The organism is Pseudooceanicola nanhaiensis DSM 18065 (genome assembly GCF_000688295.1).
GTDB classification, from domain to species: Bacteria; Pseudomonadota; Alphaproteobacteria; order Rhodobacterales; family Rhodobacteraceae; genus Pseudooceanicola; species Pseudooceanicola nanhaiensis.
Map to the genome: position 1 here is coordinate 1 of NZ_JHZF01000019.1, position 55,955 is coordinate 55,955.

Consider the following 55,955-nt stretch of genomic DNA (forward strand, 5'->3'; position numbering starts at 1 on the left):
CTAGGCTCTGGACTCATTGAGTTTCACAGCCAATAGATGACGATTGCAGCGAGAGCGATGGCAGAGAAGAATGCCTTTGGGCATCTGTCGTACCTGGTTGCCACACGCCTCCAGTCCTTGAGCCTGCCGAACATGATCTCAATGCGGTTGCGGCGTTTGTAACGCCGCTTGTCGTATTTGACCGGGGTCTTGCGTTGGCTCCGGCCTGGGATGCAGGCGCGGATCCCCTTGTCTTGCAGGGCTTCTCGGAACCAATCAGCGTCGTAGCCCCGATCCCCGAGCAGCCAATCGACGTTCGGTAGGCTGCTGAGCAGCGCACGCGCACCGATGTAATCGCTGACCTGCCCCGCGGAGACGAAGAAGTTGATCGGGCGGCCTTTACTATCGCAGAGGGCGTGCAGCTTGGTGTTCATGCCACCCTTCGTGCGACCGATCAGCCGACCACGCCCCCTTTTTTCACGCCCAGACTGGACGCAGTACGATGTGCCTTCAGGTAGGTCGCATCGATCATCACTGTCTTCTTCTCGCCATGCCCGGCTGCCAACCCCGCCAGCATCAGCGCGAAGATGCCTTTGTCGCTCCAGCGCTTCCAACGGTTATAAAGCGTCTTGTGAGGACCATACTCCTTCGGCGCATCCCTCCAGCGCAAGCCATTGCGGTTTATGAATATAATCCCGCTCAGGACGCGCCGGTCGTCGACACGCGGCTTGCCGTGGGACTTCGGGAAGTAGGGCTCCAACCGCGCCATCTGCGCGTCGCTCAGCCAGAAAAGATCAGACATGTCACCGCTCGTTTTCCGAACGCTGAATCATGCCCTTCGGCTGAAATCAATGGGTCCTGAGCCTACTTCGCTCGCTGGCTTTCGGCACTCATATCCTTTGCGATGTATCCGATCGTCGTTGCTGGTGTATTCGCGACGATCACGGGGGTCTCTCGGGCGCTTCTTGCCGAACTGGGCGACCCAGAGGGCGCATCGAACATAGGGGCTCTGATCCCATTCTTCATGATGGTGCTGATGGCAAAGGGATTCATCATAGCAACGCCTTTCTTGGTTCGTGCGATTTCCGGAAACATTATGATGCCAGCACTATCGGCCGGGTTCGGAGGGAGCTACGCCTTCGCCAGAGGGCTGGCAGGTAGCCAACAGGTTTACAACCGTTACGCCATCGGTGGTGCAACCGGGGCTGAATACGCAGCTCTGCGCGCGCGACAATTCTTTGGTGTGCAAGCGTTGCCAAGCCGACCCAATACTGCAGGAGGGCCAACCGCTGCTCCCCCCGGCGACGGGACCGGCACGGGAGCCCGAATGCTGGCACAGCTTTCAAGGTTGGGTCGCCTCGGCAGGCGGTGAACTGCCCTTAGCTACCATTCATCGCTTAGAACCTTGCTGCAATGCAGCTTCCTGAAAGCGGACGATGTCTGTAGTCTCGATCTGACTACAGCTTGTAGAAGACCAGATATGCTAAGAGGAAATCCGGAAATCCCGCGCCAATTGGGCCAAACATTCCATTTGGACAATGGAGTTCGAGGTTCCGCCAAGTTTTCTGATTGTGGGAATTATCGCTCGTACCTCAGTCGAAGTTGGCATCCAGGCCCTACAGTACTGTGGCTTTGCATGAACCCATCGTCAGCTACCCACGTTTTAGATGATGCAACTTCACGAAAACTCACGCGTCATTCCCGCCGTCTCGGCTTTGGCAAGCTCTTTCTTCTGAACGTTATGGACTACCGAGCAACTGACCCAGGTCAGCTTCCAGCAGGCGAGGAGCGCTCTGCGTGGAACGTCGACGAAATCAGACGTTGCGCTCGCCACGCTACTTGTGTGGCTCTCGCCTACGGTGGGCTACGGCAAAATCCAAGGTGGATCGGATATGCAAACGACGCTGTCGAGGCTTGCCATGGAGCGGCCATGTGCCGTGTTGCCACCAATCAAAACGGTTCCCCTCGGCACCCGCGTAGGTTTCCCACGAATTTCGAGCTGCAATGCTAGCAACCTCACTAAATCATTGGCTGGTGGCCCTAACCAGCCATTCATCGGTTCTCGCCGCGCTGCAATGCAACTTCATCGAACCGGACATTGCGCACCACTCAAATAACCCAAATGCGTGACGGTATCGACCACAAAGCAATTTAGGCTCATGACCCGTTATTTTTTGGAGGAATGGCTTGTATCGTTGTACGAAAACTGAACGATGACTCTCATAATTTCTTCTGGCTGAGCGAGCCAAATACCCGAACAGTGGACCTCGCTTAAGGTGTGGGGTTGCATAGATAATTCGTTGTAGGGTTGTGAGATGCATCCCTCCGCGTTTAGAGTTTCGCGGGATGTCACAGCATTGGGCTGTGACGAACAAGCAGAATGCGCCGAGGGCTCTTGCCAGAGGATGAATTCATTGCGGCCGACGAAGAGGTCTGGCCCTCCATCGACAACGCCGCCCCTTCTGAGGAAGGCGGCCCGATTGCGCGAAAAGGTTTCAACTATCAGGATGAGATCGCCGTCGGCTTCGTTTTGGAGATGTTGGCCAACCCCCAGTTGGTGAAGATCCATTTTGAAACACATGACGATCTGGTCTTGGTCTGGGACATCGGCGCGCCGTCGCGGATTGCCGAGTTTGTTCAGGTCAAAGGCTCCGAAGCGGATAAGCTCTGGTCCATCGCAGATCTGTGCTCCCGCAAGAAGCAGGCTGTTGGGTCATCGATCTTCGAAAAGTCGCTAGATCGCGACCAGCATGATGAGACCGCGCGCTTCCGGATCGTCACCTTGCGCCCGGTGGTCTCGCCTTTGAAGCCGCTGACCTATGAACGCGGCCACGAAGCCCGGGCACTGAGCTGCGAGGAAATGGTTGCTCTGAAGTCAGACCTCGATATGCGAATGCCAGGCGTCCAGTCCAAGCGGGGGCACGGGACTGGCTATTGGCTCGACAACTGCCTTTGGGATGAGTGCCACGATGAACCTACCGTGAAGGAGAAGAACAAGCTCCGATTGTTCAAGATCATGAATGACGCCGGCCACCCGTTGCTATGGGAGCACCTCGACCTTCTTCTAGATGAGTTGCGCAAGCTCGTGAAGTCGGCAGGTGATGCGAAGTGGAAACCGGACAAGGAGAAGAAAATCCTCACACGCCAAGCGCTATCGGTGATGTGGGATGCGTGCATGGTCAGGCTTACGAAAGTAGCGTCTCAGCCCTCGGGCGGCAAGCTGGCCGAGAAGATGAACGACGCCGCCCTCACCGGAACGGTGGTTGCGATGGCGATCGACATGCGTCTGGATTACGCCCGCTTCGCCCGGACCTCTCGCTACATGCAGCTGGACGAGGCGGAACAGCTTCAGGGCCGCGTCAAATCCGAGGTCCAGACACTGAGCGCCAAAAGGGCAGCCGGGTCGCTCGACCTCGACGGCCCAGCATTCCACGCACTTTGCGTCGACCGGATGGATGCTATCAACAACTCCCTGCCGCCGGACCAAGGCGACCGTTCTGCCTTCCTCAAGGGCTGTATGTATGACATTGCCGATCGCTGTCTTCTGCGCTTCGACCGGATAGGTTTATGAAGTCTCTATCTCGCCTCGGAACCCGTCCCGCCAGTCTTCCGCTTGCGGCCGACGATGTCCTCGAATTCCACGCGGCGCGGCTGCTTCTGTTGATGCGCATCTGCGGCACGGCAGGGCGGATGGACGGGCTGACAAAAATGGCCAAGCTCGACTTCTTCACCCGCTACCCAGACTTCTTCGAGGCCGCGCGGGCAGCGGTCGAGCCCGAATCCCAGAGCGGGTCGGTTGATTCTTCAGAAGCTGTCGAGGCATCGATGGTACGGCATCACTACGGACCGTGGGACAAGCGCTATTATCAGGTTCTGGCTCACCTCGAGGCCCGGCGGCTTATCACCGTCTCCAAGTTCAAGAACTCCTACCAGATCGCGCTGACGACCGAAGGCGCCGAAATGGCCAAGGCTCTCGCCAAACGACCCTCTTTCGCTACTCTGGTCGAGCGGCAGAAAGCGGTGAAGAAGTCCTTCGGCGGCAAGTCAGGCACGGCGCTGAAAAACCTAATTTACAAGCTTTTCGATGAAGAGGTCGGCAAACGCACCCTCGGACAGGTAATCATGAAATGAGCGCGCCTTCTCTGTCCATCCACAGCCTTGAACGCCGCCAAGTGACCGGCAACGTCGAACACCTGACATTTGAGTTTGGCGTGAACGTTTTTGTTGGGCGACCGAACACCGGTAAGACCATGTGGCTGCAGACGCTTGACTTCCTGCTCGGCGACACGGGAGCGAACCCTTACGAGCAGAGCGACGCAGAAGGGCTGGCCGAGAAATACGAGGCGGCGTCCGCCACGATCTGCATCGGCGGCCAGACCTTCCGGATCGAGCGGCGTTGGCGCGAGGCAGGCTCCAAAGGAAAGGTCTTTGTCGACGACGAGGGTATGCTTGCCAAGGAATTCCAGCACTGGCTGATGGAGAAGCTGGGTATCCCGCTGGTGAACTTCCCGAAGGGCAATCCGATGTCCGGCCAGACCTGGCCGGAGCTGAGCTTCCGCACGCTGTTGAGGCATATCTTCCGCCAGCAGCGGTTCTGGAGCGATCTCGTCGACAAACAGACTGATAATGAAAAACACGCCAGCCTTCTGCTATTCCTGGGTCTGGCAGAGCGCATTTATAGCAACGACTACGGCAAGCTCGTCGAACTGAAGCTCAAGTCGATGCGGCTCCGAGCGCGGCGCGAGCAGTACAACGAGACCCTTAATGATCTTGCTGTGGATCTTCTCGACTCCGAGGACGCCACCTTCGGCGTAAATGAGACCACCGTAACCGCCGCCTTGAAACGCCTCCAAAACGAAATCGAACGCCTTCAGACGCGCAAACTCGAGGTTCTGACTGCTGCAAGCGACGCCAGCCTGCCCGCTTCGGAGCGGTCGCGCATCGCCGAACTCGGGCATGGGCGGGCGGCGGCACTCGAAGAAGCGACGGAGGCGCGGCAGAAGTTGTTGGCGACCGAGGACCGGCTGGCCGAAGTTCGGCGATATCGCGCGGACCTCGCGGCTGAAATCGAGCGGATGGCTCGCGTCGCAGACGCCAGCGAACTCCTTGCTGACCTCAAGGTCACTCACTGTCCAGCCTGTGATCAGGGGATCATCCCCTATCAGAAGCCTGATCACTGCTTCGTCTGCCACCAGCATCTGCCTGAGGAGCCTGAGATCGCCGGACTTGGCGAGGTCCGGCTGCAATTTGAGCAGGACCGGCTGAAAGCTGAACTCCTTGAAGCCGAAGAACTAATTGTCATTCTCGAACGCGACGTCGACAAGCAGACCATGGCGTACCGCAATGCCGATGAGACGCTGCGAACCATTGAGGTCGAACTCGCGCCCGCCCGTCGCGCCGTGGCCGCCGTTGCTCAAACCGAAGTGAGCGCGGTCGATGTGGCGCTGGGTAAAGCTGCCGAGCGCCAACGCCAGATGAGCCGGGTGGCGGCCGCCCTCGAACTTGGCAATAACCTCACCAATCAAATCCAGGCCCTTGAGGACGAGATTAAACCACTTCAGGAGAAGGTCGACGAGGCCAACCGTTCAATCGACTTCAGTGCCGCCGCCCAGAAGCTTGAAGAAGGAATGAACGCCTATCTCGACGCTCTCAATGTGCAGCGCCCGGACACCTGGAAGCACAATATGGTCGAGATCGACATTTCCAAGTCCAGCACCAGCTTTCGGGTCGGAAGAAAGCGCTGGCGGGGGGCGCTAGGAGGGACGGATACCCTCTATTTCCTGATGGCCTATCAGTACGGCCTGCTGTCTCTGAGCCCGATCTCGGGCATGCACTATCCCGGACTGGCAATTATCGACGTGCCGGGCGAATTCTCAGGCGAAGAGGTCAAGGACAGCGAGAACTTCATCGTTCAGCCGTTCATCGACCTGCTTGCCCAAGAGGCGTTCGAGGGCGCGCAACTGATCATTACCGGTGCGTCCTTCACGGGCCTCCAGAGCGTCCATGTTCAGAGGCTGACCTATGTCCACGTCGCCTGACGAAAGACTTGAAGGGGCGTCCTTAGTGCATTTATTGGATCCGGGAGTTACAGACCCGATCACATACGACGCGTCGCGTCCCTTGGGCACTCCGAACGCTAAAGTGTGTATTTCCGGTTCACATCTTGTCGGCCAATGTCCGTTTTGACATTACAAATGAGCTTATCTGGCTCTCACAGCGAAGGTCGGCTTTCCGCCTATGGCAAAAAACAAACCCGCCACATTATCGAACGAGTAGCTTTTCGTCACGGTCGTCCCGCAGCATAGACTCCATGTCATCCAAACCATCGACAGCAGAGCGCATCTGCGCCTCATCAACGGCGCTCGCAGCCTCGGCATCCGCGACCTGGCTCCCAAAATCCATCTCCATCTGGCGCTGTTCCTCGGCGATCACAGCTTGAACGACAGGCGCGGTCTTTTTCGGAGCGACGTCGATTTGCCCTGACGATTGACTCCCAGCATCTTGGCGTGCGGTCTCCACAACGGCGTCAGACCCACTTGGTCCGTTAGAAGGCGGTGACATCGGCATGGCGCGCACACTCAGCGGCAGCGTGCCCTGCGCCTCCCCTCCCCCCGGCTTCGGAAACGGCAACTCGCCCGTCTGCGCCGCGTGAACCGCCTTGAACAGCCGATCGTCAAAATATTGGATCCGCTTCGCTCGGACAGGCATTTGCGCATCGATCACCATGACAATCTCGTCGAGGGGCAGACGGCGCGCTTCATCTTCGGGGAGCAAGGAGCTTTCTTCGGTCCGGGTCGACTGGCTGCGCCCTTCAAAGGGGTTCTTGCCGATGGACTGGGAGCGCGTGATGACGGTCTTGGTGGTCTTACCGACCGCCTTGCTGAGCTCCTCGACGGTCTTCTCATCCGAGGGCGTCAGGTAGAGTTTCACGCCGGCGTTGCCCTGCAGCGCGCGGCGGGTGTTCTCGCCATAGATTTCATCGAGAGCGGGGATGGTTTGTGTCACGACGGCCAAGTGGCCGCGATAGGTCCGCAGGGTTTCGATGCTCTCGACCACGATCGGCATTTTGCCCAATCGGTTGAACTCGTCGAGCATGATCATCACCGGCCAGGGCTCGTCTGGCCCAGGGTCCTTTTCCTGCATGGCGGAGAGGAGATCGGAGAAGAAGAGGCGGATCAGCGGCGCGAGGGGCTTCACCATCAGAGGCTGGACCACGAGATAGACCGAAAAGGGCTTCTTGCGGATAGTCCGGAAGTCAAAGTCCGACACCGCCGTAGCTTCATCGATGGCCGGGTTCTGCCATTGGTCGAGCCCCGAGGTCATAAGGAGCGAGACGTAAGAGGTCAGCGTATCGTTGTTGGTCGAGGCCAGCCGCGTGAAGATCAGCTTGGCCGCCCGGTTGTCGACCTCATGGCCGCGCGCGAAGTATTCCTTCTGCTTGTTCCCACCGGAGGCCGCGATGCGGTAGATCTCGCCCAAGGTCGGGCGCTTGCGCTGGAAGGCCAGCAGGCCTGCCGCCACGAAGAGATCGATCCCGCCCTTGAGGAGGCCCTGCACCCGGTCGTTGTCGCTTTGCAAAAAGAGCGTCGCCAAGAGCTGCAATTCCATCTGCTGGCGCGCGGGATCTTTCAGCTCAAAGATGCGCAGGAGCGGGTTGTAACGATGCGTGCGCTTGCCCTCCCAATCGGTGGGGGCAAAGCGATAGACCTTGTCGCCTTGGGCGGCGCGGTGCCGAGCCGTTGCCTCGAAACACTCCCCCTTCACATCGAGCGTCACGACGGAGCCTTGCCAGGTCAGCAGGTTCGGAATGACAAAGCCCGTGGTCTTGCCACGGCCCGTGGGCGCCACGATCAGCGCATGTGGGAAGACCTTGGAGCAAATGTAGTTGGCGCGGGAGCCCGGCGTCCCCAGTTTGCCGAGGATGAACCCGGTCCCCGGCGCCCCGAAGAAGCCATTGGCCTTCATCTCGCGCGCGGTCTGCCAATGGGTCTGGCCAAACCGTGTCAGGGCGGACCCCGAGAGGGCGAGGCTCAGCATCATGCCGGCGGCGGCGAAGCTGCCGATGATCAGATGAATAAGTTGGGCGTCCTCCGGGCGGCGATCGAGGATCGCCAGATAGTTCTGCGCGATATAGGCAAAGTCGATCTCAGCCCCGAAGCCGAGATCCTGGTAGGTCAGCACCGCCGAGGCGATGGTATAGCCCATGGCCCCGGTCACCAGCGTCACAAGCAGGACGCCCGTGGCGATCCGCGCTTTTCCCATGGGCGCGCTCAATGGACCTGACCCCGCTCGGTCTCGCCATCCACGTCAGCGGTGCGGTGTTTCTCGTATTCGGTATCGGCAAGATCATCGACCACCTGGCGCAAGGCCTCGGTATTGGCCGTCGCGGCATCCGATTGCAGGTAGACCTTGGCGACATAGAGCCGGTCGAGGCGGTCCTCGAGAACCTTTTCCAGCGCATCGGCATCGCCGGATGTCAGCCGGCCCAATTGGCGATCATCCAGCACCCGCGCGATCTCGTCGCGGAAGGCACCCCGCTCCGCCTCGGTCTCGAAGGGCGCGGACAACTCCCCCGCCCGTTCATGGTCCAGAACACGCGCAATCTCGTCTGCAAGGCGGTCGGCACGGTCAGACTGCGGCGCAGTTTCACCGCGGGCTGCGAGGAGTGCGTCGCGCGTGCCGGACCCAAGCCCGTCGCGCATCTCGGTTTCGCGGCGGACCTGATTGATGACCTCCGTGTCCCGGATCTCGACGACTGCCGCATAGGTCGCGCCAAGCCCGCGGGCGAGGTGGGACGGCATGTCCGGATAGCGCGCTCGTAAGTCATCCGTGACAGCATCTGCAACAGGCGTGCGGAGGTCGCGTCCCTCCATGATCCGGTCGACCTCGCGGGTGATCTCGCTGGCGCGGGCCGCATCGGTGATGGTCTCCCTGTAGGGCTCAGACCGGTCGATCACATCGCCAGGGCGTGCGAGCAGCTCCGGGTGTGCCTCGAGATATGCACGCTGCTCGGTCTCGATCCGGCGCTCCGCCCGTGAGACAACCTCCCAGTCCCGGTCCTCGATCTGCTGCGCGGTCAGGCCGTCTGCGCGCATTTCCTGACGGATTGTCCCTTCCATCGCCCGCACCGAGTCCTCGTGATAGTGGAACCGCTCGCTGACCGCTTCTGCTTCCACGACGCCATCCCGGCGCAGCACGTTCTCCCGTTCCAGCATCGTGCCAAGTTCGACATGCAAATCGTTGAGAATGTCTCGCGCCTGTTCCAGATCGGCGCGGCGCTCGAGGTTCAGATCCCGCGCCTCAGCCACTTTGGAGAGATCATCTGCGATCCATTGATGCTCGAGCGCTGCATTTGAGGCCCCGGTCTCGATCCGGGCCACCACTTCGGATGTGCTGATCCCCGTGCCCCGTAGTGCCGCGTCAATGCGCGATCTCAGATCGGGCTCTGCCAGACGCTCGCGCTGGTTGGTGTCGATATTGGCTTCGGAATAGATCCCGCCCTCCGAGGGGGCCTCTGACAGCGTGGATGATCGCAAACCGAGAGGCTGCATGTGCTGGACCTGCGTCTGGATCTCGATGAGGCGTTTTTCCAACACGGGACGTTCCGCGTCGGGCTTCTCGGCGATCATGCCCTGCACCCGCGCGAGCTTTTCCGCATAGAGGCTTCTCAGATCCTCGAAGCTTTGATCCTCGGCCATATACACATCTCCTGTTCGGTCCACCTGACCGCCGCGCGCCAGCACCTCGCCCGCGCGGAAGAGGGCTGCGGCAATATCCTCGCGGGCCTCCCGGGAGGCCTCTGCGGCCAGCGAATGGTAGACGGTTCTGGTGTTGGCGATCTCCGCCAGCGTCCGGGTCAGGTCGGCCCCCACACGTTCCCGCTCGCGGGGAGCGCGACCCTCTTCTTTCGCCGCATAAACCTCGCTGGTGCGGGCTGGGTAATGTACAACCCCGCGATCCACCCGCCGTGTGGCCTCCAGGCGCACGCCGTACTTCTCGGCCTCCTCGACCATGGCGAGGCGAAAGTCGTCATAGTTGAAGCGATGGTTGCGCCCGAGGAAAAAGAACTCGCCTTCTTGCGACCGGCGGTTCAACACCAGATGCGCATGGGGATGATCGCGGTCCTCATGCACCGCGATGATGTAATCGAAATGCCCCGCGTCGGTCTGGAAGAACCGCTCGGCCACGTCCGTCGCGATGTCGCGCACATCCTCCCCGCGCGTGCCGATGGGGAAGGACATGAGCATGTGTGTGGTCTGGCCCAGCTTGGGCTTGAAGCCCGCATCCCACCGTTTGGCAAAGCGCTCGGTCAGGTCCTTGATGTCACCCGCCTCGAGCTTCGTCTTGCCATCCAGAAACCCACTGCTGTCCACGATATGGGTCGACTTCGTGGTGAGGTAATCGAGCTGGTTTGAGAGCTGCGATTTGGTATGCGTACCCCCGCCCCGGATCGCCTTGAAGACCGCTGGCCGATGCCCCGCAGCCGCGCGCACAAGCTGGGTCTGCTTGGCCACATGCAGCCCTTGCATCGAGCCCCGGACGCGGCTCCAGCCATCCCGGAAGACCTCGCCCGTGACGGCATGGACGGCATCATTCAGCCGCATGGGCAAACTCCCTCAGCGCGGCCGTGGCCTGCAGCTGCATCGCATCACGACGGCGGCGCAGAAGCAGATCGATCTCGTCCGCGGAATCCAGGATGAAGCGCGCCAGCCCGCGCATTTGGGCAAGTCGCAGTTCGGAGAACTCGGCACTCGTGCCCCCCACGGCCCCCTGCCCCATCCGGTTGGCCCGCGTCATCTGCTTGGCGATCTGCGCGACCCCATTACCGACCTCGTGCAGAGAGGCGCGGTAGCGCGCCATCTCTGCTGCCATCTGCGCGTCCGGAACGAACACCCCGCCTGCCGCCTGAATGAGCCGCCGCAGCCCCTCGGCACGGCTCTCGATTCCGGCCTCGGCCAGCACCTCGTCGAGCGCCGCGAGCTCCGCAGCCGTGACCTTTACACTGACCGCTAAGACCGGGATTGCGGCATCCGTCTGGCGCTCGGCATCGGCTTTGAGCGTGTACTGGATCGCCCGCACCGACACGCCAAACCGTTCCGCCAGCACTGAAGTGGAAACGCCTCCCGCAGCTTCGCGAACGATCTCCATGCGCTCCGCATCGATGAGGCGTTTTGAGCGAGACATGCGAAGAAAGACCCCCTATTTCCTGCCACCTTCCACCAAGACTGCCCTCACCTTACGATAATATATCAATCTGTCAATTATATACTTCAGTCGCCTCCAATCTCAGGCAGCCTTGGTGTCCGCTTCACGCCGCGGCCCGCAGGGACGCGGCTCTGCCGCCCTCACCACCAGCACAGCCTCCAGCTTCAAAGGCCCCTTCTCCAGCACCGCCCGAGGGTCTGGACGAACACGCATGTGTTCGGACGGAACCGCGGGCGGGCGCAAACCCCACCGACAGGGCGGACAAGCAGGGTCAAGGAGGGCCAGATTTGGGTCCCCAAATCTCTGCCGCAAAAACCGGGAGGCCCTGGTCGATAGGTTTTTGTGGATGGCCCCCTTGAGGCTGACTGGCCGGTCTGTCGCGGCCTGATCATTCCGGGCAGAGTGCGTCCGTTGAATGCGCAGCGACCGGCGACTTCGTGAAGTCGCCTCGGGCGATCATCCGCACCGGTGACGGCATCCCTGGAACAGGGATCGGGCCGCCCCAAGGTCGTCCTGGGGCGGCCCATCCTCGTCAGAGGTTTTAGTCTTCGGGATCCTTTGCGCTCGGTGGGAACATCACCAACTCCGAGACCGCGACCGGGAAGTCGAGCTTGAGGCTGAAGAACTCCGAGCCGTCGCCGTTGCGGGTGTTGCGGAACATCGCGCCCACGCGCTGAAAACGGGTGCGCTCCTGGCCATCGGTGTCGGTGAACTTGACGGGGACGGTGGCGACGTAGTGGTTGGTCATTTGGGTCTCTCCTTGTTGCGATGGGGATCACCCAGCACGGGGGCAAGAGGCCCGGTCGCAAGTGCAAATGCGGAGGGTCCGCGGCCCCGCCGTGGAAGCCGTATTTGTGCTTGCCGGAGCGAAGCGCAGGGCACGATTGGGCCGACCCCGTGCGATCCACATCTATGAGCAAAAAGGAGTGATCCGGATGACCCTTGCCATCACGCAGCCGCCACCATCCGCGTCCGCGTCCCGCCGAGCCTGGCCGGGGTGCTGACGGAGCCCGCCCGCGTGGATGCGATGTTCCGAAACACCACCCGAGGGACGTGCTGGACTTCAGCCTCAAGTGGGACGTCTCGACCCCTCGCGTCTTGCGCCGCTGACGATGTGCGTGAGATGCGCACCATCCCCAGCCCGCACCGATGCGGATGGGCCGCACTCTGACGGACCAGGTAGAGCGATGACGGTGCTGGCCGCCGCGAGCTGCCGATCACGCGTGACCGACCGCACGCGCCATAAGACATGACGAAAGGGCCGCGCCAAGCGCGACCCCCTCTCTTCAATCCTGCGCAGTCTTCTTAGCCGGGTCCGCAACCCGCATGACCGTCAGGCCTTTCGCTTCCGCCTTCTGCCCGAGGTTCAGTGCAACCCCGTTGCGGCAATCACACTCCCAACCCGTCGAGGATTAGTTGCGTCTCAGACATCCGCTTCAGTGAGTTGCCGATGTGCTCCCGCCAGCGCGGGCCAACCTCCAGAGCAGCGGCACACGCGCGGGCCAGATCATCAGGGCGGTCCTCGGCCATTGCCTCGATCAGGAAGGCCGCCTGCTCGCGGTCCTTGGCAGACTTGAGGCTGCCTGCCCCGTCACGCCGCCGATCCGCGACGATCAGTTTGTGGATCGCATAGCGCTCTGGACGCGGGACCTGCACGAGTATGCCAGATCGATAGATCGCCGCCGCATGGATCGGTTCGGCAATCAGGAAGTTGAGATAGTTCAATCCTTGGGCGTTCACGCCCAATGCTGGCAGATCACGGATTGTCTCATCTCCGAAGGCCGGTGTGAGAAACTCGACCAACTGGCCACTCCCGCCCTGGGACCATCGCCAAGTCCGACCTTGGTCAAGAGCCGGTAAGGGATCAAATTTGAGCGCCGAGAAGGTCTCGGCCAGACCCGGATCAACCTGATCCTGCAGCGCCACGCTTAGCTTTTCGAACTGGGCGATGTCGATGTCGCCGGTATTGGCCATGCCCCCCAAGGGCAGACGGATACCGAGCTCGCCCTCATAGAGTCGGAACGCGTTTGTCCCGACGATGGTGCCGCCCAAACGGAAAGTCCCCGCTGCGGCCATGGCCGACAGGATGGAGCCGGTCGCCCGGTCGGTGGGCGTCATGCCTTCCGCACGCAAGAGCCGAACAAGCCGCGACCGTTCCGCCTGCCGATCCTTGGCCGTTGCGCGCAGCTCTTCGATCCGGTCGATACGTGCACGCGTCTCGTCACTGTCCTCGCCGATATAGATGAACCGCATCTCCGTTCCGACGCGTCGCGCGGCGTACCAATAGGCTTTGTCGCCGCGCTCTTTGAGCGTTGGCTTGCCTTCAACACCGGACAAGGCGTCGTCCTTCAAAAGACGTACCAGATCGGTGTAGGCGCTCATCGCGATGCTGCTGAGTGGGGTCATGCCAATCATTTCCAAGTTTTGCTTGGCACGCATATACCTATCAAAACAGGAAATTGCTAGGCAAAAGGTTCTTGGAGAATTGCCACGCCCATGAGAAACGACGAAAGGGCCGCGCCAAGCGCGACCCCCTCTCTTCAATCCTGCGCAGTCTTCTTCGCCGGGTCCGCAACCCGCATAACCGTCAGGCCTTTCGCTTCCGCCTTCTGCCCGAGGTTCAGCGCGACCCCGTTGCCGCCGAAGAGTACAACCCCCGTCGCCGCGAACTTGTCGTCCAGCATTTCGTCGTTGCACTTGAACGGTGCCGCCCGGCCATGCGCGGACCAGCGCGGATCAAAGCGCGCTTGTGCTATCCCGCGTGCCCGGGCCCACCGAACCGCAATCATCTCCGCCCCGTGCTTGCCACCCTTGTGGCAGAGGAAGATTTCCTGATTGCGGTTCTGCTTGATCCGCTCGCGAACCTTGTCGAGCGTGTTGAAGATCACATCGATATCGGTCCAGTCGGTGGCGCCCGAGACGATCAAGGGGACCCCCTCGACCTTCGACTTCGCAGCCGTCTCGCGATCATGCTGCTCCAGGAGCTGCCGCGCCTCGAAGACGGCCCCGGTCTCCTGCGCCCGGACGCTTGCGCGCGACCCGGCTGCCGGGATGAAGGCGTGGCCCGTCTCGATCTCGTAGCATTCCGCCGCCGCCTCGCTCATCACCTCGATGGCGCCGACAATCTCGCGCAGCTGCAGAAAGCGCGCCTGCGCCTCTTCGAGCGCGGTCTCGGCGATCTCCGATCCGTCGTGGGATTTTGCCAGCGCGCCGATCTTGTCGGCGGTGCGGTCGACCTCCTTGCCAAGCGCCACCTTGCGGCGCTGCAAGATCGTGGCGAGCCCATGGGCCAGCGGTTCGATTTCTGCTTCAAGCCCGGTATTGCGCAATTGACCGAGCAGAGCCTCGAAGCTTTCGCGGATGATGCGGTCGGTCAGGATGTGATCCTCCGGGATCGGGAGCTGTGCGTCCTTCTCGGTCAGTCCGAAAAGTTCGATGGTCTCGTAGGTGTTTGCGTTGTCGTAAGCCATGTCTGGTCTCCAGTGTTCGGTTGCAAGGCCACCACGTGAGTGTGGGGGCATGGCCGAATGCCTGGTTTCCGAATCTGCCCGGGTCAGGGACGGCGCAGCCGCCGGCTTGCCGGGCGCAAAAGTTTTCCGTGCACAACACCCGACACATGCGCGCCCTCACCCACGGGACCGCCCCGCGCCACAGGCCCCGCCCTCGCCGAAAAGTTTTGCGATCCTTGACGCGGGCTGATTTGGGGGCCATCCGGAGGATATGCTTCCACGCTCATGTGTGTGTGTTTTGACGGTAGGTTTGCCCGACCCGAGCAGGCAAACGGCCCGACCGGACGCGGGAGACGGATGGAGTGGCGGGATCGTTTTGCGCTCAAGCAAAACAGACCAGAGCGCAATCCGGCGGAGCGGCCGGGGAGGGACGTGCTCGCGAGGCGGGCAAACCGGGATGCCAGACGCAACGCCGCGGTGAGGCCGCATGGCCGAATGCGCGACGGACCGAAGGGCCGTTCTCCCCTGCGACCTGGCGTACCGAGCGGGGGAGGCCGCAAGGCTAAAGCGAAGAAGAGCCTCGCAACAATTTCCTTCCAGCAAGCCGAATAAACAAGCTAGTATCTCGCAAGGCGCCTATTGATTTCCCTAATGGGAAGTCTGCATCTCGGGTGATCACGAACCGCCTCGAGGCCCGACTTGAGGAGGACGGTCGAACAAACCTCGTGACGTTCCATTTCATCGAAGACCCAGAGGACGCCGTGCATCGCGATTTCTTGGCGCTCCGCCTCAACCCTGAGTGCTCCGTCTCCGGTAAGAAGAACCCAACCCCTTTCAGCCGCGAGGCAAAATGCAAAGACATCTGGCGTCGATAGCATAGCTTTCGCGCGCTTCAGCTCAGTCGCGCGTGCAGTTTCTTCCGGCGTGAGCTCTTCCACTCTTAGTCCCAGATCGATCAGATCAGGGCCCATCCAGTCGAGAAGTTCCGCTTCATAAAGAATATCTGGAACAACAAAATCATAGGGGAGGTCAAAGAGCCTCGCTGTCAGCGAGGCTCTCTCGATGTCGATCAGGACGGAGGTATCAGAAACAAGAACTTGCACACAGCGACTATGCCATGTGGTCCAAACGTTCTTCCAGTTCTTTTACTCGTATTTCGAGAAGCTCAGCCGCACGAGACAACCCAATCAACCCCTCGGAGAGGGCACGAAAACACAACCTTTGAAAGCGGTCCGGTTCTTCTCGTTCCCAAGGAATGGAATTCGGCTCCTCGAACGGCTCATCCCGCCAACCTCGTTGCTTATAGACCTTGAAAAGGCGCGCAAATGTTGCCTGGTTGATGATCTCCAAATCCTTGCATCGATACGTCAGCGCTTGAATGCTGACGCCAAACCGATCCTTCAGACTAATGAGCTCACCAATGCTTATGTCCGTTCTGCGGGCACCAATCTCCTGCCGTAGCACTTCTGCCGGAACGAGGAACGCACCAGCAAATCGATTTGCGGCGCGTTCTGAATCGCACCCTTCGGCGACCTTAAGAACCATGTGGCCCAGTTCGTGAGCTAAACTGAAGCGCTTCCGTTCAGACCAGGTCTTCTTCTTGATCATGATCACCCGCGCGGAGTGATGCTCTTTTCGACGGACTTTGGCCGCAAGGCCATCGATCCGATCAACGTCCAGAGACAACACCTTGATCCCGTGCTCCTCGAGGAGTTCGGCAAGCATTGGAATCGGGTCATGACCAAGCTGCCAAGAGGCACGCATGTTGCGAGCCGCGTCCTCGGCATCACGAACATCGGTCACCCAGTATGGCGCTTCGTGCGGGGCATCCCACTCCTGGCTCGAAAGATTCAGCAAGCTTTCGACAGCCAGGTACTTTTCAACCATATTGAGCGTCTTGGCTTCGATCGTCGCGATCTCCTTGGCCGACGAGCTGGCTGACTTGCGAAACTCTACGCCCTCCAACTCAAGCTCGTCATCGCTCAGTAGGAAATCCACAGAGACCTCGAGTGCTCGGGCAAGACTCAGCAGCACGCCCGATCCGGGCATGTCTTCATTGCGCTCGTACTTGCCTATGGCTTGAGCGGACACCTTGTTATCCATGGCATCGGAAAGTGCACGGAGCGAAAGGCCAGATGCCGCCCGGGCTCCTTTGAGTCTCTTGCCAATCATAGCGTCCTCCCAGTGGGTGGTTTACACTTCACCCATATGATTGATTTTTTGTAAACTACAACGCTTGAAAGCGCGGCCTTTTGTCCCTATTTTGTAACACGAGGCCAAACGGAAGGCAAATTTGTAAACCTTCAAGTCACGCCAAGAAACGCTCAACAGGCAAAGAAACGAGGAAGCAGCCATGAAGATACCGTTTACGGGCGAGCTGACACCAATGTTTCAGAGCATCGTCGGACTGCCTGATGGTGGGCTGGCTGAGCCAACCCTCGAAAAGCGAGGTGCATCATGAGACGTATCCTAAGCATCGATGGTGGCGGCATCAAAGGCACCCAACCGGCGGCCTTTCTGGCGGGTTTGGAAGAAGACCTGGACGAACCGATTGGCCACTACTTTGACCTGATTGCGGGAACGTCAACCGGGGGTATTCTCGCGATCGGCCTAGCCCTCGGCATCAAGGCCAAGACCCTCCTCGAACTCTACGAAAATCGCGGGCCGACGATCTTCGGGCAAGCGGGAGACAAGAGCTGGCTCGGGCAAAAGGCCCGGGATGCGCGTGCGGCCTTCCGTCACTTGGTCAAGCCGAAGCACGAGGCATCGACGCTTAGGGACGAGCTCCACGCCGTCCTTGGCGACAAGCTCATCGGCGAAGCGGAGACCCGGTTGCTGATCCCGGCCTGGGATGCCGACCAGCGCAGCGTCTACATCTACAAGACGTCGCATCATCCGCGGCTCACAAAGGATTACCGGAAGCCGGCCCTCGACGCCGCGATGGCGACGTCGGCCGCTCCAACCTATTTCGCGCGTCACAAGACGGTGGATGATGTCGGGCTTCTCGATGGCGGCACTTGGTGCAACAATCCGGTAGGCGTCGCGACCGTCGAAGCGATTTCGATGCTCGGCTGGTCTTCGCAGGAATTGCACATCCTGAGCCTCGGCTGCGTCGACGAGGTCTACATGCTGCCTGAATCCCCCGGAAAAGCCGGCCTCGGGTTGAAGGCTCTCAGCCTTCTCATGGACGGTCAGTCTCGCGGTGCGCTCGGCATTGCCCGTCATCTGACAGGTGATCCGCATGACCGGACGGCTGTTCACCGGTACTCGCCGAGCGTGCCGGACGGTTTCTTTTCCCTCGACGACACCACCAAGATCCAGAGGCTCAAGGGGCTTGGCGCTTCGAGCGCCCGGCACGCGAGCCCCACCCTGACCCCCATCTTCTTCCAGCAACCTGCCGAGCCGTTCGTGCCCGTGCATCAACTCGAACGGAACGCGGCATGAACCAGAACTTCTCGCACACCCTCACCGATACCGCCATTCAGCGGCGGGCGCAGGTCTTCACGATCCTCGAAGAAATCTGCCAGGAGCTGGAATGGACCCAAACCCAGTTCGAGAAAGCCCGAACCAGCTACGAGGCGGTCGCGGATTGGTTGGCCGGATCGAGCGACCCGATGCTTGCTTCCCTCCATGTCTACCTGCACGGCTCTGGCGCACTAGGGACCTCGATCAAACCGATCGGACGCGACGAGTTCGATGTCGACCTGATCAGTTTTATCCTTGGCCTCGGCCCAGAAATCGCACCGGCACGCCTTAAGGCTGCGATCGGCCAGCGCCTGCGCGAACACGCCTATTACGCGTCGATCCTGGAAGAAAAGAAGCGCTGCTGGCGCCTGAACTACGCCGGTGACTTTCACCTCGACATCTCCCCGACCATTGCCAATCCGAACTGCATGAACGGCGGTGAGCTGGTGCCCGATCGCAAGCTACGGGACTGGCATGCTACAAATCCTCGGGCCTATCGAGCCCTATTCGACGAAAGGGCAGCACTGGTACCGCGGATGACGCAGTCGATCATCGCGGCACAGCGCGATGCGGCGACGACAGAACCTTTCCCGGTACGTCAGTCCGTCAAGGGCATTCTGCGGCGGACCGTGCAGCTCCTGAAGCGTCACCGGGATCTGGAATTCCTGCATGTTCAGGAGGAGATCACGCCGATCTCGATCATCATCACGACCCTGGCCATGCGATCCTACGAGATGTGTGTCAGGCGTCATGTTTTCGCCGACGAACTCGAGGTGCTGATCGACACGATCCGCCTGATGCCGGTCTTCATCGATCGGCCTCTGGTCAATGGCCGCCAGATCTACGCGGTCTGGAACGAGACCACCAACGGCGAGAATTTTGCCGAGCGATGGAATGAAGAACCCGCGCGGGTCGAAGCCTTCTACAAATGGCATAGCAAGGCGCTTGCGGATTTTCAGTCCCTTCGTGACCTCGTCGGCCTAGACGCCATTGTCGGCTCCATGAAGGACAGCCTGGGTGACAAACTTGTTGCCCGAACAATGAACCGGCGGATGGACGCGCTGAACGAGGGGCGGAAGACGGGCGCTCTCGTGCTTGGTGCGGGTGTTGGCCTCACCACCCAACAATCGGCCGCTTCGACGCCCGTTCCCAAGAACGAGTTTTTCGGGGACTAGGCGCGATGGCGGGCTCGACCACAAGAAACCCGCTGACACTGCCCCAGCAGTACCTGTTCCTGCAGAAGTCCAAGACAGTAGCCGGCGAGGGGGTGCTCGGTCCGCGCCGGTTGGAATGGCATTTTCACGCACAACCTACGCCGCTTTCCCGGACGTATCAGGTCACCCTTGTCCTCGAAAGGGACGGGACGCCGGATGTTCGTGTCGTAGATCCTGCCCTGAGGTTGCTCGCCGGTGAACGCGACCTGCCGCATATCTACCATGACCCGGATCGGCTCTGTCTCTATCTGCCCGGGACCGGACAATGGGACGCCAGCAAACGTTTGGACCTCACCATCATCCCCTGGACCCACCTCTGGCTGATCTATTTCGAGGAATGGCTCGTGTCGGACGACTGGAAGGGCGGGGGAAAACACCCTGGAGAGGATGACCCAAACGAGGGCAACCGTGCGTTGCGCCGCAGCCTTCAACGACAACGTTAAAATCCGCTGTTATCCTCATTGTATGATGTGAACCAGGTTGGAACCGAGTGACTGTGGCGGATGGTCGTTTTAGACGTGAGGCAACGGCGGCGCATGATCCTGAGAACCACAGTAGGTCGGTTCGGTACTCAACAAACTCAAGTGCGTATCTACACCCTGTCAGCACAGAAAAAGGGGAACCGTGATCCCACGGCTCCCCTTTCGGTGCGGATCGTCTCACCTCGCGCGCTGATCAGGCAACCAACGACAACCCCGCGCCTGCGTCCTGCGATTGCTCACCGCTGTCGATGAACGGGATGATCGAGAAGGTCTGGCCGCCGCGCTGCTCTTCGTTCTGCACGGCGTTGACGCGCAGATCGCCATCAGGCGTGTTGATCAGCAGCGACAGGTAGTCATTGCCCGTGCGGCTGCTTTTCGCCATCCAGGCCGAGCCGACGCGGATCGGTGTGCCCCGGGGCGAGCTGACCTCGATCCGGTAATCGGGGTGGGTCTCTTCGGATTTGTAGCTGTTCTCGATCAGCATGAACTCCAGATCGAACATCATGTTGGCGATGTAGCCGGTGAAGGCGTTGTCGGCGTCCATGGCGGTGAGCTCGCCCGAGATCGAGCCGGATTTCATCAGGCCGTTCGAGACCAGCGGGATGATCTCGAATTCGCCGCTCTTGGCCGCGCGCGCTTCTTTCGTCTGCACGGCATTGACGCGGAAGGGGCCGAGGCCGACATCGATCTGCATCGAGATGTAGGGGTTGCCGCTGGTATTGCCGGTTTCGTTCCAGGCCGTGCCGATGCGCACCTTGCGGCCCGACTTGTTGATCGCCGTCACGTCATAATCCGGGCTGCGCGCGGACATCTTGGCCCGTGCCTCAAGCTGGATGGCGATGTCAAATCGCGTCGAGTGGATCATGCCGGTGTATTCGGCGGCGGCGGTCTCGACATTGCGGGTGAGGGTTCCTGCGAACATGGGATGGTTCCTTTTGGATTGGCCGGTGCCTGACGTTCTTGCCAGCGCATCCGGGATTGCTTTCTCGACCCCTCCTGGGATCACAAACCAGAAAGCTTGCTTTCCTTTCAGCCCCGCCCACGGGTCAGAGCTGCCGTCCGAGTGGGCATGCCCCCGCGCGTTCGGGTGCTGCGCCCCTCCCCTGCCCGTCTGGTCTTGATTGGCTACCCGGATTTTCCGCGCTGTCCTTCGATTGCGCGATGAAGAACTCCGCCTCTTTTCCGTTCAACCGGTGCCCGCTCCGGTCGGTCAGGCCGATGCAGCTACCGTTCGGCACAAAGGTGATGAGGTACTGACCGAGCCGGTCCTTGTGGACAACGTAGCCGGTATTGGCCCAGTGCACGGTCTGACCGGCATCGACGGCCGCCTTGATGTCTTCGAATGTCATGTGATCCTCCTCAAAAAGATTGCTGGGGAAACGACGCAAGAAGCCTGATCTTCCGACCGGGCTTCTATGCAGCATTCGTTTGGCAAACGACCGAGAGCTGTCAGGCGCTTTGCGTGGCTTGCGTCGCGCGCGCCGCCATCCAATCTTTCAGGCCGAGAACCGTTCTTCCGGCGGCCACCTCGAATGCCCAAGCAACCCTTGGATCGCCGCAGGGCTCCCCGCTGAGGTGCTGCTCGATATGGCCATTGGCCATCCATGGCTCAGGCTGTATCCGTCGCAGCCAGTCCGCCATGCTCGGAATGCGGCCCTGGCAGTCTTCGCGGACATGCTGCTCGCCGATCCAGCGCACGGGGATGTCCCGACCCGCGCTATTGGTCAGGGTCAGACCGAAGACACGTTCGGCCTCGAACAGGCCTTGAGCATGATGACGCAAGGCGCGGTGCGTGAAGAGGGCGAGGTGTTCTTTCGAGGCGTCGAACCAGTCGTGGATGTCCTGATAGTCAGATGGCACCCCACCGAATTTCCGGGCAGAGCTTTCAGCATGATGAAGCGGATGGGCCATCTCAAAGCCCGTCGTCATAGCTGTGCGAGCATTCAACGTAGCGGTCGGCGTGATCGAGGGTGATGCTGTCTGCTGCAATGTCCCAGGTCAGCGTGCCGTAGCCGCCCTCGTTGTTCTCGAACCCCGGATGATGGTGATAGGCGAGTGACCAGGCGAAATCGCCCACGGCGGTGACAAGCGCTTCCGGCAGTTGGACCTCCGCAGGCTGCACATTCACGTCCTCGACATTGCCGGAGTCGCCATAGCCTTCGTATTCGGCGGTGACCTCGTTGATGCCAAGCGCGCGCAATTGCACGATCAGTTCCGCTCGGGTTGCTTTCAGGGTGGTTTCGTGCTCGGCGCGCCACTGAGCCGCCATTGCGGCATAGTCGATCTGGGGATTGGTCATGGGTCTGTCCTCTTATCAGAAGTTGGGGGGCCAGGCGTCGCATTGGTCAGCGCGCGCCCGGAAAGCGCAGACCGGCCAAATCCCGATCCGCGACGCCCGACCCAAAGCCCGCTTTGGCTTTTCAGGCGGCTTGGTCTGCCGCGTTGCTGGTTCCCTGCCCCACAATCCGGGCCAGAATGCTGACCGTGTCGATCCCGTCCCCATGCGGCAGGAACACCCGCAGCTGGAAGGCAATGATCTCGGTGAAACACCCCATGGCCTTGAGGCCTTCGATCATGCCCTTGTCCGCACCGCCCAGCTCAAGGCGCATCTCGCCTGCGACCCGGCGACGGGTCAGCGTCAGACCCCGGCCCAGATCGACCGGCGTGGTGGTGCCAAGAGCCGCAGTCAGCATCTCCTGTGGCGTTTGCGGGTTAGAAACGAGGAAGCTGGCGCGCAGCGCGGCCGCCCCTTCCTCGCTCAGCGTGCGCCCGATCATGGCGGTCGCCCCGTCCGGCGTGACGCGGTAGATGCGTTCATTCGTGGTCGGGATGTCCTTCCAGATCGGCAACAGCAGCCCGGTCAGCAGGTAGAGCTTGGTTGTGGTGGTTTTTGGCAGGGACGCTGCCTCGGCATCCCAAAGCTTTGCAAACTCGGGCCTGTCGATGTCTTCCCAGGCCGAAGACGTGAACCGAGCCTCTTCGAGATAGCTAGACCCGTTTGGCCGCACCGCCTTGCGCATCAGTGTGACAATATCCTCGTCATACATCTGCATGGGGCGCGCCGAGATGAGCGCCGCGCGACCGGAGGCGCGATTGACCATCGGTAACTTGTCGGGATTGCGCGACATGGCCTCTTCGGCGTCCAGCACATACACTGGGTCGGTGACCTCCAGCCCGATAATCCGCGTCACGGCGCCGGATTTCGGGCAGGTCCAGAGATCCTCGGTGGAGACCTGTTCTATCTTGTCGCCGCGTAGGGTTTCCACGCCGAGATCGAGCGTGCCCGCCGCGCGCGCCCGTTCCGTCTGATCGGCAATCCGGCGCATGAACTCGGCAAAGAGTGCGTTCTGCATGTGGATGGGAAGGGCAAGCACCCGGTTGAGAAACCGCTGGATCGGGGGAAGCTCCTCAAGGAGCACCCCGTCCTTGTCGATCAGCCGCAGGGCGGTCCAGTCGGTGAAGCTCTCGTAGCTCATCGCCTCAGCGCGCCCGGCGGCAAGATCGGCGAAATACCCACGCAGCGCCGCTCGCGCGATCGGGCTTTCGAGATTGTCCTCCTCGCGGAACATGCCTTGCGAGCCGGTCTCGCGCTGACCCTTGGTCAAGGCCCCCAGCTGGTCGAGGCGCTTGGCTATAGTCGAGGTGAAACGCTTTTCGCCATGCACATCCGAGGTGCAGACCCGGAAGAAGGGCGCGCTGACTTGGGCAGAGCGATGCGTGCGGCCGAGCCCCTGGATGGCCGCATCGGCGCGCCAGCCGGGCTCCAGCAGGTAGTGCCGCCGCCGTTTCTGGTTCTTCGCCGTTTGCGCCGCATGATACGACCGGCCCGTACCGCCCGCATCGGAGAAGATAAGGATATCCTTATCACCGTCCATGAAGGCTTGGGTTTCGGATGAATTGCTGCTGGCGGCGCGCTTTTCGATGAAGAGATGACCATCCTCGGCCTTGAGGGGTCGGATGGACCGCCCCGTGACTTCTGCCACGGCCTCGTCGCCAAAGGCCCAGAGGATCTGATCCAGCGCCGAGGGGATCGGCGCCAGCGTCATCAACTCCATCATGGCCGCGTCACGCAGAGCGAGCGCCTCGCGCGAGACGACCAGCGCGCCAGTTTCATCCCGAAGCGGCTCAGCCACCATGTTGCCGTCGATCTCCACGAGCTTTTGGGCATGGATCGGAAAAGCCTGTTCGAGGTAGGCGAGAACATAGTCGCGTGGCGTCAAGGCACCCTCGACGAGTTCATCCTCCGGGTCCATCGTCTCAAGCCGACGCTTCAACAGGCTCTCACCCGTCGAGACCACCTGGATGACGCAAGCCTTGCCTGCCGCCAGATCGTCCGCGATGGCGTGGATGATGGTCGGGGCCTTCATGCCCATCAGCAGATGATTGAAGAAACGCTGCTTTGTGCTCTCGAAGCGGGACTTGGCCGAGGCGCGTGCTGCCGAGGCATTGGTCTCTCCCGAGGCATCGTTGACGCCGGTGGCTGTCAAAGCGGCTTCGAGATTGTGGTGGATTGTGCGAAAGGCTCCCGCATAGGCGTCGTAGATCTCGATCTGGGCCGGGGTGAGCGCGTGTTCGAGCACGTCATACTCCACGCCATCGAAGCTGAGGGCGCGGGCCGTGTAGAGGCCGAGCGTCTTGAGATCGCGCGCGACCACCTCCATGGCGGCGACACCGCCAGCTTCCATCGCAGAAACGAAGCTCTCGCGGCTTGGGAAGGGGTATTCCGGCCCCTGCCCCCAGAGACCAAGACGCGCGGCATAGGCCAGGTTGTGCACGCTCGTGGCACCCGTGGCCGAAATGTAGAAGACGCGAGCGCGGGGTGCTGCCAGTTGCAGCCGCAGGCCTGCAAGGCCCTGCTGGGAGGGTTTGACCCCCCTGCCCTGCTCGGACCCGGCCGCGTTCTGCATGGCATGGGCCTCATCAAAGGCCAGTACGCCGTCGAAGTCTTCGCCCATCCAGTCGAGGGTCTGGCTCAGTCGCGTGGTGCCACATTTGCCCGCGGACCGCAGCGTGGCGTAGGTGACGAAGAGGATACCGTCGCCCATCGGGACGGGCTGATCCGGTTTCCATTTTGAGAGCGGCTGGATGTCGGCTGGCGAGCCGCCGAGATCGGTCCAGTCGCGGATGGCGTCCTCGATGAGCGTGGCGGATTTGGAAACCCAGATCGCCTTTCTGCGCCCGGCCAGCCAGTTCACGAGAATGAGCCCCGCGCATTCGCGCCCCTTGCCGCAACCGGTGCCGTCGCCGAGGAAATAGCCAAGGCGATAGGCACGTGCGTCTGGATCATCATCGGCGCGCGTCAGCTTGGTCTGGTCGTCATCGATCGCGAACCGACCCGGCAGGTCGCGCCCATGGGCGTCATGCGCCATGATGATGGTTTCCAGCTGCGCCTCGGAGAGATGTCCCTCCTCGATCAACCGTGCGGGCAGGCGCAAGTCATCACTGCCCGTGTTTGAGGGCATGGGCGGGGCAACCGAGGCCATGGCGATGCTCTCGACGAGCGGCGTGGGATGTTCTTGCGCACCCGCGATCTCGATCCGCTGCGGACGGTAGCGCGCATAGATGTCCGAGATGGGCGTGTTGTCGCGCGGGATATCGAGGCTCTTGAAAGTGAGCGGGACAACGGCATTGGCCCGAGATTTGGAGGCGGCGACAGGCGCAGCAGCGGTCTTGCGCGGGGCAGATGATGGAACGATCGGTCGCGCATGAGGGATCGCTTCAGCCCGTTGGACGGGGCGCATCTCGGGCCGGGTCGCGGCAACTGCGTCGACAAAAGGAAGGGCTTCATCCAAGTCCCGGACACTGGCGCGGATCATTTCGCCGTCCTCCTGCACCTTGTCGAAGACCATCAGCTGGGTTTCGACAGAGGTGCCGAGCTTGCGATAGACCTGTCCCGGCATCGTCAGCGCCAATCGCGGCGTCAGGAGACCGCAGGCGCGGGACCAATGCGCGGCATCGCGTTCGGGCGTGAATCCCGGCGGCATGATCGCCACCAGCCGCCCGCCGGGTGCCAGGCGCTTTGCAGCCGCGATGAGATGCTTGGCGGCGATGTGCTTGTCTCGGGAGCGATCGACCGAGGAGGCGAAGGGCGGGTTCATCACCACGACCTCGGGTAGAACCGGCGTCTGCAGCAGATCATCGATATGCTCGCCGTCATGGCCTGTGACCTCGCCGCCGAAAACCGCGCGCAGGAGGCGCTGGCGAAAGGGGTCGATCTCGTTGAGCAGAAGCGTGGCACCGGCCCGGGCGGCGAAAGCAGCCAGGGCACCGGTGCCAGCCGAGGGCTCCAGAACGGTCTCGCCCTTGCGGATCGCCGCGGCCCGCAAAACCAGCGCCGCGAATGGCAGCGGCGTGGAAAACTGCTGTAGCCGGATCTGCTGCTCTGACCGGCGGGTTTCCGTCAGGAGCCGTGAGGCAAGTAGCCTTGCAGCGGCGGTGTCACCTGCCGCGCCGTTCCCACGCAGCAGCACCTGGACAGCCGCTGCCTGCATCATGTCATAGGCCATGCGCCAGTCCCAGGCGCCACCGGCATCGCTGCCATGAAACGTCTCGCGCATGATACGCGCGAGCGCTGAACTGCGCAGGGGCTGGTCATCGACCTCCGTGCCGATTTGCGCGAGGGCAGAGGCGAGATCGGCTTCGGAGATTGCGAGAGCCGGGTTGGCCGTTCTGGGTTTGGACATGGGGATTTTCCTTTGGATCAGGGTCTGAGTTCCAAAGGACAAAAAGCCCGCTTTCGCTTTTCAGGGTGACGTAGTCAGACCGCGCCGACCTCAAAGGCTTGGTCAGGACTTGGGTTCGACCTGCCGCTTCGCATCAATCAATGCCTGTGCGGCCTGCATCACCTGAACCTGAGATGTTCCCGAGCGTGCATCCTCCAGCGCGGCCTGCACCTGCGCGCAAAACCACGTGTCATAAGAATTCGCTTCAGCGGCCACGGAAATGCTCCTCGAGCCCGATATCCAGCAGCTTGCCGAGGTCATCGGGCATGTCTGCAACGCGCACAGCAATTGGGAAACGGTGCCCCGTCAGGTCAGGCGCGCATTGCTCCTCTAGACCGAGGTGCTGCCTATCCTTTTCCGTCTCATTCATTGTGCTTTCTCCGACCGCATTATCAGCCGATGCTACATCTTCGAGCGTGGCGTCGTAAATGATAATGCCAAAGGGTCATAGCAAGCTGGCCCACTTACCGATCGGGCACCGCTTCAAGGGATTTCTCGAACCGCTTGCCTGCCGCTGCAGCTTCTTTCAAGAGCGCGTCGAAATTGTCAGGTGGGTTGCCATCTTCCAGCATCCCTTTGAACGTCGCATAGGCATCCGTCTTGCTGCCATAGGCGCGCAGGGTCTTGTCGTCGTTCACCCATGCCACCACGATGACCTTCGCATCGCTGTTGAACCGGTAGAACAGCCGATACTGCTGGAAGAATTTCGCCCGGAACCAGTGCTTGCGGTGATCGCCGAGTGTGCCGCCTTGCCGGAAGGCGGCGGCACCCGGATCTGCAGGTATGGCCTCGGTGACCAGCTTGAAGATGGCGGCCAGCCGTTTCGTCGGGTTTTTCTTGTGCCAGGTCTTGGGATCGCGAGCCTTACGCGCCTCTACCTCCTCGACCAGCCCTTCGAGCTGGTCCAGAAAGAGTGGGTGCGCATAAATCGACCATCCATTCACGACAAGGGGCGCTTGGGCGGGCACGCTATCGCCGCTCATTCATCCTCGAGCGATAGCGGCGCATCGAGATCGACATCAACGTCTCCGACCAGTGCTGCAAGACGGTCATGCAAAGCCCCATCGAAAGCCCGAATGCGGTCCGGATGCGCCTTGATATCGGCCTCGACAAAATCGAGAAAGGCTCCGAGCACGGGATCTTCCTCGTCGCTGCGCACGGGCTCGATATAGACCCTGCCACTCGGCTCGGTGCAGTAACGAATCTGGTCGCCCTTGCCCAGCTTGAGCTGTTTGCGCACACCCGCCGGCACGGTCGTCTGATACCGATCCGTGAGTTTCGAGACATCTTGTGCGAGGGCTGTCATGGCAGTCTCCTGAAGAAAAGGGGCTTTGCTGCCCGCGATAGGTAATGCATTTGCATTGCCTTGTCAAGACAAGCCGCAGCATCTGCTGTCGCCGGGCAGGTCGATGAACCGTCCGGCGCAGGACCTAATTTCGCCCCGCCAGGAACTCCGCCAGCACCGGGCTAGCCGCACCTTTCGTGGAGCTGAGCAGCTCCGAGCCCGCAAGCGAGGCCTTCGACAGGCGTACGAGCCCACCAGTTTCCTCGATGCGGTAGCAGCGGCGCTTTTGCCGCCCACGCCTGTAGTGGGTCGCGGTGACAATCTGGCAGGTACTGCCATCGGTGAGCGTCACAGGGGTGGCGAGCTTGATCTTGTCGCCTTCCTCGTAGTCCGGGATCGCAGCCCAGTCCTGGCAGCGCTGGCGCCAGGCATGAGCATAGCTGTCTGGGTCTTTCAGCTCGGACAGCAGGGCCAATAGGCTCAGTGGCGCGCGGGATTCGACCGGTCCCGCGCTTTCCTCCATGTCCTTGTAGCCCCAGCAGCCGTCATCATATCGGGTAAGGAATACGGCGGCGAAAGTGATCGAGCCGTCAGGATCGGTGACATAGGTCGCGTCCTCGACAGGGGTGCCGTCGCGATTGGTAACCCTAGCCGCTGCATACCAGGTGGAGCCAACCTTGCAGGCCTTGACCAGTTCAGTTTTGCGCGTGTCGCCCTCAAAGGTGCAGAGCCGGGCAATTTCCGCTTTCTCATCCGCGTAGGATTTGACGCGGCCGTCGGTGTAGAACAGCCATCCCATCTCAGAGTCCTTTCTCTCATTGGGGAATTGTTGTCGCCAATGTCCCGAGAGGGCCGCCGGCCCGGCAGGGTATTGGCGATGCATGTTTGAGAAAGGGCGCGTTACGCCGCCCTCCGGTCATCGATTTCCATCAGCGCATCGAGCGGCACGCGGTAGGGCTGCATGGCGTCAAAATCCTCGCAATTGCCACAGTTCTGCACGATCGCAAAGGTGTCGCAGGCATCCTTGAGGATGACCCTGAAGGTGCCACCGAGGCCCGAGGGCACTTCGTAGGTCCCGCCGATGAGATAGTCCGAGGCCCGGCGCACGAAGACGCGGATGCTGTGGCCATCGGTGGCGAGCCGGATGGCCCCTCGCCCCCGGTCGATGAGCACCTGCACGTCATCCAGGATGTCGGTGTAAAACTGGCCGGTCAGATCGCGAAACGCCATGCGGCGCTGCGCCATCCAGTCGGTGTCCCGAAACGGGTTCATGCCGTCGGCGAAGGCGAAGGAGGGATCGGCCTGCTCGGTGGTAACGATACGGGTGGTCGTGCCATCGATGCCGTTTGAGCGCAGATGCACACCATTGCCGACGATGAGGATCAGGGCCGGCCTGTCCACGGGCCCGTTCCAGTTGGGCAGGAAGGTCTTGCAGGCACGCGCATGTGCGATTTGCGCCGCAACAGCGGAGGCAGAGAACTTGAGAATAGCCATGGGGATGTCTTTCTGTTCGGTTTGGAAGGGTCGACCCGCGCGGGCGGCATGGTCCACGCGCGGGTCGCGTGAGGACTCAGGCCGCTTGCGCGATGTCGCCGTCAGGCTCCGGGGTTTCCGCCGCGGGCTCCGCCTCATCACAGGCGACACCGGCTGTCTGCATCATGGGCGGGCACCAGGCGGCCACGGCAGCGCGCTGCGCGTCCGTGAGCGTGGCGAAGGGCTCGGCGAAGAGCTTGTCACAAAAGGCGACGATCTCCTTCTTGCTCGACGAGGCCAGCGTCACCGCCTCCTGGGCGAGACCCAGATCCTCGCCGAGGATCTTCAGGAGCCAAGCCTTCTTGAAGCGGTTGAAGAGCGCCGCATTCGGCGTCCAGTGGGAGCGGATGTCGGGCATGATCTCGATCTCGAACGCATGCATCAGGCTGTCGCGCTGGCGGTCCCGCGCGAAGCAGGACTGCGTGGTGCTGGCCGTGGCATAGGCCACGAGCTTGGCCTTTTCGCCTGCCTCCAGCGCGCGAAACGCCGCGAACTGATCGGCGGGCGCGCGGGTGTCATCGAGCCAGGAGAGGTCCAGCGCCTCATGCGCCGCCGCCACCTGCTCGAGCGAGGTTGCGTCGATCTCGTCCATCTTGGCATGGCTGCGGTATTCCTTGCGGGCATCGATCTTGATCGCCTGCGTGACACTCATGCCGCTGGCCAGAACGTCGCTCACCAGCTTGAAGAGCGTCAGATCGAGCGTAGCTTCCGGATGCAGCGCCATCGCGGCCCCAAGCGCCATGGCTCGCTCGGTCTTGAGGTCCTCAGCCAGTGAGGCCGGATAGGTGATTTCGCCGGCGTCTGGGGCCTCCTCCCCGGTCGGGCTAGCCGAGGAGCCGCGCGCGCCCTCCTTTTTGACGGTGTCTTCCGGGCGGACGAGGCCAACATGGAGGGTCACCTGCCCGCCCGACCAGGACGCGATTACCCCAGACCGCGCGAGGTCCTCGGCGCTGTAGGCCTCCTGCAGGTCGCGGGCTTCCTCTTCCAAGGCGTCCACGCGCTCGTAAAGCGCGTTGTAGGCACCGTCCTCGAGCCCCTCATCCTCCATCTCGAGCTGCAGTTTCTCAAGCTCGGCGGCGATCTCATCGATGCGTTTTTGCGCAGCCTCATCCGGTTCGATCGGGCCGGGATAGACGCGGCCGTAGTCGGCCATGGTCGCGTAATCATAGCGGACCATCGCATCGGCCCAGGCAAAGCCCAGCCTCATACGCGCCTCTTCGGCAGCGGCACCGAGCTTCTCGAGCAAGATGGTCTCGACCAGAGCGGCATCCTCGAGCACGGAATGCTCTTCCAGAAGGTCAGCGGCGACAGCGCCGCCGCGCGCCTCGTAGTCTTCGCGCACGAAAGCTCCGATATCGTCACTGACCTGCACGCCGCGGGATTTGAGCGCCTGGCGGACCGTATAGGCCTGCAGGTAGCTATCTTCCTTGGTGAGCGCCTCGAAGACTTCGCGCTGCACCTCCTGGCTCGGATGCTCCGCAAAGGCCTTCATCGTGTCGAGCGTGATCGTCTTGGCCCGGGCCGCAGCGCGAATGTCGGGGTGGATCAGACCGTAGCGCAACCGGCCTTTCACGGCCGCCACCGTGGTGCCGAAGGTCTTGGCGATCGTCTCGGGCGTCTGGCCGTCGACTTCCATCATCCGGGCGAAAGCCTCGAACTCGTCGATGGCGTTCATGGGGGCCTGGGTGATGTTCTCGGCGAGGGACAGCGCCGTCGTCACGTCGCAATCCTCGGGCACAAGGCGGCAGTCGACCTTGGTTTTCGCGGTGAACCCCTTCTCGCTCTTGTCCGCGACCAGCTCCTTCAGGGCTGCATGGCGCCGTCCACCGGCCAGCACGGCGTATTTGCCGTCGAACTTCTGGACGAGGAGCGGCTGCAGGAGGCCCAGCACAGCGATGCTGGCCTTCAGATGCGCGATGTTCTCGGGGTCATAGGTTTCCGGCGCGTTGCTGCGCACATTGGCGGCATGCGGGACGAGATCGCCGATAGCGACGGTGAGGGGGGCAAAACTTGTGGTCATGGGATATCCTTCCAGATGGGTTAGGTGTGGCCCGCGCCTCTACGCGCGGGACCAATCCCCGGCTTCGGGGATCACCACGAAAAAAGGCCCGCTTTGCCTTTTTTGGGGGCAGCGGGCCTTAGTCGTCTGAGATGTCACGGGGAGGCGTCCCCTGCCCTTCTACCAGTCGCGCGCCAGCATGACGGTCAGTACGCGCATTGTGGTCACGGGATTGCCCGGGGTCTCGGCCCCGTAGCGGAAATCCGAATCCGCTTCATAGAGATCGATTTTCCAGAACACGGTCTCGCCCCGGATCTCGACCGCTCCGAAATCATGCCATCCCTCGGGATCATTGTCCTGCTCAAAGGTGGTAAACTCACCGGTGGCTTTCACCGCCTCGGCCATAAAGCCGTCACCGGCCTCCATGAGCGAGCGGGTGACATGCATCCGGCCTTGGATGGGCTGCGCGGGCGGCACTCCAAGGCACGCGAGCTTGCGGAACGCGTCGTTCTGCGCGGCGATCACACTCGGATCCGGGCATTCTGTCTGGGGCTGTGCAGTGATGGTCATAGGGCTCTCCTTTGAGAAGTTGAAACACCCTTCCCAAAGCCTGCTTTTTCTTTTCTGCTTGGCGGAAGGACCGAAGCAGAAGGTGCCCTACCCGAACAGCCCCTTGGGTCTGTAATTCGGGTTAGGGATGGTTTCGATCCAGCCGCCTTGGTGCTTGATGCTCTCGAGCGCTGCCGAGAGCGGATAAGCACCCTCGGACGGGCTCCACCAATAGGCACCGCGCTTGAAGGTGATGATCTTGCGGCGGCCGTCTTCAAAGCAGGCCACCCGCAGCGCCTTGGGTTCCTTGCGTGACATGCGAGTCTCCGTTCTCCGTGTGGTCAGGCGGCCTCGGCACTGCGCCCTGCCCTGCCCACCTCCGATCTGGCGATCAGATAGTCGCAGGCGCGCTGCGCATCGGCGGCATGGCGGAAGATCGCACCCTTGTCCGACCGAAGAACGCGCAACCAGTTGTGGAGGTAGGCGGCATTCATCTCGAGCGTATGCGCCGTGAAGCCGAGCGTCTGACCCAGGAACACCGAGGTCAGTTCCGCGACGATCTCCTCGCGCGCATAGGACGTGTTGCCAAACTTCGAGAACCCGAAATCACGGTTCAGTCGATGTGGGGCTTTCGTGGCATGGGCCAGCTCATGGGCCCAGACCCCGTAGAAATTGCGCGGGTCCTGGAACCGCGTGATGGATGGCATATAGACCTTGTCCACGGGGGGCAAATAGTACGCCTCCGTGCCCGTGAAGACGGTTGTGATGTCGATGGCATCGAAAAACGCCTGCATGTGCGGGATCGGCTCGGACGGCGGATGCTCGGGTACGGGCTCCGGGTCAGGGTAGAAACTGTCGGGCAGGCCATCGATCTGGCAGGCATTGAACACGCGATAGGATTTCTGGAAGCGGAAGATGCGGGCTTCCTCGGAGCGATCATCGCCATCGCTGCGGTCGTCCTCGCCGCCCGCGTCTTTCCGGCTTTGGCCGTAATAGACGACGACAGAGGATTTCTCGCCCTTGCGGACCTTTGCGTCCAACGCATTGGCCTGAGGCAGAGTCATCCAGAAGGGAGAGCTGTGGCCCGCCATCACGGTCCGCATCGTCAGCAGGAAGTTGTTCACCCCCTGGTAGGGTTCGCCGCCCACGCGCAGGGGGCGTGAGCTGCCGCCTGCGGTCCAGGGCTTGCGCCACGGCAGGACGCCGCGCTCGATGATGCGGATGATTTCGTTTGTGATGACCTCGGAGGCATCGAATTTGGGCGTGCGGGATCGGGCCATGGCTGGCGTCCTTTCGAGTTTTGGTGAGAGGGAGTGGTGACTAGGTTGACCGACAGAGCCGCGGATCGTTGGTGATGCTCGCGCCGAGCTGTTCGGCCATGTCGATGTAGGTGGTCAGCGACACGGACCTGCCGGGACCCGAAGGTTCAGAGTCGTCCGATCCGTCCCGCGCCACCCGCGGCAGGTTCGCGAAGGCGATGACATCGGTGACGGGTCGGATATCGATGAACGGGGTCCCTTGTGCGACCGCGAGGGCGGCCAAGGGAAAGCGCTTGATCGGCGCGAAGGTCGACACGGTGGTCCAACCGAGATGGAGGAATGTCCCGCCCTCCCCGCAGATCACATGCGCGTTAGGCAACAGCGCCGCCTGCTTCAGATAACCGAGATCACGTAGGACGGTCTCGCGCTCGCGCCGTTGTGCCTGCCCCGTCTGGCCGGTTCGGCGTAGTTCCTTGTGTCGCCACCACGAGGCAGCGGTCGCGCGCAATACGCGCAAGACACCTGTTTGCATGAGAATGCCCTTCATCAGGAACGGCAGACCGGAATCCGGCCCGGACCCATCTGAGGGACCTCAAAGGCCCTCATCCGTCAGTCACAAAACCCGAAGAACACTTTCACTCTTTAGGGATCTGATGCCGAGGAGCGTTAAATGCAAAGCTCATGAGAACGTAGGATCCTCCACTTTCCGGCATCAGACCCCAATGAGGAACAGGATCAGGCCCGGACACCCTCTTTCGGGCATCCTCAGGCCTGACCTCCCCCGGCCCTCCTCTTCCTCTCAAACCCCATGATTTCCGCAGGTGGCTTGATTTTGTTCCTGTTATGTTCTATGTTGAAAGCCACGCTAAGAAGGGAGATCCCCGATGGAAAGCACCACTTACGCCCTGCCCGCGACGCCAAAGCAGATCGCCTATGCGCGCGCACTGGCCCTTCGCAACCAGACGCTTCTGCCGTGTGAGGTTCAGCAAGATCGGCGCTCCTTGAGCGCCTGGATCGACGCACAGGCCAAGCTGAAGCCGGGCACGCAGGACAGCCGCCCGACATCAAAGCAGGTCGCCTTTGCCGAGCGCCTCGCCCGCATCAAGCGCCGCGCCGTGCCGGACGAATGCTTCCGCGACAAGGAGCTGATGTCGAAGTGGATCGATGGGAACAAGTGAAGCTGGGTAGACCCCGCGCTGATCGAGATTACTTCGGCCGATCGACAACGGATGCCCCGCCCGACTTGGCAAGCGCGATCAGGCTGGACTGGATTTTGGATGTGAAGACGGAACTGAACGTGCCGATGGGCGTGCGGTCCTCCCAGACAAAGGACCGCTCCAGAACATCGGTGTTGATCTCGTCCAGCATGACCCATTTGCGGACATGGGTTTATGACCCCACGCGCTGCGACTCGATCTGTGGCACCTCGATGATCAGCACGATGTTGACGAGCGTTGCCGCAACAAGCAGCCGGAGCGGGGTTCTGGTACACCCCATTAACTCCTAGCCTACGGCGACCCCGAACAGCGCACCGACCCCGGCTGTCGCCGCCATTGCAAGCGCTCCCCATAGCGTGACCCGCGTGGCCCCACGGACGACGCCTGCGCCGCCGGCCGAAGCGCCCAATCCGCCAAGAACCGCAAGGCCAAGGATCGTCGATCCCGCCACCAGGGGAGCGATCTGCGCCTCCGAGACCAGCAGCACGACGATCAGGGGCAGCACCGCCCCAACGGCGAAGGTCAGTGCGGACACCAGAGCCGCCTGGACAGGGCGGGCGGTAACGGTTTCCGAAATGCCGAGCTCGTCGCGCGCATGCGATCCGAGCGCGTCACGTTCAGTCAGTTGCACGGCAACCTTTTCCGCCAGGTCGCGGTCCAGCCCCCTTTCAACATAAATCCGGGTTAGTTCCTCGAGCTCGGCCTCGGGCGTTTCCTCGAGTTCACGGCTCTCTCGGGCGAGGTCCGCCTGTTCGGCGTCAGTTTGCGAGCTGACCGAGACATACTCCCCCGCCGCCATCGACATCGCGCCAGCCATAAGCCCGGCCAGCCCGGCGATCATGACCTCGGGCTTGCCGGACCCGGCTGCGGCGACGCCGACGACGAGGCTCGCGGTCGAGACAAGACCATCGTTGGCGCCGAGAACGGCGGCCCGCAGCCAGCCGATGCGATGCACCATATGGATTTCAGAATGTGATAGACGGCTCATGGCGTGGCTCCTTGAACGATGTCAGCTTGCTCTGAAATGATCGCCTGGGGTTTGCCCGTAGCTGGCTCCTGTGGCGCGATGCGCAGCGCGCGCAGGGCGTTCAGGATCACGGCAACGTCGATCACTTCTTGCAGGAGCGCGCCCTGAACCGGCGTGAGGTAGCCGAAAGCGGCCGCGATCATGCCCATGACAGACAGGCCGATCCCGGCGACAACGCTTTCGACCGCGATCCGGCGTGAAGCCCGCGCGATCTCGATGCCGGGCCCCAGCCGGTCGATCCGGTCGACGAGCAGCACCACGTCGGCGGCCTCGGCCGAGGCCGCGGCGCCCCGTGCCCCCATTGCCACGCCTACATCGGCTGCGGCCAGGGCGGGCGCGTCGTTGACACCATCACCCACCATCATCACCGGCCCGTGTTTACGCTCAGAGAGCACCAGCAACACCTTTTGATCCGGCGTCAGACCGGCCCGCAGCCCGTCGAGGCCCAGCCCTTCCGTCACACGCTCGGCCACGTCCGCGCGGTCGCCGGTGGCCAGCAGGATACGCGAGATCCCTTGGCGGCGCAGACCGTCCAGCATGGCACCCGCTCCCTCGCGCAGCGGGTCGGACATGACGAGGTGCCCGGCCATGTGACCGTCAACTGCCACTGCGACAAGGACCGATCCGGCGCCCTTGGCGGGGTGATCGCCCACCATCCGCCCGACCCGGGACGCCACGAAGCCGTCGCCCCCGACGATCACCTCGCGGTCCTCCACACGACCCAAGACCCCTTCGCCCGGGATCTCAGCCACTTCTGTCGGAACGGGCAGTGTGAAGCCCTGTGCCTTGGCGGCGGTGACGATCGCTTGCGCGACAGGGTGCTTGGAGGCCTGATCGAGCGCGGCCGCGAGGCGCAGGATGTCGTCCTCGTTCATGCCATCGTGGCTGTCGATCGAGATGATCTGCGGACGGCCATCTGTCAGCGTCCCCGTCTTGTCGAGGATCAGCGTACGGATGCGCGCCATTGTCTCGAGCGGCCCTGCGCCCTTGATCAAAACGCCAAAATGCGCCGCACGCGAGAGACCCGCGACCAGCGCAACCGGCACGGCAAGGATCAGCGGACAGGGCGTGGCGACCACCAGCACGGCGACCGCGCGGATCGGATCGCCTGTGAACCACCAGGCCGCGAAGGCGATACTGACGGTGACGACCAGAAAGCCCAGCGACCAGCGGTCGGCCAGCCGGGACATCGGCGCTTTGGACGCCTGCGCTTCCTCGACCAGGCGAACGATCCCGGCATAGGTGCTGTCCTTGGCCTCGCGCGTCGCCGTCAGGTCGAAGGCCTCGCCCGCGTTGGTCGATCCGCTCATGGCGTCGGCCCCGCGCGCCAGCCGGACTGGGAGGGATTCGCCGGTCAGCGCCGCGGTGTCGAGGAAGGCGGTGTCGGACGTAACCGAACCGTCCACGGGAACGACATCGCCCTGCCGGATCAGCAGGCGATCGCCCGGTGCGATCTCCTCGAGAGGCACATCCTCAAGACCGCCGTTCCGGTGCCGCGTCGCGGTCCGGGGTACGCGAGATAGAAGATCCTTCATCGAACGACGTGCACGGCCCTCAGCGAAGGCTTCGAGGAAAGTGCCTCCAGAATACATGACTGCGACGACAGCCGCAGCCAAGGTCTCGCCGAAGACAAGCGCCGCCGACATCGACAGCGCGGCAACGATATCGAGGCCCACCTCGCCGCGCCCAATGCTGCGGACGATTTCGACCACAAGCGCTGCCAGCGCGGGAACAACTCCTGCAATCCAGATCAGGTTCGCAACCTCTGGTTGGCCCGCAAGGTAGAATGCGAGTCCCACGATCAGCCCGGTTGCGGCCATCAGCAGGAGTGCGGTCTTGAAGCGATCGGTACGGGTCTGTTCCATGCGGCTCATCTTCCCCCGGCTGAGGCGATTGCCGCTGGTTCTTCGGAAAAAAGACGCCCGACTCCCACGCCCATTGCATTCCCTTCATCATCGCGCAGAAGAAACAGGGCGTCGAGTCCACGTTGTCTTGCGAGGTCCGCACCCCTCTCCGCACCGAGCACCATCAGCGCCGTCGCCCAGGCGTCGGCCTCGGCACAGGTGCGGGCCACGACGGTGACGGAGGCCGGCGAGGCGATCAGCGGCGCGCCACGTCTCGGATCCATGGTATGCGACAGGCGGCGCCCATGCACCTCGACCCAATGGCGGTAGTCACCGGAGGTCGCGACGGCGGCGTCCTGCAGCGCCAGAACCGAATGCGGCGTCCGGCGATCAGGGTCCGGCGCTTCTACCGCGATGATCCATGCCTCGCCATCGGGGCGCAGGCCCATGGCACGCATCTCACCGTCGATGCCGACAAGGGCGTCGGCAATCCCATGATCGCGCAAGGTCTCGGCGAGCCGGTCGACACCGTGGCCCTTGGCGATGCCGTTCAGGTCCAGCGCGACGGGCGCGGTCTTGCGCAACTGCATCCCCTCGATCTCCAGCACCTCCTGAGCCGGGCGGCGGGGGGCGTCCATCGCGGCGCGGATACCCTCGGGCGCGGCGGCCCCGGGCCCGAAACCCCAGGCCGTCACCGCATCGCCCATGCCGATATCGAAGGCCCCGCCCGAGGCACGCCCGATCTCGAGCCCGAGGCGCAGGACCGCCCGCAGTTGCTCCGGCACCACCACCCAATCGCCCACCGGCGCCGCATTGATCCGCATGAGCGCGCTCTCCGCGTTCCACATCGACATCTGCGTGTCCACCTCGTCGACAGCCGCCTGAAGGGCGGCACGAATTGCATCCGTGTCGCGGACCCGATCCGCGAAGAACAGCGCCGACCAGCGCGTGCCCATGGCGGGGCCGTTCAGGGCGATGCGCGCGCGCTCAGTAGACATCTTCGACATACCGCCCCTCTGCCTTTAGGACTGCGGGCGTAAGCCCGGCAGGTGCGAGTATCTCGGCCAACGCATCGCTCACGCCCGTGGCCATGTCGCGCCCGCCGCAGACCATCACACGCGCCCCGTCGCAGATAAGCCGGGCCACCTGCGCCGCGTCGGCGCGCAAGGCGTCCTGCACATAACTGCGCCGCGCGCCGCGCGAGACGGCGGTGACAAGCCGGGTCAACCGCCCCTCAGCCTGCCAGCCGGGCATCTCTTCGCCATAGAAGAAATCGCTGTCCGCATGCCGCATCCCGAAAAACAGGTGCACGGGCCTGTGCCGCGCATTGCCGCGGATGAAGCCCGCCAGCGGCCCGATGCCGGTGCCCGCCCCGATCAGGATCAGCGGGGTGAGACCGCGACCGGCGTGAAAGCCGGGATTGCGCCGCAGGAAGGCCCGGACCGTATCGCCCGGTTCCAGCGCGGTCAGCTGGCCCGAGGCCAGACCGCCCGGATGCTTGCGCACCACGATCTCGACGAACCCGTCGCGCCGGCCCGAGGCCAGCGAATAGAGGCGCGGCATCGGGCTGCCCTGCGGCAGGACGCCGATCAGGTCGCCCGCCTGGAACCGTGCGAAGCCCGTACCCGTCAGCCGTTGCCACGGCGTTGCGCGCGGCAGGGCGAAGCGCAGGATCGCGGCCCCCGCCTGCATCTCGGCCCCGTAGTTGCGCCGCGAGACGAGGGTCAATGTTTCGGTGCGCGGCGAAACGGGCTGGTGAGAAAGCTCGAGAGAGATGCCAAGCACCTCGCCAAGAGCTCGGCCCCAGCGCGCGAAATCCTGTGGCGATTGGCGGTCGATCGTGTCCAGCGGCATGAGTTCGGCCCAGCCCTTCGCCTGCGCCGCTGCCGCAACGGCCTTGGCGAAGGCGCAATAGGACGGAAAGCTGCGGTCGCCGAAGCCGAGCAGGGCCATCGGGATATCAGGCGCAGGGGCCGACGCGTTCATCCGGTCGAGGAGCCCCTTGGCCGAGGCGGGCGCCGCGCCATCGCCATAAGTCGCGGCGAGGACGATGATGCGCTCTGCACGGGCGTAGCGCTCTGGTGCGAAGCCCGACATCGGGCCAACATGGACGCCCTGCCCCGCTGCCGTCAGCGCGGCATGCAGGGTCGCGGCGAAGCCCCAGGTGCTGCCACCCTCGCTGCCGACAAGAATGATCGTCTCGGCACGGCCCGCGGGCTGGTTGCCCCGGATGCGCGGCCGCCCGCGCCGCCCGGCAAGCCAGATCAAGACGCCGGTCACGCCCATCGCCGGCACTCCGAGCGCCATCATCCCGAGCACAAGGCCGAGCATCGCGGCCCCCTGCCCCGTGTGCAGCATGTAAATGGTTTCCGAGACGCGCTCCCACCCGGTCAGGTCGGCCCATGCCACGAGCGCGCCGGTTCCCTGGTCAAGATAGCCGGTGCCCCGGTCGGTCTTCAGTGTGAACACGTCCGTCGCATCGCCGGGATAGGGAAAGCTCAGTTCGCGCAGCTCGGCGACGGGCGTCTGCAGCAGCGTGGCCATCTGATCGAGAGCGAACCCAATCTCTCCGCTCACTTCGGTGGGATCAGCCGGCAGGACGCCACCGTCCGGCAAAAGATCGAAGGTGGAGGCTGTCATCCAGAGGGCGGTGGTGGAGGACAGAACGAGGCCGATGACGGCGATCCGGGCGATCTCGACATGCAGCCTGCCCGTGAACGGACCGCGCAAGGACGCGAACCAGTGCCGCCATCCGCCCGCCCGTCGCACGACCAGCATAGCACCCGAGAGCGAGAGGACCAGCATCGCCGCGGCCCCGGCGGCCATGGCGATGCGCCCGCCATCCCCGAGGAAGAGCGAGCGATGAAAGTTGGTGAGCCAGCGAAGCGCCTGGTTCGGGTCGGCCGAGGCCACGCCCGCGCCCGTCGCCGGGTCGATCACGGCAGCACCCGGCGCGCCCTGATCGAACCAATAGGCGGTGATCCGACCGGAGGGCGACCGCCGGATCTGCTCGACGCCCGGATAGACGACCTGGATGCGCTCCGCGAGGGTGGCGACTGTCAGGCCAGTCTCCACCTGCGGCGCGGTGATGCGCTCGACTGCCGGAAAGACCGAGAGCGCAGCGCCGCTCAGGCTCAGGATCGTGACGAGCGCGAGTGCCAGAAGACCCGGCCAGCGATGGAGTGTACGGATCATGGCCCTGCCCCTCACATGTCGTAGGAGAAGTTGGCGATGTAGCGCCGCCCGCTCACCGGCGTGCCCGCGCCCGCCGTCGTCAGCGGCACGGCCACCTCGTTCGGGCTGTCGCGCATATCCTCGACTGCCGCGTCGATGTGCAGCGTGTAGCCCGCATCGAACAGCGCGTCGGCCAGATCGAGCGTGATCTCGAGACTGCGGCCCGCGCCGACGCTGGCGCCGGTGATACCGTTTACCTGCGCGGTATCGCCGCCCGTGGCACGGTACCAGTCGCTCAGATGCTCGTAGTACTTGGACTTGCCACCAGCCATCCAGAGACTGCCGACATAGGCGCCCGAGGCGTCGGTAACGTAAAGCGCGAGGTAAGCGCCGTCGCCACCATAGTTGTTAAGGGTGGTTGTGAGCGTCACGGGCCGTGCCATAGCGAGGCCGGGAAGCGTGAGTGCGGTGGTAAGCGCGAGCGTTGCGAGAAGTGATTTCATGGGAATGATCCTTGTTCAGGGTGCTTCGGAGCTGTTCAGTTCACCTGAACCTGCGGAGGGGCGCCGTTTCCGAAGAGGCCGTTCTGCGGAGGAGCGACCGTTCCAGCGGGCGCGGGATTGCGGGCGCCACCGCGGTCGTCGTCATCATCCTCGTAGTCCATCTCGACGATCTGCAGCGTCGCCGGATCGAACTTCACCTCGATCTCGCGGCCATTCTGGTCTCGGCCTTCGATTTCGTAGCAGCCGTCGTCGATCTCGAAGTCGCGCACCGTCCAACCGTTCTGTTCGGCCATCTGCATGGCGGCCTCGCGCGGCTGCCACTGGTCACGGGGCGCATTGCAATCATCGTCGTCGGCCAGCGCAGCGCCGGCGGGCAAAAGTGCGATCAGGGCAAGGGCGGTCAGGGTCTTTTTCATGGCAAGGGGTCCTTTCGTTTGATGAGACCAATCTGGCACCCCGACCTGAGGGCATCCTGACGCCCCAGCGATTCCTGCTTCAGCTTGCCGTCAGGAAAATGGCCCCGCCGATGATGACGGGGCCAAAAAGATGCGAGCGCAGGCTACAGGGCTGGCATGGCTATACGCCCTGCCCCGCGTTCAGGTGAATTCGAACTGCTCGAAGCGGACACGGCGAGGCGTTTGGCCTTGTGCTTTCAAGCCCTTGAGAATCCCGTCCTTCAGACCGGTTGGGCCGCAGAACCACAGATCGGCTTGCCGGATCGCGAAAGGGACCGCGCCAATCAGGCGCTCGGCCGTGAGCCTGCCATCGCGCGTCGTAACGACCACCTCGAAACTGAACCTCGGGTTGCGGGCAGCCGCAGCGCGCAACGTCTCTACGCCAATCGCCTCCTCTTGTGTCGGAACGCAGTAGATGAGGTGAATGTCGCGACTCTCCGCCTCTGTCAGGCTTTCCGCCCAGGCGAGGAACGGCGTGATACCGATGCCGCCGGCAAGCCATATTTGGCGCGCACCGCCCTTGCGGAAATTGAACCGTCCATATGGCCCTTCGACCTGCACGCGCGTTCCGGTCCGCAAGATGGCGGGCAGGCTTCGTGTCCAGCCACCCAACCCCCTGATGCAGAACGTCAGGGTGCCGTCAGGGCGCGGGGCGCTGGCAATCGTGAAAGGGTGCGGCTCGGACAGTCCTGCCTCTGGCGCGCGGAAGAAGGCGAATTGCCCCGGCCGCCACCGCATGGCCCGCCCCTCGGGGCGGAGGGTTAGCGTGGTGGTGTCCTTGGTCTGGCTGATCTCTGTGACGGTGAATTCTCTACGCCGCAGGTACGGGGCGACCAGCTCGGTGAATATCCACGCGATCACTCCGGCGATGCCGAATGTGTTCAGAAGCACCGAGAGCGATGGATCTACCTCTGTCGGCAGGTCGACGAAGAACTGGTGAAAGACCACGATTGCAAAAAGGGCCCCCATGAAACGATGGCTGAACCGCCAGATTTGATAGGGGATTTCCAGTGGGGTGAAGGGCAATCTCCGGAACCAGCTGACAGCAACCAGGGCAAGAAGCGCGTTGAAGGCAAGTTCGCCCGCCTCTTCACCAAGTTCACCAAGGGAGGTTTCACGCACCAAACGCTCGAAATCCGGCTCGATCTGCTGGTGCAGGATCATCAGGACCATTGCGGAAATACCAAGCCACTTGTGGACCCGGTACATGCGATCGAGACCGCCGAACAACGGCTCCACCAGCGGCGGCCGTGCGGCGAGGATCAGGGTCTGTGCCATCGCGACAACTGCCGCGGCCCCGACGGCGATGCCGAGCGCGGCATCCGCACCATAAGTCGCATAGGTGTTGAAACCGAGCAAAGCCGCCAGCAGGCATGGCAACGCAACCAGCACCGGGCCCGTCAGGGCTAGAGGAGAGTTTAGGGAAAGCCGGGAGAGTGGCGGCAGGCTCGGCACCGGGACAATACCGTCGCGACGCGCTGCATCAGTCATCGTCGCGTCTCTCGTGATCCCGCTCGCGGCGATCATCCTCGTCGTCCTCGTATTCGAACTCGATTACCTCCAGCGTGGCCGGGTGGACAGTCACCTCGATCGCACGCCCCTCGGCATCCCTCCCGTCGATCTCGTAGCAGCCGTCATCGATCTTGATCCGGCGCACCGTCCAACCATTTTCCTCGGCCAGCATGGCAACAGCATCGCGCGGCTGCCAGTCGGCCATCGGCACGAAGCAATCGTCGTCAGCCAGCGCCGCGCCGGCCGTAAAGACCGCGAGAAAGCCGATAATTGTCAATGTCTTCTTCATGGGGCACACTCCTAGTGGCTCGCCTCTTGATGCCATTCATGCGCCGCGAAGCTGACGGCAGCCTGAAGGGGCTCGACCCACAAGCTTCAGCTTCGTGTCAGCCAGACGGATCATGGAGGGACATCAGGAAAGGACGGGTACGACCATGCGCATATTGCTGATCGAGGACGACACGACTCTTGGCGCTGCCGTGCGCGACCAGATCGCAGCTGATGGCCAGTCAGTAGACTGGGTCACGCGGCTAGACGCGGCGGCAGACGCGATGAGCGCAACCTCTTACGACCTGCTCCTGCTCGACCTCATGCTGCCAGACGGACGTGGTATCGGGTTCCTCAAGGGCCTCAGGACGCGTGGAGACGTGACGCCGGTCATCATCCTGACGGCGCTCGACCAGGTGTCCGATAGGATCGAAGGCCTCAATGCGGGCGCTGACGACTATCTTGTGAAGCCCTTCGACCTGTCGGAACTGTCGGCACGGATCGGATCGGTCGCGCGGCGCTACAGCGGCAACCCCAACCCGATCCTGACCCACGGACCGCTCGACATCGACCTTGCCGCGCGCAGCGTCCATCGGGATGGCAGACATGTGCCGCTGACGGCGCGGGAATGGGCGCTCTTCGAGGCCTTCCTGGCGCGTCCCGGGCAGCTCCTGTCCAAGGCGCAGTTGGAGGAGAAGCTCTACGCTTTCGACGCCGAAGTCGAGAGCAACACCATCGAAGTGCACGTGAGCCGCCTGCGCAAGAAACTGGGGAGCGCCATCATCGAGACCGAGCGCGGCATGGGTTACCGGCTGGGCAAGCCATGATGTGGCCATCCAGCCTTCAGGTACGGCTCGGCTTGTCACTCGGCCTTGTGCTGACGATCCTCTGGCTCGCCGCCGCCACGGTTACCGCGGTGATCGTTCGGGGCGAGATGGACGAGGTCTTCGACAGCGCCCTGCGCGAAACCGCCGAGCGCATCCTTCCGCTGGCCGTGACCGACATCGTCGGCCGAGAAGATCAGGGTGTGACGCAGCGCCTCGCGCCGATCCGGGAGCATGACGAGTTCTTCACCTACATCGTACGCGATGCCGAGGGACGCATTTTGCTGCAATCCCATGCGGCGGACCCTGCCGTGTTCCCTCCATACGACGGGCCGGGATTTGGGCAGAACGCCACACATCGCCTCTACAGCGACGCGGCGCTCCAGGGGACGATCAGCATCACCGTGGCCGAACCGTTGGCGCATCGCGCATCGGTTGCTCTTGAAATCCAGATGGGCCTCGGCCTGCCGCTGCTGGTCGTGCTGCCGTTGGCGCTCGCGTCGATTATTCTCGCTGTGCGCTTTAGCCTCGCCCCTCTCCATCGGTTCCGTACGCGGCTTGAAGCGCGCGGCGTGCGCGACCTGTCAGAAGTACCCGCGGCCGACCTGCCGACCGAAATCGGACCGCTGGCCGCAACCTTGAACAGCCTTTTGGCTCGGTTGCGCGACGCGTTCGAGGCTGAGCGAAGTTTTGCAGCCAATGCGGCTCATGAACTAAGGACACCATTGGCGGGCGCTATCGCCCAGGCGCAGCGACTGCGGTCAGAGACCAAAGATCCGACCATCGACGCCCGTGCCGCCGAGATCGAGGCAACGCTCAAGCGTCTCACTCGGCTTTCCGAGCGTCTCCTGCAGCTTGCGCGGGCGGAAGGCGGTAGACTTCGGATGGACCAGAGCGCTGATGTCAGAACCATCACTCGGGTCGTGGTGGAAGATATCGCGCGCACCACAGAGAACGGGCGCCTTACGTTGAACTTGCCGGACACGCCTGTCTTGTCTGATATCGACCCCGACGCATTAGGAATTCTGTGCCGGAATCTGGTGGAAAACGCCCTACGCCACGGGGCGCAGAATGCCCCAGTCGCGGTTACACTCACGAGCGAGGGGCAGTTGATCGTGGCGAACGAGGGCCCCGCGGTAGCAACCGAAACACTCGAACGCCTGACAGGGCGCTTCGAGAGGGCAGATGCAAAAACTGATGGTAGCGGGCTTGGCCTCGCTATCGTCTCAGCCATCGCAGAACGGATCGAAACCTCTCTCTTGCTCCAGTCACCACGTCCCGGTGAAACTTCTGGATTTCAGGCATCCGTCAGATTGCCAACGGATGCTCCAAATGCCCATGTGAAAGATCGGGAGCATTGGCCTTGAAGTCTCACGTCGCAGCGCCCCGAGGGGTGCGGTGTCGATGATGGTTGTTGTAGACATGATTCTTCATTCTGAATGCGAGTAATCGCGCTCATCCCATTGATATTATTACACTATAGGGTGATTGGGGGCGGAATCTCCGCCCCCCGCTGGATCACGTTATTCCGAGGCCAGCATCGACGCGCCTTCAGCAGGCAGGTCATCCGTCAGAAATGCAGGAAGGTCAGCTTCACTGACGCTGTCAGCCGCTTCGGCATCCGCCCCCTGCCCTTCGGCATGGTCCTCATCGTCAAGCGCCACGAGATCGTTCCGGCGCATGACGCTCGTCGACCAGCTTTGCCACCACGCTGTCCTTCAGATCGCTCGCCTGCGCCGGCATGTAGATGTGACGCACTGAGGCTTCGAGACAGCTTCCCGAAGCAGAGGAAGTGCGGAAGGTGTCCGTCACAATCTTCAGCAGCAGCAGAATCAACGCCACGTCGGGCGAGCGCCCGATCGCTTCACGCAGCGCCAGCGTCCGGTGTGCCGTCAACTCGATTACGAGCCGCTCGGGCAGTGGCTTCAGCGCTCCGTCATCCTCATCCTCCGGCAGATCGCCGCCAATCGGCTGGCCTCCCGACATGATGACGGTTCCGGCATGAGCGGCACTGTCATAGCCATCGGTGAGATCACGATCATCCCCCTGCCCCGCCACCGCAGGATCAGCACCATCCTGGACCGCTGTCACGTCAACCGGCTCATCCTCTGGACGCACATAGCCGCGATAGACGGCCAGCGCGCCGTAGCGGTCGAGCGTGACGAACGCCCCTGCCCGCCCGATCTCCTCCGCGTCGAAGATCAACGGCCGGGTCTCGATCTTTTCCATCTCCGTTTCCAACACGCCAAGCCGCGTGTCGATCCCGTCGGGGATTTCATCCTGACCCGCGTATTCCTCTTCCAGCGCCCGGTATTCGGCGAGCAGCTTGGCATGGTCCGCGCCTTCGTCATCCGTCATCGGTGCCGGATCACCTGACAGGGACCGCAGGCCGTGGCTGTAGCCGTAGGGCAGGTCAAGCGCGACCTCGATCCACTTCCAGCCCTCAACGGCAACCGTCTCAGCCTTGGCCTGGAGTTTTTCCGTCACCAGCCGATCGAGCAGGGCAGGGTCCTCGAGCCAGCCACCGTCATCGCCCTGAAAGAGGTCATGCAACATCGTGCCGCCCGCCGCTTCGTAGGCCTCAACACCCACAAAGACCGCGCGCCGGTCAGACGCCCGGACCGAGGTCTCGGTCAGCATGCGCCGGATCTGGAATGGCTCCTTGTTCCAAGATGAATGGATCACATCCCAGACCTGAACCTGACGCGCATGATCGGGGTTCACGGTGAAGGCCATGAGCTGCTCCAGCGTCATGCCATCCTCGGCATAGACCTCAAGCAGGGCAGGGGCGACGGAAGCGAGTTTCAAGCGCTGCTTCACGATCTGCGGCGTCACGAAGAAGGCGGCGGCAATCTCTGCATCGCTCTGGCCCTTGTCCCTCAGCGCCACAAACGCGCGGAATTGGTCGAGCGGGTGCAGGGCGACGCGATGCATGCTTTCTGCAAGGGAATCATCCTCGGCCAGGATGTCGGACGCAGCATCGCGCACGATGCAAGGAATGGGCGGGGTCTTTGCCAAACACTTCTGCTTCACCAGCAGGGACAATGCTTGGAACCGACGGCCACCGACCGGGATCTCGAACTTGCCGGTCTCGGTGCCGTCGTCAGCCAAGACGGGCCGCACGCTCAGGCTCTGCAACAGACCGCGGCGGGCGATGTCTTCGGCCAGTTCCTCGACAGACACGCCAGCCTTGATGCGCCGCACGTTGGACTGGCTCAGGACCAGCTTGTCAAAAGGGATATCCCGCGAAGGGGACAGGGTGATTTTCCGGACAGCTTTCGTCATCAGATCTTCTCCACGACGGGCGCCGGAAGCCACTCTCCCGATCTCATTTCCCGTCACCCTCAAACCAACACTCCTTTCCCTCTCGATGATCGTATGGTTGCCAAGAGGCGACTTAACAGCTGTTAAGTCATGCCAACTGAGCACCGCGGCGTTGAAACTTAACAGCTGTTAAGCCGCACTTCGCCGACCGATCAAAGCCATGACCATCGGACCGCAAGAGAATTCGCCCGCCGCGGCCTTGGACGTCAGCGCCCGCAAGTATCCACCCGGTGATCTGATGTCAGAGAATCGTTCCAGCATGGCCACGACGACGATCGAGGCTTGCTCTGGTCCCATGCAGCGTTGCGCTTCTTCCCACGCGGAAACACTGATCCCCATGGCCGGCCTTACATGACAAGCCGCGTCGAAAAGTTGGTGCCAGTGTCGAATGTCGCCCTGATAGAAAGTCTTGAGCGAGGGACAGCCGGCGATTACCAGGTGGAGTGGGATTTTCGGCACCCGCCTCGTGTCAGACTCTTCAAGGTCAGCCACGGGCTCACCCGTATCATCATCAGGCGCGCGTCCCGCCGCCTCGCCTTTTTCTAAGGCAGGTTCAAGATCTATAGATTCTTTATTTGAATTATGATGGTGACGCTCACATTGGGCATCATTGGTGTTCATTTCTTCTGTTTCAGGACCGTCAATCACATTACGCGCCTGGTCAAGAAGGGTCTCCAGTTCAGTCCGAAATGCCGACAGATCCTCAAGCGAGAGTTTGCGGCGAAGAGCGCGGGCGGTGAGGGCTGCCTTGTCGCGGAGCTGGTCCCATAGGCCAAGCCCGGGCTGGATCTCCTCGCCGAACTCCGCCAGAGCGGCCAAGTCGCGACGCATAAGGCTCACTACCTCCCTCAGTCGCCGCACACGGTCCTCGGCCTCACGCACAGCCTCTGCAGCCCGTGCAATTTCCTCGGCCCGGCAATAGAGCGGGGAGAGATCAAAGCCGAAGGCCACCCGATCTTCGCCACGCTTGCGCACATACCGCTTCCCATTGGGGCTATCGCGCCGCATGAGCAAGCGTGCCTCTACCAACCGGGCGAGGTGACGGCGCATCGTCGAGCAAGGCATGCCGTTCAGCCGCTCGCAGATCGCCTTGTTGGATGGGAAGACGACCATTTCGGTGTTCCCGCCAAGCGCATCGTCCGGAAAAAAGCTGAGAAGTCCCTGAAGAACGGTCAGATCGCGCTCGGAAACCCCGAAGGCGGCCTGTGCCTTGGACAGCTCACGGAGGAGCTCCCACTTGTTGACGGGCTTGCCGGGAACAGACGCCTCAGGACGCTCGACCACGCGCAGATGGGCGTGCGAGATCGGCCGCATAAACGGCGAAATCGGTGTGTAATCCATGATGTCATTCACGAAGGCAAAATTTCCCTGGCCCGCGAATCGCTTTGCGCTTGCGGGAAAGGGGCCAGATCGCTACATTCAGAGGTGCGAAAACTGAAGTTTTGTAGCGGGCTGGTCCCGTGCGAAACCTAAGAAAGGTCTCGTGAAGCTTGCTTCTCGGGGCCTTTTTCTTTTCTGCCTGTCTCGTGCCTCCTTTTTGATTGTTGCTCTTCCTCAGTCTTCCGAACGCTTCCAGCGCTCGTGAAGCTCGGTGATCAGCTGCGGGGCGTTGCCCTCAAGCCAGCTGACAAAATCGCTCTCCTCGGCCTTCAACTCGAGCTTGAGTTGCTTTCCACGACGTCCGATCGTGACAGTGGCGGCACCGACCCCCGGAATCACCGTGCCGGGCCGCCCGCGAGGGCGAGACGAGGATGTGGTCTGTTCGGGCTTCCCTGCAGCAGAGAGGACGGCCAAAAATGCATGATCGGATTTCTCGTCAATACCGCCTTGGTAGGATGTCTTGGCCTCACCCGCCAAAGCTGCAAGCAGTTCGCGATCGGCATCCGTAGCCCCCAGCAACTTCTTGAGCTCTTCCCACCTGGGCCGACCAATGCCCGGAGCGGCACCGATGGCGAGGACCAAGTCCTCCCCAACGGTGCGGACCACGCTTAACAGCTGCGACACTCCTGCCTCGGTCAGATTGAGAACCTCGGCGACACCCTTGTTAGTGCGTTCGGATGCGCTCAGATGGTCACCGTCGAGCAAGGCTGCGGCAACAAGCGCTCGTTCGATGAAGCTTAGATCCCGCCGCTCCTGGTTCTCTAACAGCTGATCACGAAGTGCCTGATCGCCCTCCATCTCTGTGACAATGGCGCGGACCTTGATCCCAAGTTCTCTGCAAGCTTCCAGTCGACGACGGCCATAGATCAGGCTGTAGCGATCACCATCAAGCGGCCGGACGAGGATTGGTACTCGCTGTCCGTTCTTGGAAATTGACGCCTTGAGGCCCGCAGTCTCAATCTGCAGCCTGTCATCGAGCCGACCTGTGGTTTCGATTTGGTCAGGCTCGATTTCGAAAACGCCGCCGCGCAGCCTGCGCCCTTCAAGAGCGTCGGGCGCGTTGCGCAGGGTCTGCAGTGGCAGTCCCAGTTTAGGCTTTCTTGCCATTGCGTCCCCACGTGTTCTGGATGATCGCCGCGATCTCGTCGTTGACGGCGTTCATGGATTCGATTGCACGATCGAAAGTCTGACGCGTGAAGTCCTTCTTGTCGGCCTCGTAGAGCGTCTGCTTCGTCAGCCCTGCATCAGAGATCGCAGTAGACTCAACCATGTGGTTGGTCAGGACTGACCTGCCGAACAGACCCCGGATGAAAGCAATGACCTCGGTCTGCGGGGCATCACCCACCTTGTAGCGGGTCGGCAGAAAGCGCAGCCAGTCGAAGCGAAGGTTTGCGCCAGCATCCCGGATGACGCCAAGCAGATCAGCGGTCATGCGCAAAAACTGCGACATGGACATCAGATCGAGCATTTGGGGGTGAACGGTAACAAGCACCCCTGAAGATGCTGAAAGGGCGGACATGGTTAAAAAACCAAGCTGCGGCGGACAGTCGATGACGACGACGTCATAGTCCGCTTCGACACTGTCGAGCGCGTCGCGCACACGGGCAAAGAATGCGCGGGCGCCGCCACGCTGAATGGCTGCCGGTGTCTCATGTTCGAATTCCATGAGCTCGAGGTTCCCGGGAATCAGGTCAAGACCACGGATGTAGGTCTTGCGGATCACGTCCGAGATCGGGACCGGTTCATCGTAGCGAACCGCATCATACAGCGTGCCACCCTCCATCAGGTCCAGCTCAGGCTGGATGCCATGCAGCGCGGAAAGGGATGCCTGGGGGTCCAGATCGATCGCAAGGACACGATATCCCTTGAGAGCCAAGCGCTGTGCAAGGTGAGCGGATGTTGTCGTTTTCCCGGACCCGCCTTTGAAGTTCACAACAGAAACAATCTGAAGCTCGTCACCGGCACGACGCCCCGGAACGTAGGTTCCAGGCTTCTTCGCGTTTGCCTCAAGAGCGTGGCGAATCTCCCAGATATCATCGAGGGTATATCGCCGGTGGCTGCCCGCAGTGGTTTCGACGTCAGCGATCTTTCCTTCTCGATGAAGCTTGCGAAGGTAGGTATGATCGACGCCAAGCAACTCGGCCGCCTCGCCGCTGGTCAGGCTGCGCATGACTTTTTTGGCGTCGGGAGGGAAGTGGGCAGCACGTTGCGCATGAAGATTGGACGCAAGAAGCTCTGCGTAGTGCCCGATGGCAATGTCCAGGTCCTGCTCAGCTTCGCTCATCTCTGCCTCGATTCGTGGGCGCGTTTTTTATGTGATCGCGCGTTATTTATCGAGACTATTGCCCGAGCTATCAGATTCGTGCAAGCTCTTTCTAGATTTGGTGTCAGTCGCTGCGTCATGCACAAGAGTAGCTAGGGTTTGCGGCAGGCTTGTCTTAGGAACCTTTCGGATATACATTACAAGACGTATATCCGCATGGGAGGTCACGATGCAGGTCGCAAAATGGGGTAACTCGCTGGCCGTCCGTTTGCCCGCGGAGCTCGTCCGAGAGCTTGGTCTCAAGGAGGGTGATCAGATCGACCTGGTCAAGGACGACGGTCGGGTCAGAGTCCGTCGCCTTGCTCGTGCGGATGAGGTACTTACCGGCCTGCGCCGCTTCCGGGGCAAGTTGTCCGCAGCAGAACGTCTGAGCCGCGACGACGCACATGAGCGTTGAGTTCGCGGACACGAATGTCGTTCTTTACCTGCTCGACGACGGCCCAAAGGCCGATCGCGCCGAGGTCATCCTGGGGCAGGGGCCCCGGATCAGCGTTCAGGTTCTAAACGAGTCACTGGTGAACTGCCGCCGCAAAGCTGGCCTCGGTTGGGAGGAAGCAGCGGCCTTTCTCGAAGGCGTGCGCGCCTTGTGTCCCGTCGAAGATCTCACCGTGCAGACCCATGACGTCGGCCGCGCTTTGGCGGAACGCTACGGCTTCTCGATCTACGACGCGATGATCGTGGCCAGCGCTTTGGTTGCGGGGTGTACCACGCTGTGGAGCGAGGACATGCAAGATGGCCTGCTGGTGGAAGGCCAGCTTCGCATCGTCAACCCCTTTGCATGAGCGAACGGCTTCTGTGCCTGAAACTGACCACAACCTTGTAATCCTTCCCTATAGTGGAGGATTTGCAAGGTTGTTAGGCTACTCAAGCAGCCCCAGCCTCTCCGCCCGCTCCAACAGCATCTTGACTGACGACGGCTGCCATCTCGTTCGGCCACGTGGTGTGCGTTCGCGCATTGATTCCAGCCGTTCACAGATCGCCTGGAGCGTAATGCCGGGATCCGCGCCCTTGATGGCGGCGACGATGGCGGGCAGGCGGTCGTCGGTTTCGCGGCGGCCGGCGCGGGCCAAAACTGTCTCGGGCAGGAAGCCGTCGCGGACATAGGCCTTCACGGCGCGCAAGAGACGGCTTTGGGTCCAGCGACGCGCCTCGGGCAAGGGGCCGTTGATGATGCGCACCACGTCTTCCCAGGCCAAGTCAGGGCGCAACCGGCGCACATGGGGCACCCAATCTTGTGCCGTTTCGTTCAGACGCTCCATGTAGCCGTCCTGTCGCGCTAGCCGCACCTTGCGAAGAGCGGCAGGGTCTTTGGCCCGCAGTCCAGGGTTTCCGCCCACGCGGCCCTTTGTGCGCGCACTGGCGAGGCCGGCCTTGGTGCGCTCCCGGATCAGGGCGCGCTCGAACTCGGCCGCAGCGCCCAAGACCTGCAGCGTGAACTTGCCCTGCGGGGATCCAGTGTCGATCGGGTCCTGGATCGAGCGAAAGAACGCACCCCTAGCCTCCAGCCGCTCGATCACTTCCAGCAGATGCGACAGAGACCGCGCAAGCCGGTCGATCCTCACGACGACCAGCGTATCGCCACTCTGGATGCGTTCGAGCACACGCCCAAGCACCGGCCGCGCGCGATTGCCGCCTGAGGCGTGCTCTTCATAGATTTCGGCGCAACCCGCAGATTTCAGGGCCTGCGACTGGGGCAGGGGGGTTTGATCCTCTGTGGATACGCGCGCATAGCCTATCAATGGCATCAAAACAGTCTTTTTGCAGTTTCATATAGCGGCAATAAACGACCGTTTACAAACGAATGCAAGCAAGTGTTTTCTCATTGTGCCGATGCACAATCCCCTGGTTTCCTTGCATTGATCGCGATCTGAAAGGTTCCGTCGGCAGTCGCGCGCACGTAATGTGTAAAGAGCATTGTCGACGGTCACAAAACAGCTTGGGTAATGTGCAAATAATCTGTATTTTGCACATATGATGCCACAATCGACTATTATTCCTGAAGATTTCGACGAACCCCTCGACATCGGAGAGGGGAATGAGGATGCTTCGGAAGAAGTTCTCTGGTACCTGCCGGGCCCGATCGAAGAGGAACCGGATTACCGGCCTCCCGGACCTCGGGCGGGACAGCCGGAAAAGGGCCTCATTGATGACTGGGCAAGGGCCGAAGCGGAGCAGGCTGCGCTTCTGGCAAGGGTGGCCGGGCGCTTGGGTGCGCTCGATGACCGATTGGCTCGCGCGCCCAAAGGCTGGCTGCATAGGTTGGCACTGATCGAGGCGGCAGACCTGAGCTGGTTTGCAGGAGATCGCGTAGGCCCGGATCGTCTGGCGCTATGGATTTCTATGCGCCTGTCAGGCGCACAAGATGACCCAAATGCCTTGGCGCGAATTGGATGGGCCGTTCGGCGACTGACAGGCGGTCCTGACCCGATAGTCGATATCGCAGCCTTCCTCGACCGCCGCGATCCTGAAAACATCGATGAAAATGCCGAGCGCTTCGACGATCGCGCGAGCGGTTGGCTGGATTTGATGAAACAGGCCGCCGATCTTCATCCGATCACCCGCGCCTGCATGGGGTTTCATCTCTGGAGTCTTGCGGGCCTTGGGCAGCAGGGCGATCGGGTGGAAGCAGCGGTCACGGCCGCGCGCATCGCGGCTAGCGAGGGAAACGGGGCAATTTTCGCACCGTTGGCAATGGGCGGGGCAGGGGGCCTGCGCGCGAGTGGGCCATCGGCAGAGCGCCTTAAACAATGGCTCGAGGGGATGCAGACAGCTATCCTCATGGCGATGCGGCGCCTCGACGATATCCAATCATGGTCAGCGAAGGCCAAAGCAGAGATGTCAACGCTCTCAGGCAAGACACCGCCGGTCCTGAGCGCCCTGCTGACCGAATGGCCCCTCGTTTCCGCCCCGATGGCCGAAATGTGGATCGGTGCTAGCCGCGCCACCGCTCAACGCAATCTCGCCTGGATGGAAGCGAAGGGTCTAATCCGTGAAGTGACGGGGCAGGGACGGTTTCGGATGTGGAGTATTGCGATTTAGGGTCAGGATTCATAACCAATAGATGAGGGTTGCGGCCAGAGCGATGGCTGAGAGGAAGACCTTGGGACAGCGATCATAGCGTGTCGCCACACGCCGCCAGTCCTTGAGCCTGCCGAACATGATCTCGATGCGGTTGCGCCGTTTGTATCGGCGCTTATCGTATTTGACCGGGGTCTTGCGTTGCTTTCTGCCGGGGATGCAGGCGCGTATCCCTTTGTCTTTCAACGCGTCCCTGAACCAGTCGGCGTCATAGCCACGATCCCCGAGCAACCAGTCGACCTTTGGCAGGCTGCTGAGCAGCGCCCGCGCACCAATGTAGTCGCTGACCGGTCCTGCCGTGACGAACAGGTTGAGCGGCCGCCCTTGGCTGTCGCAGATGGCATGGAGTTTGGTGTTCATGCCGCCCTTGGTTCGACCGATTAGGCGTCCACGCCCCCCTTTTTCGCGGCCAAACTGGTCGCAGTGCGGTGTGCCTTTAAATAGGTCGCGTCGATCATCACGGTCTTTTCCTCGCCGTGTTCGGCAGCCAGGCCGACCATCATCTGCGCGAAGATGCCTTTCTCGCTCCAGCGCTTCCACCGGCTGTACAGCGTCTTGTGCGGACCATATTCCCGCGGCGCATCCCGCCAGCGCAACCCATTGCGATTGATGAAGATAATCCCACTCAACACCCGTCGGTCATCGACCCGTGGCTTGCCGTGCGACTTCGGGAAGAAAGGGGCAAGTTTGGCCATCTGCTCGTCGGTCAGCCAGTAAAGTTCGCTCATGTCACCGCTCCGTTTTCCGAGCCGTGAATCACGCAGCGCGTTGAAAATCAATGCATCCTGACCCTAGCGCGGAAACTCTATTAATCCGGGATGAGGCGTCGCACCTACATCCCCAGGACCGCCGCATCGTTTCCGGCTCATTTCGAAATCAGATGGGCAGACCGGTCGGAGGACTTTATTAAAATCGACCAAACACCCGCGGCGGGCGCGAGGTCAGGCAAAGAGCGCTAGAAGCGGTGCCATGGCCTTTTGCCAGCTGTCACGCGCTTCAAGCCGGTCGATCCAACTCGCAACTCCTGGGTACTGGTCCAGTGAAATCCCGGCTTGATCGCGATACATGAAGGTGGTCGCAAGATAGAAGTCGGCAAGGCTGAGTGTGCCTGCGATCCAGTCCTTGCCGTCGAGTCCGGTTTCCAGAACGGCAAGGAACTGATCGGTCGCTTTCTCTTCCGCTTCGACCACAGTCAGATCGGGATCGCCCATGCCGAATTTCTCTTTGAGAAACAGCTCAAAGGACAATTTCTGCATCGCCGGGCCAAGGTGGATCGCTTGCCACCAGGTCCATTGATCGACGAGGGACCGCGCCTTGCGGCCCTCAGGATAGAGGCCCGCCTCGGGCCGAAGCCCCGCCAGATAGGCACAAATTGCCCGGGATTCCCAAAGCACGAAATTCCCGTCCTCCAAGACGGGTACCTTTGCATTGGGATTGCGAGCGAGAAATTCCGCCGCGCGGTTGTCCCCGGCCCGGATGTCGACCTGGACGATTTCGAGGTCCACGCCCAGTTCGTGTGCCACCGCCCGCACACGCAGCGCATTGGGCGAGAAATTCGCGTTGTAGAGTCTCATGATTTTGTCCGCCTCTATAGTTACTGCGGCGCCCGAAGAAGCACCGCCCGGTTTTCGGTCAGGAAATCGGCAACCGACTGTCCGGACTTGCCGGTGAGCGTCTCGAGATCGTCGCTGGCCACATCAAGGTAGCCTTCGGCGGTTGCCTGGTCGAAAGAGACGAAAACACGCGCCATGAACTCGGGCAGGCCATTTGCGATCATCGCCTGCACCATGTCTTCGGCCGGCATCGGAATGTAGGGGATGTCCTTGCCGGCGATGTCCGACAAAAGCGCCGCGATATCGGCCTGGCCGATGGATTCGGGTCCGGTG

55 protein-coding genes and 3 pseudogenes (1 of these 58 running past the window's edge) are annotated in these 55,955 nt (G+C 62.0%); 14 read left to right on the top strand and 44 right to left on the bottom strand.

The genetic code is table 11. The annotated features are described in order from the left end of the window. Positions 1-23: 23 nt before the first annotated feature. Positions 24-781, bottom strand: a protein-coding gene (locus tag Q344_RS25785) for an IS5 family transposase (protein ID WP_156954595.1) whose coding sequence is annotated in 2 segments (ribosomal slippage) — positions 24-445 and positions 445-781 — 759 coding nt in all. Because the reading frame shifts where the segments join, the coding sequence is not laid out codon by codon here. A 63-nt stretch (positions 782-844) separates the two neighbouring features. Between Q344_RS25785 and Q344_RS25790 the strand changes: the two are divergent. The 5 genes and pseudogenes from Q344_RS25790 to Q344_RS0121500 form a co-directional block, all read left to right on the top strand. After that, a pseudogene (locus Q344_RS25790) lies at positions 845-1,351 on the top strand (type IV secretion system protein); the annotation flags it as partial. Between the two features lie 108 nt (positions 1,352-1,459). Continuing rightward, positions 1,460-1,990, top strand: coding sequence for a DUF1643 domain-containing protein (locus Q344_RS26815; RefSeq protein WP_084178539.1), 531 nt, complete (start codon positions 1,460-1,462; stop codon positions 1,988-1,990). 384 nt (positions 1,991-2,374) lie between these two features. Beyond that, positions 2,375-3,550 carry a dsDNA nuclease domain-containing protein gene (locus Q344_RS0121490; RefSeq protein WP_169739215.1) on the top strand — a complete coding sequence of 392 codons (1,176 nt, stop codon included), beginning with the start codon at positions 2,375-2,377 and terminating at the stop codon, positions 3,548-3,550. After that, a complete protein-coding gene (locus Q344_RS24705; protein ID WP_051630983.1) occupies positions 3,547-4,110 on the top strand; it encodes a hypothetical protein in 564 nt (187 codons plus the stop codon). Before Q344_RS0121490 ends, Q344_RS24705 begins: the two co-directional genes overlap by 4 nt. After that, positions 4,107-6,017: a coiled-coil domain-containing protein gene (locus Q344_RS0121500; RefSeq protein WP_028288594.1), complete on the top strand. Its 1,911-nt coding sequence runs from the start codon at positions 4,107-4,109 to the stop codon at positions 6,015-6,017. The genes Q344_RS24705 and Q344_RS0121500 overlap by 4 nt, the downstream gene beginning before the upstream one ends. A gap of 223 nt (positions 6,018-6,240) precedes the next feature. Here the strand turns inward: Q344_RS0121500 and Q344_RS0121505 are convergent, their stop codons facing one another. The 9 genes and pseudogenes from Q344_RS0121505 to Q344_RS0121535 form a co-directional block, all read right to left on the bottom strand. Continuing rightward, entirely contained in the window at positions 6,241-8,241 is a 2,001-nt protein-coding gene (locus Q344_RS0121505) for a type IV secretory system conjugative DNA transfer family protein (RefSeq protein ID WP_028288595.1), read from the bottom strand. An 8-nt stretch (positions 8,242-8,249) separates the two neighbouring features. Further along, entirely contained in the window at positions 8,250-10,583 is a 2,334-nt protein-coding gene (locus Q344_RS0121510) for a relaxase/mobilization nuclease domain-containing protein (protein WP_028288596.1), read from the bottom strand. Then, a complete protein-coding gene (locus tag Q344_RS0121515; RefSeq protein WP_028288597.1) occupies positions 10,570-11,163 on the bottom strand; it encodes a hypothetical protein in 594 nt (197 codons plus the stop codon). The genes Q344_RS0121510 and Q344_RS0121515 overlap by 14 nt, the downstream gene beginning before the upstream one ends. Positions 11,164-11,725: 562 nt before the next feature. Next, the gene (locus Q344_RS0121520) at positions 11,726-11,932 is read right to left on the bottom strand and encodes a hypothetical protein (RefSeq protein WP_028288598.1); all 207 of its coding nucleotides are present in this window, start codon (positions 11,930-11,932) and stop codon (positions 11,726-11,728) included. A 538-nt stretch (positions 11,933-12,470) separates the two neighbouring features. After that, positions 12,471-12,566, bottom strand: a pseudogene (locus Q344_RS26820) (DUF2493 domain-containing protein); the annotation flags it as partial. A 7-nt stretch (positions 12,567-12,573) separates the two neighbouring features. Next, complete coding sequence (locus Q344_RS0121525; RefSeq protein WP_244881799.1) at positions 12,574-13,590, bottom strand: nucleotidyltransferase family protein; 1,017 nt, start codon at positions 13,588-13,590, stop codon at positions 12,574-12,576. A 134-nt stretch (positions 13,591-13,724) separates the two neighbouring features. Next, complete coding sequence (locus Q344_RS0121530) at positions 13,725-14,654, bottom strand: DUF2493 domain-containing protein (RefSeq protein WP_028288600.1); 930 nt, start codon at positions 14,652-14,654, stop codon at positions 13,725-13,727. Between the two features lie 596 nt (positions 14,655-15,250). Next, positions 15,251-15,736, bottom strand: coding sequence for a PIN domain-containing protein (locus tag Q344_RS25805; RefSeq protein WP_074839959.1), 486 nt, complete (start codon positions 15,734-15,736; stop codon positions 15,251-15,253). 7 nt (positions 15,737-15,743) lie between these two features. Beyond that, complete coding sequence (locus Q344_RS0121535) at positions 15,744-16,805, bottom strand: helix-turn-helix domain-containing protein (RefSeq protein ID WP_028288601.1); 1,062 nt, start codon at positions 16,803-16,805, stop codon at positions 15,744-15,746. Between the two features lie 285 nt (positions 16,806-17,090). Between Q344_RS0121535 and Q344_RS0121540 the strand changes: the two genes are divergently transcribed. The 3 genes from Q344_RS0121540 to Q344_RS0121550 are packed head-to-tail and all read left to right on the top strand — an operon-like array spanning position 17,091 to position 19,755. After that, the gene (locus tag Q344_RS0121540) at positions 17,091-18,077 is read left to right on the top strand and encodes a CBASS cGAMP-activated phospholipase (protein ID WP_028288602.1); all 987 of its coding nucleotides are present in this window, start codon (positions 17,091-17,093) and stop codon (positions 18,075-18,077) included. Next, complete coding sequence (locus tag Q344_RS0121545; RefSeq protein ID WP_028288603.1) at positions 18,074-19,273, top strand: nucleotidyltransferase domain-containing protein; 1,200 nt, start codon at positions 18,074-18,076, stop codon at positions 19,271-19,273. Before Q344_RS0121540 ends, Q344_RS0121545 begins: the two co-directional genes overlap by 4 nt. Positions 19,274-19,278: 5 nt before the next feature. Continuing rightward, positions 19,279-19,755, top strand: coding sequence for a type II CBASS E2 protein (locus tag Q344_RS0121550; protein ID WP_028288604.1), 477 nt, complete (start codon positions 19,279-19,281; stop codon positions 19,753-19,755). Positions 19,756-19,987: 232 nt separating this feature from the next. Here the strand turns inward: Q344_RS0121550 and Q344_RS0121555 are convergent, their stop codons facing one another. From Q344_RS0121555 to Q344_RS0121625, 16 genes are all read right to left on the bottom strand, one after another. Further along, entirely contained in the window at positions 19,988-20,716 is a 729-nt protein-coding gene (locus tag Q344_RS0121555) for a DUF736 family protein (RefSeq protein ID WP_028288605.1), read from the bottom strand. Positions 20,717-20,840: 124 nt separating this feature from the next. Next, entirely contained in the window at positions 20,841-21,143 is a 303-nt protein-coding gene (locus Q344_RS0121560; RefSeq protein ID WP_028288606.1) for a hypothetical protein, read from the bottom strand. 100 nt (positions 21,144-21,243) lie between these two features. Further along, on the bottom strand, positions 21,244-21,705 hold the full coding sequence (locus Q344_RS0121565) for a DUF6915 family protein (protein WP_028288607.1): 462 nt from the start codon (positions 21,703-21,705) through the stop codon (positions 21,244-21,246). 1 nt (position 21,706) lies between these two features. Continuing rightward, the gene (locus Q344_RS0121570) at positions 21,707-22,093 is read right to left on the bottom strand and encodes a DUF6878 family protein (RefSeq protein WP_028288608.1); all 387 of its coding nucleotides are present in this window, start codon (positions 22,091-22,093) and stop codon (positions 21,707-21,709) included. 121 nt (positions 22,094-22,214) lie between these two features. Beyond that, complete coding sequence (locus tag Q344_RS0121575) at positions 22,215-26,477, bottom strand: strawberry notch family protein (RefSeq protein WP_028288609.1); 4,263 nt, start codon at positions 26,475-26,477, stop codon at positions 22,215-22,217. Positions 26,478-26,579: 102 nt separating this feature from the next. Then, complete coding sequence (locus Q344_RS25810; protein WP_043754116.1) at positions 26,580-26,732, bottom strand: antitoxin PaaA2 family protein; 153 nt, start codon at positions 26,730-26,732, stop codon at positions 26,580-26,582. After that, on the bottom strand, positions 26,722-26,886 hold the full coding sequence (locus Q344_RS26440) for a hypothetical protein (RefSeq protein WP_009819683.1): 165 nt from the start codon (positions 26,884-26,886) through the stop codon (positions 26,722-26,724). The genes Q344_RS25810 and Q344_RS26440 overlap by 11 nt, the downstream gene beginning before the upstream one ends. 94 nt (positions 26,887-26,980) lie before the next feature. Further along, complete coding sequence (locus Q344_RS0121585; protein WP_024099306.1) at positions 26,981-27,499, bottom strand: type II toxin-antitoxin system YhaV family toxin; 519 nt, start codon at positions 27,497-27,499, stop codon at positions 26,981-26,983. Then, positions 27,496-27,822: a type II toxin-antitoxin system PrlF family antitoxin gene (locus tag Q344_RS0121590; protein ID WP_005668772.1), complete on the bottom strand. Its 327-nt coding sequence runs from the start codon at positions 27,820-27,822 to the stop codon at positions 27,496-27,498. Before Q344_RS0121590 ends, Q344_RS0121585 begins: the two co-directional genes overlap by 4 nt. A 124-nt stretch (positions 27,823-27,946) precedes the next feature. Beyond that, a complete protein-coding gene (locus tag Q344_RS0121595) occupies positions 27,947-28,600 on the bottom strand; it encodes a DUF6927 domain-containing protein (RefSeq protein ID WP_028288610.1) in 654 nt (217 codons plus the stop codon). 101 nt (positions 28,601-28,701) lie between these two features. Further along, positions 28,702-29,295, bottom strand: a complete 594-nt coding sequence (locus tag Q344_RS0121600; RefSeq protein WP_025042408.1) for a hypothetical protein — start codon at positions 29,293-29,295, stop codon at positions 28,702-28,704. Between the two features lie 76 nt (positions 29,296-29,371). Further along, positions 29,372-31,354 carry a ParB/RepB/Spo0J family partition protein gene (locus Q344_RS0121605; protein WP_028288611.1) on the bottom strand — a complete coding sequence of 661 codons (1,983 nt, stop codon included), beginning with the start codon at positions 31,352-31,354 and terminating at the stop codon, positions 29,372-29,374. Positions 31,355-31,513: 159 nt separating this feature from the next. After that, on the bottom strand, positions 31,514-31,903 hold the full coding sequence (locus Q344_RS0121610; RefSeq protein ID WP_028288612.1) for a DUF3768 domain-containing protein: 390 nt from the start codon (positions 31,901-31,903) through the stop codon (positions 31,514-31,516). Between the two features lie 87 nt (positions 31,904-31,990). Beyond that, positions 31,991-32,200 (bottom strand): DUF6330 family protein, encoded by a 210-nt coding sequence (locus Q344_RS0121615; protein ID WP_017469169.1) that lies wholly within the window; start codon positions 32,198-32,200, stop codon positions 31,991-31,993. 23 nt (positions 32,201-32,223) lie between these two features. Further along, complete coding sequence (locus tag Q344_RS0121620; protein WP_028288613.1) at positions 32,224-33,162, bottom strand: ArdC family protein; 939 nt, start codon at positions 33,160-33,162, stop codon at positions 32,224-32,226. A 40-nt stretch (positions 33,163-33,202) separates the two neighbouring features. Next, entirely contained in the window at positions 33,203-33,688 is a 486-nt protein-coding gene (locus Q344_RS0121625) for a hypothetical protein (RefSeq protein ID WP_036540302.1), read from the bottom strand. A 337-nt stretch (positions 33,689-34,025) separates the two neighbouring features. On the opposite strand from Q344_RS0121625, the gene Q344_RS0121630 reads away from it, so the two are divergent. Then, positions 34,026-34,319: a hypothetical protein gene (locus tag Q344_RS0121630; RefSeq protein ID WP_028288615.1), complete on the top strand. Its 294-nt coding sequence runs from the start codon at positions 34,026-34,028 to the stop codon at positions 34,317-34,319. A 28-nt stretch (positions 34,320-34,347) separates the two neighbouring features. Here Q344_RS0121630 and Q344_RS24710 read toward each other — a convergent pair whose 3' ends face one another. The 9 genes from Q344_RS24710 to Q344_RS0121675 all read right to left on the bottom strand — a co-directional run bounded on the left by Q344_RS24710 (position 34,348) and on the right by Q344_RS0121675 (position 43,162). Next, positions 34,348-34,509 (bottom strand): hypothetical protein, encoded by a 162-nt coding sequence (locus Q344_RS24710; RefSeq protein WP_224557872.1) that lies wholly within the window; start codon positions 34,507-34,509, stop codon positions 34,348-34,350. Positions 34,510-34,644: 135 nt separating this feature from the next. Continuing rightward, complete coding sequence (locus Q344_RS0121640; protein WP_028288616.1) at positions 34,645-35,346, bottom strand: VIT1/CCC1 transporter family protein; 702 nt, start codon at positions 35,344-35,346, stop codon at positions 34,645-34,647. Beyond that, positions 35,343-37,250, bottom strand: coding sequence for a heavy metal translocating P-type ATPase (locus Q344_RS0121645; protein WP_036540305.1), 1,908 nt, complete (start codon positions 37,248-37,250; stop codon positions 35,343-35,345). Before Q344_RS0121645 ends, Q344_RS0121640 begins: the two co-directional genes overlap by 4 nt. Positions 37,251-37,255: 5 nt before the next feature. Beyond that, positions 37,256-38,236, bottom strand: coding sequence for an FAD:protein FMN transferase (locus Q344_RS0121650; RefSeq protein ID WP_028288618.1), 981 nt, complete (start codon positions 38,234-38,236; stop codon positions 37,256-37,258). Then, entirely contained in the window at positions 38,217-40,424 is a 2,208-nt protein-coding gene (locus Q344_RS0121655) for a PepSY domain-containing protein (RefSeq protein ID WP_028288619.1), read from the bottom strand. Before Q344_RS0121655 ends, Q344_RS0121650 begins: the two co-directional genes overlap by 20 nt. Positions 40,425-40,435: 11 nt before the next feature. Continuing rightward, a complete protein-coding gene (locus tag Q344_RS0121660; RefSeq protein WP_028288620.1) occupies positions 40,436-40,906 on the bottom strand; it encodes a DUF2271 domain-containing protein in 471 nt (156 codons plus the stop codon). A 35-nt stretch (positions 40,907-40,941) separates the two neighbouring features. Beyond that, positions 40,942-41,322 carry a PepSY domain-containing protein gene (locus Q344_RS0121665; RefSeq protein ID WP_028288621.1) on the bottom strand — a complete coding sequence of 127 codons (381 nt, stop codon included), beginning with the start codon at positions 41,320-41,322 and terminating at the stop codon, positions 40,942-40,944. A 180-nt stretch (positions 41,323-41,502) separates the two neighbouring features. Continuing rightward, a complete protein-coding gene (locus tag Q344_RS0121670) occupies positions 41,503-42,888 on the bottom strand; it encodes a ferredoxin reductase family protein (protein ID WP_028288622.1) in 1,386 nt (461 codons plus the stop codon). Further along, on the bottom strand, positions 42,845-43,162 hold the full coding sequence (locus Q344_RS0121675) for a PepSY domain-containing protein (protein ID WP_028288623.1): 318 nt from the start codon (positions 43,160-43,162) through the stop codon (positions 42,845-42,847). Before Q344_RS0121675 ends, Q344_RS0121670 begins: the two co-directional genes overlap by 44 nt. Positions 43,163-43,307: 145 nt before the next feature. On the opposite strand from Q344_RS0121675, the gene Q344_RS0121680 reads away from it, so the two are divergent. Both Q344_RS0121680 and Q344_RS0121685 read left to right on the top strand, forming a co-directional pair. Next, positions 43,308-43,967: a response regulator transcription factor gene (locus Q344_RS0121680; protein WP_009503873.1), complete on the top strand. Its 660-nt coding sequence runs from the start codon at positions 43,308-43,310 to the stop codon at positions 43,965-43,967. Next, positions 43,964-45,331, top strand: a complete 1,368-nt coding sequence (locus tag Q344_RS0121685; protein ID WP_028288624.1) for an ATP-binding protein — start codon at positions 43,964-43,966, stop codon at positions 45,329-45,331. Before Q344_RS0121680 ends, Q344_RS0121685 begins: the two co-directional genes overlap by 4 nt. Positions 45,332-45,487: 156 nt before the next feature. Here Q344_RS0121685 and Q344_RS26825 read toward each other — a convergent pair whose 3' ends face one another. The 5 genes and pseudogenes from Q344_RS26825 to repA all read right to left on the bottom strand — a co-directional run bounded on the left by Q344_RS26825 (position 45,488) and on the right by repA (position 50,952). After that, entirely contained in the window at positions 45,488-45,628 is a 141-nt protein-coding gene (locus tag Q344_RS26825; RefSeq protein ID WP_009503871.1) for a hypothetical protein, read from the bottom strand. Between the two features lie 13 nt (positions 45,629-45,641). After that, positions 45,642-47,249 (bottom strand): annotated as a pseudogene (locus tag Q344_RS24715) (ParB/RepB/Spo0J family partition protein); the annotation flags it as partial. A gap of 168 nt (positions 47,250-47,417) precedes the next feature. Further along, entirely contained in the window at positions 47,418-48,629 is a 1,212-nt protein-coding gene (gene repC / locus Q344_RS0121695) for a plasmid replication protein RepC (protein ID WP_028288625.1), read from the bottom strand. A gap of 213 nt (positions 48,630-48,842) precedes the next feature. Next, the gene (gene repB, locus Q344_RS0121700) at positions 48,843-49,775 is read right to left on the bottom strand and encodes a plasmid partitioning protein RepB (RefSeq protein WP_028288626.1); all 933 of its coding nucleotides are present in this window, start codon (positions 49,773-49,775) and stop codon (positions 48,843-48,845) included. Next, entirely contained in the window at positions 49,759-50,952 is a 1,194-nt protein-coding gene (gene repA, locus Q344_RS0121705; protein ID WP_009503867.1) for a plasmid partitioning protein RepA, read from the bottom strand. Before repA ends, repB begins: the two co-directional genes overlap by 17 nt. 208 nt (positions 50,953-51,160) lie before the next feature. On the opposite strand from repA, the gene Q344_RS25815 reads away from it, so the two are divergent. Both Q344_RS25815 and Q344_RS0121715 read left to right on the top strand, forming a co-directional pair. After that, on the top strand, positions 51,161-51,388 hold the full coding sequence (locus Q344_RS25815; RefSeq protein WP_009503866.1) for an AbrB/MazE/SpoVT family DNA-binding domain-containing protein: 228 nt from the start codon (positions 51,161-51,163) through the stop codon (positions 51,386-51,388). Then, positions 51,378-51,773 carry a PIN domain-containing protein gene (locus Q344_RS0121715; protein ID WP_028288627.1) on the top strand — a complete coding sequence of 132 codons (396 nt, stop codon included), beginning with the start codon at positions 51,378-51,380 and terminating at the stop codon, positions 51,771-51,773. The genes Q344_RS25815 and Q344_RS0121715 overlap by 11 nt, the downstream gene beginning before the upstream one ends. A gap of 78 nt (positions 51,774-51,851) precedes the next feature. Here the strand turns inward: Q344_RS0121715 and Q344_RS0121720 are convergent, their stop codons facing one another. Next, entirely contained in the window at positions 51,852-52,736 is an 885-nt protein-coding gene (locus Q344_RS0121720; protein WP_028288628.1) for a recombinase family protein, read from the bottom strand. Positions 52,737-52,962: 226 nt separating this feature from the next. Here Q344_RS0121720 and Q344_RS0121725 point away from each other — a divergent pair, with 226 nt between their 5' ends. Then, the gene (locus Q344_RS0121725) at positions 52,963-54,030 is read left to right on the top strand and encodes a helix-turn-helix domain-containing protein (RefSeq protein WP_028288629.1); all 1,068 of its coding nucleotides are present in this window, start codon (positions 52,963-52,965) and stop codon (positions 54,028-54,030) included. 9 nt (positions 54,031-54,039) lie between these two features. Here the strand turns inward: Q344_RS0121725 and Q344_RS25820 are convergent. The 3 genes from Q344_RS25820 to Q344_RS0121745 all read right to left on the bottom strand — a co-directional run. Then, a protein-coding gene (locus Q344_RS25820; protein ID WP_156954782.1) for an IS5 family transposase occupies positions 54,040-54,797 on the bottom strand; the annotation gives its coding sequence in 2 pieces (ribosomal slippage) (positions 54,040-54,473 and positions 54,473-54,797; 759 coding nt in all). 213 nt (positions 54,798-55,010) lie between these two features. Further along, a complete protein-coding gene (locus tag Q344_RS0121740; RefSeq protein ID WP_028288632.1) occupies positions 55,011-55,643 on the bottom strand; it encodes a glutathione S-transferase family protein in 633 nt (210 codons plus the stop codon). 20 nt (positions 55,644-55,663) lie between these two features. Further along, positions 55,664-55,955, bottom strand: the 3' portion of a protein-coding gene (locus Q344_RS0121745; protein WP_028288633.1) for an NAD(P)H-binding protein. It continues 605 nt past the right edge of the window; 292 of the gene's 897 nt are visible here — the last part of the coding sequence; its start codon lies off the right edge, out of view; the stop codon is at positions 55,664-55,666.

Coding starts and splice junctions, on each gene's coding strand:
- Q344_RS26815 (WP_084178539.1), top strand. CDS start 1,460: ATGCTAAGAGGAAATCCGGAAATCCCGCGCCAATTGGGCCAAACATTC.
- Q344_RS24705 (WP_051630983.1), top strand. CDS start 3,547: ATGAAGTCTCTATCTCGCCTCGGAACCCGTCCCGCCAGTCTTCCGCTT.
- Q344_RS0121500 (WP_028288594.1), top strand. CDS start 4,107: ATGAGCGCGCCTTCTCTGTCCATCCACAGCCTTGAACGCCGCCAAGTG.
- Q344_RS0121505 (WP_028288595.1), bottom strand. CDS start 8,241: ATGGGAAAAGCGCGGATCGCCACGGGCGTCCTGCTTGTGACGCTGGTG.
- Q344_RS0121510 (WP_028288596.1), bottom strand. CDS start 10,583: ATGCGGCTGAATGATGCCGTCCATGCCGTCACGGGCGAGGTCTTCCGG.
- Q344_RS0121515 (WP_028288597.1), bottom strand. CDS start 11,163: ATGTCTCGCTCAAAACGCCTCATCGATGCGGAGCGCATGGAGATCGTT.
- Q344_RS0121520 (WP_028288598.1), bottom strand. CDS start 11,932: ATGACCAACCACTACGTCGCCACCGTCCCCGTCAAGTTCACCGACACC.
- Q344_RS0121525 (WP_244881799.1), bottom strand. CDS start 13,590: ATGACCCCACTCAGCAGCATCGCGATGAGCGCCTACACCGATCTGGTA.
- Q344_RS0121530 (WP_028288600.1), bottom strand. CDS start 14,654: ATGGCTTACGACAACGCAAACACCTACGAGACCATCGAACTTTTCGGA.
- Q344_RS0121535 (WP_028288601.1), bottom strand. CDS start 16,805: ATGATTGGCAAGAGACTCAAAGGAGCCCGGGCGGCATCTGGCCTTTCG.
- Q344_RS0121540 (WP_028288602.1), top strand. CDS start 17,091: ATGAGACGTATCCTAAGCATCGATGGTGGCGGCATCAAAGGCACCCAA.
- Q344_RS0121545 (WP_028288603.1), top strand. CDS start 18,074: ATGAACCAGAACTTCTCGCACACCCTCACCGATACCGCCATTCAGCGG.
- Q344_RS0121550 (WP_028288604.1), top strand. CDS start 19,279: ATGGCGGGCTCGACCACAAGAAACCCGCTGACACTGCCCCAGCAGTAC.
- Q344_RS0121555 (WP_028288605.1), bottom strand. CDS start 20,716: ATGTTCGCAGGAACCCTCACCCGCAATGTCGAGACCGCCGCCGCCGAA.
- Q344_RS0121560 (WP_028288606.1), bottom strand. CDS start 21,143: ATGACATTCGAAGACATCAAGGCGGCCGTCGATGCCGGTCAGACCGTG.
- Q344_RS0121565 (WP_028288607.1), bottom strand. CDS start 21,705: ATGGCCCATCCGCTTCATCATGCTGAAAGCTCTGCCCGGAAATTCGGT.
- Q344_RS0121570 (WP_028288608.1), bottom strand. CDS start 22,093: ATGACCAATCCCCAGATCGACTATGCCGCAATGGCGGCTCAGTGGCGC.
- Q344_RS0121575 (WP_028288609.1), bottom strand. CDS start 26,477: ATGTCCAAACCCAGAACGGCCAACCCGGCTCTCGCAATCTCCGAAGCC.
- Q344_RS26440 (WP_009819683.1), bottom strand. CDS start 26,886: ATGAATGAGACGGAAAAGGATAGGCAGCACCTCGGTCTAGAGGAGCAA.
- Q344_RS0121585 (WP_024099306.1), bottom strand. CDS start 27,499: ATGAGCGGCGATAGCGTGCCCGCCCAAGCGCCCCTTGTCGTGAATGGA.
- Q344_RS0121590 (WP_005668772.1), bottom strand. CDS start 27,822: ATGACAGCCCTCGCACAAGATGTCTCGAAACTCACGGATCGGTATCAG.
- Q344_RS0121595 (WP_028288610.1), bottom strand. CDS start 28,600: ATGGGATGGCTGTTCTACACCGACGGCCGCGTCAAATCCTACGCGGAT.
- Q344_RS0121600 (WP_025042408.1), bottom strand. CDS start 29,295: ATGGCTATTCTCAAGTTCTCTGCCTCCGCTGTTGCGGCGCAAATCGCA.
- Q344_RS0121605 (WP_028288611.1), bottom strand. CDS start 31,354: ATGACCACAAGTTTTGCCCCCCTCACCGTCGCTATCGGCGATCTCGTC.
- Q344_RS0121610 (WP_028288612.1), bottom strand. CDS start 31,903: ATGACCATCACTGCACAGCCCCAGACAGAATGCCCGGATCCGAGTGTG.
- Q344_RS0121615 (WP_017469169.1), bottom strand. CDS start 32,200: ATGTCACGCAAGGAACCCAAGGCGCTGCGGGTGGCCTGCTTTGAAGAC.
- Q344_RS0121620 (WP_028288613.1), bottom strand. CDS start 33,162: ATGGCCCGATCCCGCACGCCCAAATTCGATGCCTCCGAGGTCATCACA.
- Q344_RS0121625 (WP_036540302.1), bottom strand. CDS start 33,688: ATGAAGGGCATTCTCATGCAAACAGGTGTCTTGCGCGTATTGCGCGCG.
- Q344_RS0121630 (WP_028288615.1), top strand. CDS start 34,026: ATGGAAAGCACCACTTACGCCCTGCCCGCGACGCCAAAGCAGATCGCC.
- Q344_RS24710 (WP_224557872.1), bottom strand. CDS start 34,509: ATGCTGGACGAGATCAACACCGATGTTCTGGAGCGGTCCTTTGTCTGG.
- Q344_RS0121640 (WP_028288616.1), bottom strand. CDS start 35,346: ATGAGCCGTCTATCACATTCTGAAATCCATATGGTGCATCGCATCGGC.
- Q344_RS0121645 (WP_036540305.1), bottom strand. CDS start 37,250: ATGGAACAGACCCGTACCGATCGCTTCAAGACCGCACTCCTGCTGATG.
- Q344_RS0121650 (WP_028288618.1), bottom strand. CDS start 38,236: ATGTCGAAGATGTCTACTGAGCGCGCGCGCATCGCCCTGAACGGCCCC.
- Q344_RS0121655 (WP_028288619.1), bottom strand. CDS start 40,424: ATGATCCGTACACTCCATCGCTGGCCGGGTCTTCTGGCACTCGCGCTC.
- Q344_RS0121660 (WP_028288620.1), bottom strand. CDS start 40,906: ATGAAATCACTTCTCGCAACGCTCGCGCTTACCACCGCACTCACGCTT.
- Q344_RS0121665 (WP_028288621.1), bottom strand. CDS start 41,322: ATGAAAAAGACCCTGACCGCCCTTGCCCTGATCGCACTTTTGCCCGCC.
- Q344_RS0121670 (WP_028288622.1), bottom strand. CDS start 42,888: ATGATCGCCGCGAGCGGGATCACGAGAGACGCGACGATGACTGATGCA.
- Q344_RS0121675 (WP_028288623.1), bottom strand. CDS start 43,162: ATGAAGAAGACATTGACAATTATCGGCTTTCTCGCGGTCTTTACGGCC.
- Q344_RS0121680 (WP_009503873.1), top strand. CDS start 43,308: ATGCGCATATTGCTGATCGAGGACGACACGACTCTTGGCGCTGCCGTG.
- Q344_RS0121685 (WP_028288624.1), top strand. CDS start 43,964: ATGATGTGGCCATCCAGCCTTCAGGTACGGCTCGGCTTGTCACTCGGC.
- repC (WP_028288625.1), bottom strand. CDS start 48,629: ATGGATTACACACCGATTTCGCCGTTTATGCGGCCGATCTCGCACGCC.
- repB (WP_028288626.1), bottom strand. CDS start 49,775: ATGGCAAGAAAGCCTAAACTGGGACTGCCACTGCAGACCCTGCGCAAC.
- repA (WP_009503867.1), bottom strand. CDS start 50,952: ATGAGCGAAGCTGAGCAGGACCTGGACATTGCCATCGGGCACTACGCA.
- Q344_RS25815 (WP_009503866.1), top strand. CDS start 51,161: ATGCAGGTCGCAAAATGGGGTAACTCGCTGGCCGTCCGTTTGCCCGCG.
- Q344_RS0121715 (WP_028288627.1), top strand. CDS start 51,378: ATGAGCGTTGAGTTCGCGGACACGAATGTCGTTCTTTACCTGCTCGAC.
- Q344_RS0121720 (WP_028288628.1), bottom strand. CDS start 52,736: ATGCCATTGATAGGCTATGCGCGCGTATCCACAGAGGATCAAACCCCC.
- Q344_RS0121725 (WP_028288629.1), top strand. CDS start 52,963: ATGATGCCACAATCGACTATTATTCCTGAAGATTTCGACGAACCCCTC.
- Q344_RS0121740 (WP_028288632.1), bottom strand. CDS start 55,643: ATGAGACTCTACAACGCGAATTTCTCGCCCAATGCGCTGCGTGTGCGG.